The 57671-nt window shown below is 38.7% G+C and carries 50 protein-coding genes (2 of these 50 only partly in view); 37 read left to right on the top strand and 13 right to left on the bottom strand.

What is annotated here, in order from left to right:
- The 3 genes in view from recF to dnaA are tightly spaced (at most 28 nt apart) and all read right to left on the bottom strand, a layout consistent with a single transcriptional unit that may run on beyond the window.
- Positions 1-787: the 5' portion of a DNA replication/repair protein RecF gene (gene recF, locus AC27JP_RS06945; RefSeq protein WP_487113336.1), read on the bottom strand. Its footprint begins 308 nt before the window's first position; the window shows 787 of its 1095 coding nt (coding positions 1-787); its start codon is at positions 785-787; its stop codon lies off the left edge, out of view.
- Positions 787-1890 (bottom strand): DNA polymerase III subunit beta, encoded by a 1104-nt coding sequence (gene dnaN, locus AC27JP_RS06940; RefSeq protein WP_487113334.1) that lies wholly within the window; start codon positions 1888-1890, stop codon positions 787-789. The genes recF and dnaN overlap by 1 nt, the downstream gene beginning before the upstream one ends.
- Before the next feature lie 28 nt (positions 1891-1918).
- On the bottom strand, positions 1919-3280 hold the full coding sequence (gene dnaA, locus AC27JP_RS06935; RefSeq protein ID WP_487113332.1) for a chromosomal replication initiator protein DnaA: 1362 nt from the start codon (positions 3278-3280) through the stop codon (positions 1919-1921).
- Positions 3281-3760: 480 nt separating this feature from the next.
- On the opposite strand from dnaA, the gene rpmH reads away from it, so the two are divergent.
- The 20 genes from rpmH to AC27JP_RS06835 all read left to right on the top strand — a co-directional run bounded on the left by rpmH (position 3761) and on the right by AC27JP_RS06835 (position 22979).
- Positions 3761-3895: a 50S ribosomal protein L34 gene (gene rpmH / locus AC27JP_RS06930; protein WP_033080930.1), complete on the top strand. Its 135-nt coding sequence runs from the start codon at positions 3761-3763 to the stop codon at positions 3893-3895.
- A gap of 41 nt (positions 3896-3936) precedes the next feature.
- Positions 3937-4293, top strand: a complete 357-nt coding sequence (gene rnpA, locus AC27JP_RS06925) for a ribonuclease P protein component (RefSeq protein WP_487113330.1) — start codon at positions 3937-3939, stop codon at positions 4291-4293.
- Positions 4260-4508, top strand: coding sequence for a membrane protein insertion efficiency factor YidD (gene yidD, locus AC27JP_RS06920; RefSeq protein WP_487113328.1), 249 nt, complete (start codon positions 4260-4262; stop codon positions 4506-4508). The genes rnpA and yidD overlap by 34 nt, the downstream gene beginning before the upstream one ends.
- 6 nt (positions 4509-4514) lie before the next feature.
- Positions 4515-6146 (top strand): membrane protein insertase YidC, encoded by a 1632-nt coding sequence (gene yidC, locus AC27JP_RS06915; RefSeq protein WP_487113326.1) that lies wholly within the window; start codon positions 4515-4517, stop codon positions 6144-6146.
- A 312-nt stretch (positions 6147-6458) separates the two neighbouring features.
- A complete protein-coding gene (gene mnmE / locus AC27JP_RS06910; RefSeq protein ID WP_487113324.1) occupies positions 6459-7844 on the top strand; it encodes a tRNA uridine-5-carboxymethylaminomethyl(34) synthesis GTPase MnmE in 1386 nt (461 codons plus the stop codon).
- 52 nt (positions 7845-7896) lie between these two features.
- Positions 7897-8340, top strand: coding sequence for an FMN-binding protein MioC (gene mioC, locus AC27JP_RS06905; protein ID WP_487113322.1), 444 nt, complete (start codon positions 7897-7899; stop codon positions 8338-8340).
- 411 nt (positions 8341-8751) lie between these two features.
- The gene (gene mnmG / locus AC27JP_RS06900) at positions 8752-10641 is read left to right on the top strand and encodes a tRNA uridine-5-carboxymethylaminomethyl(34) synthesis enzyme MnmG (protein ID WP_487113320.1); all 1890 of its coding nucleotides are present in this window, start codon (positions 8752-8754) and stop codon (positions 10639-10641) included.
- Positions 10642-10672: 31 nt separating this feature from the next.
- Positions 10673-11299 carry a 16S rRNA (guanine(527)-N(7))-methyltransferase RsmG gene (rsmG, locus tag AC27JP_RS06895; protein WP_487113318.1) on the top strand — a complete coding sequence of 209 codons (627 nt, stop codon included), beginning with the start codon at positions 10673-10675 and terminating at the stop codon, positions 11297-11299.
- Between the two features lie 41 nt (positions 11300-11340).
- On the top strand, positions 11341-12153 hold the full coding sequence (locus AC27JP_RS06890) for a ParA family protein (protein WP_487113316.1): 813 nt from the start codon (positions 11341-11343) through the stop codon (positions 12151-12153).
- Positions 12150-13040, top strand: a complete 891-nt coding sequence (locus AC27JP_RS06885) for a ParB/RepB/Spo0J family partition protein (protein ID WP_487113314.1) — start codon at positions 12150-12152, stop codon at positions 13038-13040. The genes AC27JP_RS06890 and AC27JP_RS06885 overlap by 4 nt, the downstream gene beginning before the upstream one ends.
- Before the next feature lie 291 nt (positions 13041-13331).
- Complete coding sequence (locus AC27JP_RS06880; RefSeq protein WP_487113312.1) at positions 13332-13730, top strand: ATP synthase subunit I; 399 nt, start codon at positions 13332-13334, stop codon at positions 13728-13730.
- 54 nt (positions 13731-13784) lie between these two features.
- On the top strand, positions 13785-14555 hold the full coding sequence (gene atpB, locus AC27JP_RS06875) for a F0F1 ATP synthase subunit A (RefSeq protein WP_487113310.1): 771 nt from the start codon (positions 13785-13787) through the stop codon (positions 14553-14555).
- A gap of 103 nt (positions 14556-14658) precedes the next feature.
- Entirely contained in the window at positions 14659-14880 is a 222-nt protein-coding gene (atpE, locus tag AC27JP_RS06870) for a F0F1 ATP synthase subunit C (protein WP_076417406.1), read from the top strand.
- A 47-nt stretch (positions 14881-14927) separates the two neighbouring features.
- Positions 14928-15398, top strand: a complete 471-nt coding sequence (gene atpF / locus AC27JP_RS06865) for a F0F1 ATP synthase subunit B (protein ID WP_487113308.1) — start codon at positions 14928-14930, stop codon at positions 15396-15398.
- Between the two features lie 14 nt (positions 15399-15412).
- Positions 15413-15946 carry a F0F1 ATP synthase subunit delta gene (atpH, locus tag AC27JP_RS06860; RefSeq protein WP_487113307.1) on the top strand — a complete coding sequence of 178 codons (534 nt, stop codon included), beginning with the start codon at positions 15413-15415 and terminating at the stop codon, positions 15944-15946.
- A gap of 13 nt (positions 15947-15959) precedes the next feature.
- Positions 15960-17501, top strand: a complete 1542-nt coding sequence (atpA, locus tag AC27JP_RS06855) for a F0F1 ATP synthase subunit alpha (RefSeq protein WP_487113305.1) — start codon at positions 15960-15962, stop codon at positions 17499-17501.
- 28 nt (positions 17502-17529) lie between these two features.
- Positions 17530-18390 (top strand): F0F1 ATP synthase subunit gamma, encoded by an 861-nt coding sequence (gene atpG, locus AC27JP_RS06850; RefSeq protein WP_487113303.1) that lies wholly within the window; start codon positions 17530-17532, stop codon positions 18388-18390.
- Positions 18391-18447: 57 nt separating this feature from the next.
- Positions 18448-19833: a F0F1 ATP synthase subunit beta gene (atpD, locus tag AC27JP_RS06845; RefSeq protein WP_487113301.1), complete on the top strand. Its 1386-nt coding sequence runs from the start codon at positions 18448-18450 to the stop codon at positions 19831-19833.
- 55 nt (positions 19834-19888) lie between these two features.
- Entirely contained in the window at positions 19889-20308 is a 420-nt protein-coding gene (locus AC27JP_RS06840) for a F0F1 ATP synthase subunit epsilon (protein WP_487113299.1), read from the top strand.
- Between the two features lie 199 nt (positions 20309-20507).
- The gene (locus tag AC27JP_RS06835; protein ID WP_487113297.1) at positions 20508-22979 is read left to right on the top strand and encodes an Ig-like domain-containing protein; all 2472 of its coding nucleotides are present in this window, start codon (positions 20508-20510) and stop codon (positions 22977-22979) included.
- Between the two features lie 69 nt (positions 22980-23048).
- Here the strand turns inward: AC27JP_RS06835 and AC27JP_RS06830 are convergent, their stop codons facing one another.
- Together AC27JP_RS06830 and AC27JP_RS06825 are read right to left on the bottom strand one after the other, a co-directional pair.
- A complete protein-coding gene (locus AC27JP_RS06830; RefSeq protein ID WP_487113295.1) occupies positions 23049-23297 on the bottom strand; it encodes an HP1242/YdcH family protein in 249 nt (82 codons plus the stop codon).
- Positions 23298-23308: 11 nt separating this feature from the next.
- The gene (locus AC27JP_RS06825) at positions 23309-23620 is read right to left on the bottom strand and encodes a TraR/DksA family transcriptional regulator (protein ID WP_487113293.1); all 312 of its coding nucleotides are present in this window, start codon (positions 23618-23620) and stop codon (positions 23309-23311) included.
- Between the two features lie 230 nt (positions 23621-23850).
- Here AC27JP_RS06825 and AC27JP_RS06820 point away from each other — a divergent pair, with 230 nt between their 5' ends.
- The 5 genes from AC27JP_RS06820 (at position 23851) to AC27JP_RS06800 (ending at position 27435) form a co-directional block, all read left to right on the top strand.
- Complete coding sequence (locus AC27JP_RS06820; RefSeq protein WP_487113501.1) at positions 23851-24390, top strand: cytochrome b; 540 nt, start codon at positions 23851-23853, stop codon at positions 24388-24390.
- Between the two features lie 46 nt (positions 24391-24436).
- The gene (locus AC27JP_RS06815) at positions 24437-24997 is read left to right on the top strand and encodes a YceI family protein (RefSeq protein WP_487113499.1); all 561 of its coding nucleotides are present in this window, start codon (positions 24437-24439) and stop codon (positions 24995-24997) included.
- 175 nt (positions 24998-25172) lie between these two features.
- Positions 25173-25721 carry an RNA polymerase sigma factor gene (locus tag AC27JP_RS06810; protein WP_487113291.1) on the top strand — a complete coding sequence of 183 codons (549 nt, stop codon included), beginning with the start codon at positions 25173-25175 and terminating at the stop codon, positions 25719-25721.
- The gene (locus AC27JP_RS06805) at positions 25718-26557 is read left to right on the top strand and encodes a hypothetical protein (RefSeq protein ID WP_487113289.1); all 840 of its coding nucleotides are present in this window, start codon (positions 25718-25720) and stop codon (positions 26555-26557) included. Before AC27JP_RS06810 ends, AC27JP_RS06805 begins: the two co-directional genes overlap by 4 nt.
- Before the next feature lie 23 nt (positions 26558-26580).
- Positions 26581-27435, top strand: coding sequence for a DUF4097 family beta strand repeat-containing protein (locus AC27JP_RS06800; protein ID WP_487113287.1), 855 nt, complete (start codon positions 26581-26583; stop codon positions 27433-27435).
- Positions 27436-27510: 75 nt separating this feature from the next.
- Here the strand turns inward: AC27JP_RS06800 and AC27JP_RS06795 are convergent, their stop codons facing one another.
- The gene (locus AC27JP_RS06795; protein WP_487113284.1) at positions 27511-29805 is read right to left on the bottom strand and encodes a S9 family peptidase; all 2295 of its coding nucleotides are present in this window, start codon (positions 29803-29805) and stop codon (positions 27511-27513) included.
- A 287-nt stretch (positions 29806-30092) separates the two neighbouring features.
- Here AC27JP_RS06795 and AC27JP_RS06790 point away from each other — a divergent pair, with 287 nt between their 5' ends.
- Positions 30093-30581, top strand: coding sequence for an AMP-binding enzyme (locus tag AC27JP_RS06790; RefSeq protein WP_487113282.1), 489 nt, complete (start codon positions 30093-30095; stop codon positions 30579-30581).
- 132 nt (positions 30582-30713) lie between these two features.
- Positions 30714-31748, top strand: a complete 1035-nt coding sequence (locus AC27JP_RS06785; protein WP_487113280.1) for a DcaP family trimeric outer membrane transporter — start codon at positions 30714-30716, stop codon at positions 31746-31748.
- 307 nt (positions 31749-32055) lie between these two features.
- On the opposite strand, the gene AC27JP_RS06780 is transcribed toward AC27JP_RS06785, so the two are convergent.
- On the bottom strand, positions 32056-32670 hold the full coding sequence (locus tag AC27JP_RS06780; RefSeq protein WP_487113278.1) for a LysE family translocator: 615 nt from the start codon (positions 32668-32670) through the stop codon (positions 32056-32058).
- A 174-nt stretch (positions 32671-32844) separates the two neighbouring features.
- The gene (locus tag AC27JP_RS06775) at positions 32845-35175 is read right to left on the bottom strand and encodes a Tex family protein (RefSeq protein WP_487113276.1); all 2331 of its coding nucleotides are present in this window, start codon (positions 35173-35175) and stop codon (positions 32845-32847) included.
- A gap of 255 nt (positions 35176-35430) precedes the next feature.
- On the opposite strand from AC27JP_RS06775, the gene glmU reads away from it, so the two are divergent.
- From glmU to glmS, 3 genes are all read left to right on the top strand, one after another.
- Positions 35431-36792 (top strand): bifunctional UDP-N-acetylglucosamine diphosphorylase/glucosamine-1-phosphate N-acetyltransferase GlmU, encoded by a 1362-nt coding sequence (gene glmU / locus AC27JP_RS06770; protein WP_487113274.1) that lies wholly within the window; start codon positions 35431-35433, stop codon positions 36790-36792.
- 246 nt (positions 36793-37038) lie between these two features.
- A complete protein-coding gene (locus AC27JP_RS06765) occupies positions 37039-37800 on the top strand; it encodes a DeoR/GlpR family DNA-binding transcription regulator (protein WP_487113272.1) in 762 nt (253 codons plus the stop codon).
- A 14-nt stretch (positions 37801-37814) separates the two neighbouring features.
- On the top strand, positions 37815-39647 hold the full coding sequence (gene glmS, locus AC27JP_RS06760; protein WP_487113270.1) for a glutamine--fructose-6-phosphate transaminase (isomerizing): 1833 nt from the start codon (positions 37815-37817) through the stop codon (positions 39645-39647).
- 492 nt (positions 39648-40139) lie between these two features.
- Here glmS and AC27JP_RS06755 read toward each other — a convergent pair whose 3' ends face one another.
- Positions 40140-41027, bottom strand: coding sequence for a LysR family transcriptional regulator (locus tag AC27JP_RS06755; protein ID WP_487113268.1), 888 nt, complete (start codon positions 41025-41027; stop codon positions 40140-40142).
- Positions 41028-41500: 473 nt separating this feature from the next.
- Between AC27JP_RS06755 and AC27JP_RS06750 the strand changes: the two genes are divergently transcribed.
- The 4 genes from AC27JP_RS06750 (at position 41501) to AC27JP_RS06735 (ending at position 46230) form a co-directional block, all read left to right on the top strand.
- Positions 41501-42331, top strand: coding sequence for a pirin family protein (locus tag AC27JP_RS06750; RefSeq protein WP_487113266.1), 831 nt, complete (start codon positions 41501-41503; stop codon positions 42329-42331).
- Positions 42332-42439: 108 nt separating this feature from the next.
- On the top strand, positions 42440-43372 hold the full coding sequence (locus AC27JP_RS06745; RefSeq protein WP_487113264.1) for an NADP-dependent oxidoreductase: 933 nt from the start codon (positions 42440-42442) through the stop codon (positions 43370-43372).
- Between the two features lie 37 nt (positions 43373-43409).
- Positions 43410-43823 carry a RidA family protein gene (locus AC27JP_RS06740; protein WP_487113262.1) on the top strand — a complete coding sequence of 138 codons (414 nt, stop codon included), beginning with the start codon at positions 43410-43412 and terminating at the stop codon, positions 43821-43823.
- Between the two features lie 274 nt (positions 43824-44097).
- Positions 44098-46230, top strand: a complete 2133-nt coding sequence (locus tag AC27JP_RS06735; RefSeq protein ID WP_487113260.1) for a PKD domain-containing protein — start codon at positions 44098-44100, stop codon at positions 46228-46230.
- Between the two features lie 709 nt (positions 46231-46939).
- Here AC27JP_RS06735 and AC27JP_RS06730 read toward each other — a convergent pair.
- Positions 46940-48274, bottom strand: a complete 1335-nt coding sequence (locus AC27JP_RS06730) for a sensor histidine kinase (protein ID WP_487113258.1) — start codon at positions 48272-48274, stop codon at positions 46940-46942.
- Between the two features lie 78 nt (positions 48275-48352).
- On the bottom strand, positions 48353-49756 hold the full coding sequence (locus tag AC27JP_RS06725; RefSeq protein ID WP_487113256.1) for a sigma-54-dependent transcriptional regulator: 1404 nt from the start codon (positions 49754-49756) through the stop codon (positions 48353-48355).
- A gap of 299 nt (positions 49757-50055) precedes the next feature.
- On the opposite strand from AC27JP_RS06725, the gene AC27JP_RS06720 reads away from it, so the two are divergent.
- The 3 genes from AC27JP_RS06720 to AC27JP_RS06710 are packed head-to-tail and all read left to right on the top strand — an operon-like array spanning position 50056 to position 54428.
- Positions 50056-51312 carry an efflux RND transporter periplasmic adaptor subunit gene (locus tag AC27JP_RS06720; protein ID WP_487113254.1) on the top strand — a complete coding sequence of 419 codons (1257 nt, stop codon included), beginning with the start codon at positions 50056-50058 and terminating at the stop codon, positions 51310-51312.
- Between the two features lie 10 nt (positions 51313-51322).
- Positions 51323-52024: an ABC transporter ATP-binding protein gene (locus AC27JP_RS06715; RefSeq protein WP_487113253.1), complete on the top strand. Its 702-nt coding sequence runs from the start codon at positions 51323-51325 to the stop codon at positions 52022-52024.
- Position 52025: 1 nt separating this feature from the next.
- Positions 52026-54428 (top strand): FtsX-like permease family protein, encoded by a 2403-nt coding sequence (locus AC27JP_RS06710; protein ID WP_487113251.1) that lies wholly within the window; start codon positions 52026-52028, stop codon positions 54426-54428.
- Between the two features lie 249 nt (positions 54429-54677).
- Here the strand turns inward: AC27JP_RS06710 and AC27JP_RS06705 are convergent, their stop codons facing one another.
- Together AC27JP_RS06705 and AC27JP_RS06700 are read right to left on the bottom strand one after the other, a co-directional pair.
- The gene (locus AC27JP_RS06705; protein ID WP_487113249.1) at positions 54678-55862 is read right to left on the bottom strand and encodes an alpha/beta hydrolase-fold protein; all 1185 of its coding nucleotides are present in this window, start codon (positions 55860-55862) and stop codon (positions 54678-54680) included.
- A gap of 86 nt (positions 55863-55948) precedes the next feature.
- Positions 55949-57671 carry the 3' portion of an ABC transporter permease gene (locus AC27JP_RS06700; RefSeq protein WP_487113247.1) on the bottom strand. The gene runs 692 nt beyond the window's last position, so only the last 1723 of its 2415 coding nucleotides appear in the window; its start codon lies beyond the right edge, outside the window — the gene reads right to left on this strand; it ends in the stop codon at positions 55949-55951.

Below are 57671 nucleotides of genomic sequence, written 5' to 3'. Positions count from 1 at the left end.
TTAAAACGAATCGTACATCAAATTTTTGCGCACCAAATAAACTATACCCAGTTGCCAGTTCTTTTTCTTGATACTGATTTAATACATCAATTAATGATTTTTTCGAATTCCACCCTTGCAGGTATTGAATTACTATATCATCAGATACCGACGGTAACATGATTTTTAGCCAAAAGCTTAACTCTTTGGTTAACTCATCAACATACTCAGATCTTAAATTTGCAATTTGTTGCGAGCTATCAGCAAAAACTTCCGTCCAATAACTTAATGTCGCTACGTCGGCTTTATTTCTTAAACAAGCATTACGTTGTTTAAGAATTCTAGAGAATTCTCTCCAGTGTTCTGAAAAGGAATGTTTCACGTGAAACAATCCCAAATCAATAAAGCGTCTACGTTGTTTTGGACCACCAAAAAAAAGTTTAAAACTTTCTGGTGTTATAACCTGTACCGCAACATTTTTAGCAAGAGCTGAAAACTTAGATTGCTTCTCGCCATCTATTCTTATTTCAGTACTAGCTACGCTGGTGTCAAAACCTTTTCTTACGCCAAGTTGACAACCTTTACCGGTTTTTGCACTTACGGTAAAAGTGATCTTTTCGTGCTGTAACAAATTATCTACTTTTGAACTACGAAAAGACTTGCCGTGCCCTAAGTAAAAAATAGCCTCTAATAAACTACTTTTGCCACTACCGTTATCGCCAATAATAAAATTAACATCTGAATGAAAATTTATTGAAGCACTTTCTATATTACGAAAATCTTGAATAAATAATTTACCAATACTCATTACAGTCGCATTGGCATCACTACATACAAGGCTTCACCTGACTCTCCACCTTCAATAACTACGCTACTGTTAGCATCCGCCAAAGTAAATTTAACGTCAGTTTCTTTAATTGCATTTAATACATCTAATACATAACTTACGTTAAAACCTATTTCGACTTCTTCATAAGGAAAATCAATTTCAATAACTTCTTCTGCTTGTTCTTGCTCAGGGTTATTGGCAGTTATCTTTAACTCTGTACTAGCAAAGTTAAGTCGAACACCTTTAAATTTTTCATTAGATAAAATAGAAGCACGAGATAGTACTTGCCTTAATTCGTCTTTATTAGCATTCAAAATTTTGTCACCGTTACGTGGTAACACACGACGGTAATCAGGAAAACGGCCATCAACTAATTTGCTGGTAAAAGAGAATTCAGTATCAATAATACGAACATGATTGGAGCCTAAAAATACTTGTACATTTTCATCAACCGGATCTAACAAACGAATAATTTCTAGAATGCCCTTTCGCGGTACAATCACTTGTCGAGATGGCAACTCAAGTTCTTGATTAGAAATTTTACAAATAGCTAAACGATGGCCGTCTGTTGCGACAGAACGAATTTCTTTTCCTTCAGTCTCAATCGACATACCATTTAAGTAATAGCGAACGTCTTGGTTTGCCATTGAAAAATGTGTACTTTCGATTAAACGAAGTAATTCCGATTTTAACAGTTTAAATTCAACATCCCCTTTCCATTGTTCAATATTTGGAAAGTCACTCGCTGGAAGGGTTGAAAGCGAATATTTACTTCGGCCAGTACTGATCTTAATAACATCATTATCAGATTCAAAAGTAAGCGTAGAATCATCAGGTAAACTTTTACAAATATCTAGCAGCTTACGAGCAGGAATCGTAACTTTTCCGTCTTCTGCTTGGTTATCAATAGTTGCATAGGCTACCATTTCAAGCTCTAAATCTGTGGCGGTCAAAGTAAGTGATTGCCCACTTACATCAAAAAGTATATTACCTAAGATAGGGAGTGTACTTTTTCGTTCAACTGCACCAGAAACCAACAATAAAGGTTTCAAGAGTAATTCTCTATTTAATGAAAATTTCATTTTTGACCCACTTTTAACTTACTTATTATTATGATGACAATGTTCTTGTTAAGTTTGAATAATCTTCTTTTATATCGTGCGATTCTTCGCGTAAGTCTTTAACTTTACGACAGGCATGCAATACCGTTGTATGATCTCGACCACCAAAGGCGTCACCAATTTCAGGTAAGCTATGGTTTGTTAGTTCTTTAGATAATGCCATCGCAATTTGACGAGGTCTAGCAACAGATCGATTTCTTCGTTTTGAAAGCAAATCAGCCACTTTAATTTTATAGTATTCAGCAACCGTGCGCTGAATATTATCTATAGTTACCAATTTATCTTGTAGTGCTAATAAATCTCTTAGCGCTTCTCTAACAAAATCAATTGTTATCGCCCGGCCAGTAAAATTAGCATTTGCGATCACTCGATTCAAGGCACCTTCAAGCTCACGTACATTAGAACGTAAACGCTTGGCGATAAAAAATGCCACTTCGTCCGCCAAGTTAATATGACTCTCTTCAGCTTTGCGTTTTAATATCGCCACTCGAGTTTCTAACTCGGGCGGTTCAATGGCAATAGTTAAGCCCCAGCCAAAACGAGATTTTAAACGATCTTCAACATCAACTTCTTTAGGATAACGATCACTGGTTAATATTATTTGTTGATTACCTTCAAGTAAAGCATTGAAAGTATGAAAGAATTCTTCCTGAGTACGATCTTTACCAGCAAAAAACTGAATATCATCAATTAATAATGCATCTACTGAACGGTAATATTGCTTAAATTTTTCCATAGCATTGTTTTGCAATGCTCGAACCATATCTTGCACAAAACGCTCTGAATGCATATAGGCAATTTTTGCATTGGGCTTATTGAGCAAAATACCATTACCTACCGCATGCAATAAATGGGTTTTACCTAAGCCTGTACCGCCATAAATAAATAAAGGGTTGTATGCTGCACCAGGATTATCAGCGACTTGAGAGGCAGCAGCACGAGCCAACTGGTTTGATTTACCTTCAACAAAATTATCAAAAGTATATTTAACTCTCACATTTGTGGTTTTTGGTAAATTACTTTCAGGCGCAGTAGATTCTTTATTCACGGCTTTACTGTTAGGTTGCACTCGCGTAATACTGTCTTGAACATTTGTCGCTTGATTAGGAATACTGCCAACATCGAAGCGCAATAAAGGTGGGTTTGCACTGTCTTGCATGCCTACAAGTTCATTAATACGATTAACATACTTATCTCTTACCCAATCAAGTACAAAACGATTTGGGGCATATAAAGTCATAATATTATCAGTCACCACACATTGCAGTGGACGGATCCACATACTAAATTGTTGTGCGGGTAATTCCTCTTGAAGAACAGACAAACATTTTTGCCACAGTGAATGATCCAACAACCGACTCCTGATAATGACTATGCTTTATAAATTTATTCACGCGTTAAAATTAACCGTCAGATAAAGAGCATAGAAAAAGATAATAATTTTTATAATAGCGCTATTATCACCATAGTTATCCACAACATCAATATTGACATTTCAATAAACACGTTTTATTTTCATTTTTTTTTAGCAAACTCAACAAAATTGCGCTTTTGCTAAGTTTTTAATAGCAATTTAATGCTAAAAAAATTTAAATATACTATTTAATTATTATCAATAAAATGGCCTATTCTTTGATTAAAAATTCATTTTTGTTATAAAACTGTGGATACTTTTCTGATCACAACGATCCCACAATGATCTTTTTAAAATAGCTAAAGAATAAACATTGACAAAGCTTGCTTCTCTATATAGAATTTCGCCTCATTTTTAGACCCAGTGTGCTCATGAAGGCTGTTTTGCCAGGGCAACAACAACAGACGGATTAGCGTAATGAAAAGAACATTTCAACCTAGTGTATTAAAGCGTAAGCGCAACCATGGCTTCCGTGCTCGCATGGCTACGAAAAACGGTCGTGCTGTAATTGCACGTCGTCGTGCTAAAGGCCGCGCAAGCCTTAGTGCTTAATTTTTTAACTCGAAGTTTAAGTTAAAAAATTGGTAACCAACATGGTTACTTATGAATTTAATCGGGAGTCTCGTCTTTTGACTCCCGGTCATTTTCAAGCTGTTTTTTCAAAACCTCTTCGTTTTGGCTCTAGCCACATCACAATTCTCGTCACACCAAATTCTGATAATAATAATCGCTTAGGTCTAGCCATAGCAAAAAAACGGGTTAAATTAGCTGTTCAACGAAATCGTATTAAGCGACAAATTCGTGAAAGCTTCCGTTTAAATCAACATAATCTGCCCCATATAGATATAGTTGTTATGGTAAAGTCGGGTACTGACAAACTCGAAAACAAAGAAATTAATCAGCAATTGGAAAAAATATGGCGAAAAATAATTCAGCGCCACAAAAAATAGCAATTACTTTGGTAAAAGCTTACCAGCGTTGGCTTAGCCCACTGCTTGGTCCTAATTGTCGATTCACGCCAACTTGTTCTTTTTATGCAATAGAAGCAATTAATCGCTTTGGTGTAATAAAAGGTTGTTGGTTAGCAGGCAAACGTATACTAAAATGCCACCCACTAAATGCGGGAGGACATGATCCCGTGCCACTATCAAAAAAAGAGAAATAAGACATTATGGAATCTCAACGCAGTTTTCTTTTTATTGCGCTTATGGTTGTTACCTATTTGTTATTTAACCAATGGCAAATGGACAATGCTCCAGTTATTGAGCAACCAGCAGTAACTCAACAAACAACCACAACAAACAGTAGCGGCGATTTTGTTCCTGAGTCTTCAGCGACAGCATCACCATTAGGTAATGAAACAACAACGTCAGCAAGTGCGACGGTTATTTCAGTTACTAACGACGTGTTAGCATTAAAAATTGATACCAATGGTGGTGACATCGTTGAAGCTAAACTTTTAAAGTTTGATACCGAGCAAGGCAATGGCATTCCATTTACCATATTACGAAATGACACAGATCGCTACGTAGCCCAAAGTGGTTTAACCGGTGCTCAAGGTTTAGACCGTGTTATTAAAGGTCGTCCTATTTATCAAACATCAGCAACCTCTTATCAAACATCATCAAATGAACCGTTAATGGTTGATCTAAACTATGTTGATACTGATGGTTTATCGGTAACTAAACGTTTTACGTTTAACCACAGCAGTTACGCCATTAATGTTGAATATATCGTCAAAAATAACGCTAGCACTCCAGCCAGTGTGCAAATGTATGGACAGTTAAAACAAACTACATTAATTGAAACATCAAGCGGACTAATTCCTACCTACAAAGGAACAGCATACTCAACAACTGAAGATGTTTACGAAAAATATGACTTTGATGATATTGAAGAAAGCAATCTAAATGTTTCTACTCAAGGTGGCTGGGTTGCCATGTTGCAACATTACTTTGTCTCTTCATGGGTGCCTGAAAAATCTGCAACCAATCAACTTTATAGCTTATATTCTACAAATAGAGATGCCATTATCGGTTTCAAAGCCCCGGCAATAACAGTTGAACCAAATAGCACAGCAACTACATCTGCAACATTTTATGTTGGACCGAAAGACCAGGACGTTTTAGAAAGCATCGAAGAAAACTTAGATCTTACTATTGATTACGGTTTCTTATTTATGATCAGCCAACCATTATTTTGGTTACTAATCAAAATTCAATCGGTTGTAGCAAACTGGGGTGTAGCAATTATTTGTATCACGCTAATAGTTAAAGGCGGCATGTACCCATTAACAAAAGCGCAATACACCTCAATGGCTAAAATGCGTAATTTACAACCTAAAATGACGCAACTTAAAGAACGCTTTGGTGATGACAGACAAAAAATGTCACAAGCCATGATGGAACTGTATCGTAAAGAGAAAGTGAACCCAGCTGGCGGTTGTTTACCATTACTCATTCAAATGCCAATATTCTTAGCGCTTTATTGGGTATTTTTAGAAAGTGTAGAATTACGTCATGCACCATTTATGCTGTGGATCCAAGATCTGTCGGCACAAGACCCTTTCTATATTTTACCAGTATTAATGGGTATCAGTATGTTCATCATGCAAAAGATGCAACCGATGACCGTACAAGACCCTATGCAACAAAAAATAATGCAATATATGCCGGTTATGTTCACGGTATTCTTTTTCTGGTTCCCGTCAGGACTAGTACTTTACTGGTTAGTGAGTAACATTATCTCAATTGTACAAATGAAAATAATATTCTCAGGCATGGAAAAAGCCAAAGCTAAGTAAGCTTGCATCTAATATCAAAAAGGTAGCTTATGCTACCTTTTTTTATGTCCAAACCTTGCTCAGACATCCTGTCTTACAAGGCATTAGTGTGCCCCTGCACGTCGATGAACGATATGCCATGATCACAAGAATGTGAATGAATGGCGATTGCCAGAAACCTTCTTAACCATAACAGCCTACAATAGATTTACTGACCTTTTCCCTACTAATTAACGATTATTCACGACAATTATTGGCTCTGCATTTCCAGTGACTAATTAACGGTTTATAATATCGCCAATTAAACAACTTACAGTTAACTGAGATTTTGTCATGACCAACCTTGCTTTTTCATCGAGCCAAAAAGAAACTATCGCAGCCCAGGCGACAGCCCCTGGACGAGGTGGCGTTGGTATCATCAGAGTTTCAGGTCCAGAAGTGAAAAATGTCGCTCAGGCTATTTTAGGTAAATTACCTGAACTAAGAAAAGCAGAATACTTAACGTTCAAAGATCAGCAAGGCCAAGCATTAGATCAAGGTATCGCACTCTATTTTAAAGGGCCAAACTCTTTTACCGGCGAAGACATTCTTGAACTACAAGGGCACGGTGGCCCAGTGCTGCTCGACATGTTGCTAAAAGAAATACTCTCCTTACCAAATGTTCGTATGGCAGGCCCGGGAGAATTTAGTGAGCAAGCCTTCCTTAATGACAAACTCGATTTAACTCAAGCAGAAGCCATTGCTGACTTGATCAACTCAAGCTCAGAGCAGGCGGCTCGCTGTGCCTTACATTCATTACAAGGTGACTTTTCCAAACTAGTTCACCAAATGGTAAATGATACGATTCATTTACGTATGTATGTTGAGGCTGCAATTGACTTTCCTGAAGAAGAAATAGACTTTCTCGCCGATGAAAAAGTTGTTAATGATCTTAAAGCCATTATCAATCAAGTGGCTGATGTTAAAAACAAGGCCCAACAAGGCAGTATCATTCGTGAAGGTATGCGCGTCGTTATCGCAGGGCGGCCAAATGCTGGCAAATCTAGCTTACTTAATGCTTTAAGTGGTAAAGACAGTGCCATAGTAACCGATATTGAAGGCACGACTCGTGACGTGCTATCAGAGCAAATTCATATCGACGGTATGCCGTTACACATAATAGATACCGCAGGGCTGAGAGAAAGTGCCGATAAAGTTGAGCAAATAGGCATAGAGCGCGCTTGGCAAGAAATAAATCAGGCCGATCGAGTATTACTCATGGTTGACTCATCAACAGATATAACGGTAGATCCTAAAACAGTATGGCCGGAATTTTTTGACAAATTGCCTGCCAACATTGGCCTAACAATTATTCGAAATAAAGCCGATATTAGCCAAGCAAAAACGGGTTACAGCGAACTAAACGACACGCCTACCGTAACATTATCAGCTAAAACGGGTCACGGTATAACGGCATTGACAGAACATTTGAAGCATATCATGGGTTATCAAGGTAGTACCGAAGGTGGCTTTATGGCACGACGACGTCATTTGGTTGCCCTTGAACAAGCGCACCAACACTTAGAAATAGGCTTAGAGCAACTAGAGTCCTATGTTGCTGGAGAGATATTGGCTGAAGAATTACGTTTTTGCCAACAAGAGCTCAATAAAATAACCGGTGAATTTACCAATGATGATTTATTAAGTCAGATATTTTCATCATTTTGTATCGGTAAATAAAACTAAAAAATTACATAAATTTCCGTTAAAAATAAAACAATAGGAGCATTAAATGAGCTCATTTCAAGTCATCGTTGGTAGTATGTTAGGCGGCTCAGAATATGTTGCCGAAGCCTGCGAAGAAACATTAACAGCACTTGGTCATGAGGTAGAATTACATTTTCAACCTGATTTAGCGCAAATAAACAGCGAAAATCAAACTTGGCTAGTTTGTACCTCTACACATGGTGCTGGTGACTACCCAGACAATATTCAAGCATTTGTCGCAGATCTTGAAAATTGTGATCAAGATCTATCCTCAGTAAAATTTTTAACTATCGGCATCGGCGATTCCAGCTATGATACTTTCTGCTTTGCCGCTAAAAATATAAATAAACTTTTATTATCAAAAGGTTGTACTGAGTTATTACCTTTAATCACCTTAGATATGAGCGAAGATATCGATCCAGAAGAGCGATCACAAAACTGGTTAAGTGAAAACAAAGATCATTTATAAGCTATTTACCCACGAGTTACTCACAATATAGGTACTAAAAAACAATTAATGTGCATAACTCTGGGTAAAAGCTATTAATTTTCTATTATTATTCAGTAGATATAAATATGACTTTATTCTACTGTGGATAACTAGCTATTTAGATCAAAGCTTATACTAGACTTGATCAAGCTTTGATCACAATGTTTTAGGTCAATTAATGCTTTGTAATATATAAGGAAAAAGCACTTATCAACAGAAGTAAAGGATCTTAATAAGTAATAATAACAAGATCTATTTAAAGATCTTTATATATTATTTAAGGATCAAGCTAAGATCTTTTCCTGAATTTGATCATTCCCCTGCGTCAAAAAAAGCGCTAAAATACCGCTCTTATTTTTTAAAGTTAAACCAAACGAAGGTTATTAATTTATGTGGTATCAAGAGTCTTATGACGTCATTGTTGTTGGTGGTGGACATGCTGGAACAGAAGCATCCCTTGCTGCAGCTCGCATGGGATGTAAAACCTTACTGCTAACTCATAACATTGATACCCTTGGTCAAATGTCTTGTAACCCTGCTATAGGCGGTATTGGCAAAGGACATTTGGTAAAAGAAATTGATGCACTAGGTGGTTTAATGGCAACGGCAGCTGATCATGCAGCGATCCAGTTTAGAACCTTAAATGCCAGCAAAGGCCCTGCTGTACGTGCTACGCGTATTCAAGCAGACCGGAGTTTATATCGAAACTTCGTGCGTAATTATTTGGAAAATCAGCCAAACCTAACCATATTTCAACAACCTTGTGATGATCTAATTTTAGAAAACAATAAGATCGTCGGTGTATCAACACAAATGGGTTTAAAGTTTAAAGCCAAAAGCGTTGTCTTAACCGTAGGTACTTTTCTTGCGGGACAAATTCATATTGGTTTGAATAATTATCAAGGTGGCCGAGCGGGTGATCCAGCCAGTGTGAATTTAGCAGCACGTTTACGTGATATGCCATTTCGTATGGATCGTTTAAAAACGGGTACACCGCCGCGTTTAGATGCTCGAAGCCTTGATTTTTCTGTAATGGAAGAACAGCCAGGAGATGATCCTCGACCAGTGTTTTCATTTATGGGATCGGGTAATGATCATCCTGAGCAAGTATCTTGTTTTATCACTCATACTAACAAGAAAACCCATGAAATTATTCAATCTGGTTTAGACCGCTCACCAATGTATACTGGCGTTATCGAAGGTATTGGTCCAAGGTACTGCCCTTCAATTGAAGATAAAATTCATCGCTTTGCTGAAAAAGATAGCCATCAAATTTTTGTTGAGCCTGAAGGCTTAACGACTCACGAAATATACCCTAACGGTATATCAACAAGTCTGCCATTTGATGTGCAAATGGATCTTGTGCGCTCGATCAAAGGTTTTGAGAATGCTCATATCACGCGTCCGGGCTATGCCATTGAATATGACTTTTTCGATCCTCGAGATTTAAAACAAACGCTTGAAAGTAAATTTGTTGAAAATTTGTATTTTGCTGGCCAAATAAATGGCACTACAGGTTATGAAGAAGCCGGTGCACAAGGGCTGTTAGCTGCAACCAATGCCGCGGCACGTGTACAAGGCAAAGAAGAATTAGTATTAACCCGTGATCAAGCCTACATGGGCGTTCTTGTTGATGATTTAGCGACCTTAGGAACTAAAGAACCTTATCGTATGTTTACTTCTCGTGCGGAATACCGTTTATTATTACGTGAAGACAATGCCGATATTCGTTTAACGGAAAAAGGTCGAGAACTTGGCTTAGTTGATGATCAACGTTGGCAGCGTTTTAACGAAAAAATGGAAACAGTTGAAGTAGAACGTCAACGTTTACGATCGGTATGGGTGCAAAAGGATCATGCCGCAGCGCCACAAATAAATGAGTTATTAAAAACACCACTAAGCCGTGAAAATAATTTAGAAGATCTTGTTCGCCGTCCCGAAGTACGTTATGACGACTTAATGGCAATTGACGGTTTAGGTCCTCAGTTATCGGATAAGCAAGCAGCTGAGCAAATTGAAATTCAAATTAAGTACGCTGGCTATATTGATCGCCAGTTGGATGATATTGCGAAAAAGAAACGCCATGAAAATACTTTGATCCCAATGGATTTCGATTTTACTCAAATTTCTGGCCTTTCTAATGAAGTTGTTGCCAAGCTTACTGATGCTCGTCCAGAAACTATTGGTAAAGCTTCACGTATTTCTGGTATTACTCCTGCCGCAATTTCGTTATTATTGGTGTATCTGAAAAAACATGGTTTATTACGTAAAACCGCATAATAAACCAACACAATAATTAAGATTTCGCCTAATGACATTATCTGATCAGCTAGTAGCTCTAATAAATGAAACCTCGTTAGAGGTTTCTGATGAGCAAGTAGCTTTACTTATTCAATACGTTGAATTATTGAATAAGTGGAACAAAGCCTATAATCTAACCTCAATTCGTGATCCTAAAGATATGGTGATAAAACACCTTATGGATAGTTTAATGGTTGGGCCATTATTAGATGGTGAATCATTTATTGATGTTGGCACTGGCCCAGGTTTACCAGGAATTCCACTTGCCATCTTGTATCCTGAACGCAGTTTTGTATTATTAGACAGTTTAGGAAAAAGAATTACCTTTTTACGCCAAGTGGTATTTCAATTAAAACTTGAGAACGTGACACCCGTTAAAGCTCGTGTTGAACAGTATCATCCCGAGCAACCATTTGACGGGGTACTGAGTCGTGCGTTTTCGTCTTTACTTGATATGGTGACTTGGTGTGATCATCTTGTTAGTGCTGAACATGGAAAATTTTTAGCACTAAAAGGTCTTTATCCAAATGATGAAGTAGCAGCTTTACCGAGCAATATTTCCGTTGCGAAAAGTCATACTATTGTCGTTCCTCGGTTAGAAGGTGAACGCCATTTGATTGAATTAGTTAAATCATAAATAATAATAAACTTTTGATCAGAAAAGTATTTGAGGATCCTGTGGGAAAAATAATCGCGGTTGCAAATCAAAAAGGTGGTGTTGGTAAAACAACAACCTCTGTCAATTTAGCGGCGTCGCTTGCCGCGACAAAACGTAAAGTTTTGCTAATTGATCTCGATCCTCAAGGCAATGCGACTATGGGTAGTGGTATTGATAAATATGAAGTACCAGCAACCTGTTATGAATTACTGATTGAAGAACGTCCTTTTGATGATGTTGTTTGTAAGAACACTGCCGGCGTATACGACTTAATTGCTGCCAATAGTGATGTTACCGCAGCAGAAATTAAGTTAATGGAAGTATATTCTCGCGAGCATAGATTAAAAAATGCCTTATCTAAGGTAAAAAGAGATTACGACTTTATTATTATTGACTGTCCACCGTCATTAAATATGTTAACCGTGAATGCCATGACTGCTGCTGATTCAGTGTTAGTGCCAATGCAGTGTGAGTACTACGCCTTAGAAGGTTTAACGGCGTTAATGGATACCATTTCGCAATTGACTTCGGTTGTTAACGGTAAACTTCATATCGAAGGTATTTTACGTACTATGTACGATCCTCGTAACCGATTAGCCAACGATGTTTCTGAACAATTAAAACGACACTTTGGTGATAAAGTTTACCGTACTGTTATTCCACGTAATGTTCGTTTAGCAGAAGCGCCAAGTTTTGGTGCTCCAGCTATGTACTATGATAAGTCATCGACGGGAGCCAAAGCCTACCTTGCACTCGCGGGGGAAATATTACGTCGAGCAGAACAAAATAAACAACTTAAACCGCAAGCTACAACCGAGCAAGGAACACTATGAGTCAAAGTAAACGCAGAGGTCTAGGTCGCGGTCTTGACGCCTTATTAACAACACCGGCAACTAATTCATCTGAAGAATCGGGTGTTGCAAATGAACTTGGTAACAAAAATACCGAATTACAGAATTTACCTATAGAGCAATTACATCCCGGTAAATATCAGCCCCGTAAAGATATGTCGGCTGAAGCATTAGATGATTTATCTAACTCAATTAAATCCCAAGGTATTATTCAACCTATTGTTGTTCGCCCTATTAGTGAGCACAGTTATGAAATTATTGCTGGTGAACGTCGCTGGCGTGCTGCTCAGATAGCTGAACTTGATATGGTACCTTGTTTAATCAAACAAGTGCCGGATGAAGCGGCAGTTGCTATCGCGCTTATTGAAAATATTCAGCGTGAAGACCTTAATGCCATGGAAGAAGCTATTGCGCTTGAACGCTTGTTAATTGAGTTTGAACTAACCCACCAAGAAGTGGCTGATGCGGTTGGTAAATCAAGAACAACAGTAACTAACTTACTACGCTTAAATAATTTAAATAGTGAAGTTAAAACTTTGCTTGAACATGGCGACATTGAAATGGGTCATGCTCGTGCTTTGTTAGCGTTAGATAACGATATTCAAACCAACACCGCCCGTGTAGTGGTTGCTAAAGAGCTAACTGTTCGAGAAACAGAAGCGTTAATTAAAAAAGTACAACAGCCACCAAAAGAGCCAAAAGAAAAAGTTATCGACCCTAACACTAAAGCGTTAGAGCAAAATCTTTCTGAGAAGTTAGGTTCGCAAGTTGTGATAAATCACAATAAGAAAGGTAAAGGAAAAATGGTCATCTCATACAGTGATCTGTCTGAATTAGACGGCATTGTATCTCGCTTTAACTCTTTCTAAGCCCTATCAATATTAATACAAGAGTAAGTAACTTTTATTGCAATAAAGTTGCTTACGCATTTCTACTTTTCCTATCGTCTTGGAAATAAAAACTGAAAGTTTTCACAATCGATTATACATTAGTCGTAATTTGTTCGTTTAGCGTTACATTTCGCACATTATCTGGGCAATGAGAGCCCTCTTTTGTTGCATTAGCGCTGTAATTCAGTATACTTGCGTCGGCTTTTTAAAGAGGAAATTTTATCTTTAAAAAACTGTAATAATTACGAAGATTATCGTATGGAGTTTCTGGTGAGTTTATATATTCACAATGATTTAGCTAAACCAGGAAGAAAGTTTGCATTTATGCAAATACTTATCGCATTGATATTCGTTTTGATTTGCAGTGTAGCAACATATTTTATTTGGGGATTATCTTTCGCATACTCAGTATTAGCAGGTGGCGCGATAAGTATAATCCCTAATTTTGTCTTTGCTCATAAAGCATTTAAATATGCCGGAGCAAGATCGTCCGAAAAGGTTTTAGATTCCTTTTATAGTGGCGAAAAATTGAAAATAGTATTAACGGCCATTTTGTTTGCGCTAGCCTTCAAATTTTTAGCGATTGAGCCAGTAGCTTTTTTCAGCAGTTTTTGTTTAGTTGTGGCTTTACCTTTAATAACACCATTTGTTATTAAATCTCAGCGATAACTATAAAATTTTTAACTTTTTAACTTTTAAACTTTAATCATTGGGATAATTAATATGGCTTCAGGTGCTGAAATTACTAGCCAAGAATATATTAAACATCACCTTCAGAATCTAACCGTTGGAGATGGCTTTTGGGCCCTTCACTTAGATACTTTAGGCTGGTCTATATTTTTGGGCTTGATTTTTATTTTATCATTTCGTTCAGTGGCAAAAAAAGCAACTACCGGCGTACCGGGTAAGTGGCAATGTGCTGTTGAAATGATTGTTGAGTTTGTTGATGACAGTGTAAAAAGTACCTTTCATGGTAAAAACCCTGTAATCGCACCTTTAGCACTAACCATTTTCGTATGGGTATTGTTAATGAATGCAATGGACTGGGTTCCTGTTGATCTTATTCCACGAATTTTTGAGTTGTTTGGTGTTCATTACATGAAAGCCGTACCAACAACCGATCCAAATATGACTTTTGCATTAGCATTAGGTGTGTTTGTACTAATTATTTACTATTCAATTAAAGTAAAAGGTATTGGTGGCTTTATTAAAGAGCTTACAACTCAACCTTTTGGTCATTGGACACTATATCCAGTGAACTTTATCCTTGAAATGGTTACCTTATTAGCTCGTCCATTATCACTAGCACTGCGTTTATTTGGTAACTTATATGCGGGTGAATTGATATTCTTGCTAATTGCGACAATTGGTTTATTCCAATTACCTGTGCATTTTTTATGGGCTGCTTTCCACTTGTTGGTTATCCCATTACAAGCGTTTATCTTCATGATGCTAACGATTCTTTATTTGAGTCTAGCGCACGAAGATCACTAAATTTTTTGCCCTTATTACCTGAAAAGTTAATAGGGGCATGAATACAAGTTTCAACCTTAGTTTTTTTAACTTTATAACTTTACTTAAATAATCGGAGATAAATATGTTATATATCGCTGTTGCTTTATTAATCGGTCTAGGTGCTCTTGGTACTGCGATTGGTTTTGGTTTACTTGGTGGCAAATTCCTAGAGTCTGCTGCACGTCAACCTGAATTAGCACCTCAACTTCAAGTTAAAATGTTCATCGTAGCGGGTCTTATCGATGCTATCGCGATGATCGGTGTTGCTATCGGCTTATACCTATTATTCGCAGTTGGTGCTTAATTTTTTAAGTTGTTTTTTAACCGCGAATTTGAATAGGAGATACATAAATGAATCTTAATATGACCTTAGTTGGTGAATTAATCGCATTTATCGTATTTGTAATGTTTTGTATGAAGTACGTATGGCCGCCAATTATTGGTGCCATCGAAGCCCGTCAAGCGACTATTGCTGACGGACTTGCTGCTTCTGACCGTGCTGCTAAAGATCTTGAGCTTGCTCAAGAAAAAGCCACGGCACAACTTAAAGATGCAAAAGCGCAAGCTGCTGAAATTGTTGAAGCTGCTAAAAAGCGTGAAACGCAAATAGTTGAAGAAGCTGCTGCTAAAGCTCAAGCTGAGAAAGATAAAATCTTAGCATCAGGCCATGCAGAAATCGAAACGGAACGTAACCAAGCGAAAGAAGAACTACGCCAACAAGTAGCGGTTCTTGCAGTAGCTGGTGCTGAGAAAATTCTCGAGCGTTCAATTGATGCCGCTGCACATAGCGATATCTTAGATAAACTTGTAGCTGAACTTTAAGAGGGAATAGAGCTATGTCTGAATTGACAACCGTCGCTCGTCCCTACGCTAAAGCAGCGTTTGATTTTGCTATCGAAGCAAATGCCGTTGATAACTGGTTATCAATGTTAGTATTTGCTGCTGAAGTTTCTGAAAATGAAACCATGACGACTTACCTTTCAGGTGGAGCGTCAGTTGAACAAGCCACTGAACTTTTCTTAAAAGTTTGTGAAGATCAACTAGACAGCAATGGTCAAAACCTTATTAAGGTAATGGCTGAAAATCAACGTTTGTTGGTGCTACCACAAGTTCTTTCTCAATTTAGCGAATTAAAAGCTGAATATGAAAAAGAAATTAACGTGGATGTAACGTCTGCTGTAGAACTTGCAGCTGACCAAGTAACTACATTAAGCGCCGCGCTTGAAAAGCGTTTGGCTCGAAAAGTAAAGCTCAATTGTGTTGTAGACGCAAACGTAGTCTCAGGTTTAGTTATTAAAGCTGGTGACATGGTAATAGATGGTTCAGTACGAGGTAAATTGAACCGCTTAGCAACAACAATGCAATCTTAACGGGGAACAGAGCATGCAACTGAATTCCACTGAAATCGCTGAATTGATCAAAAATCGTATTGAACAATTTGACGTAGTTAGTGAAGCTCGTAACGAAGGTACTATCGTTTCTGTAACAGACGGTATCATTCGTATCCATGGCCTTGCCGATGTAATGCAAGGTGAAATGATCGAACTTCCTGGCAACCGCTTCGCTATCGCGTTGAACCTAGACCGTGATTCGGTAGGTGCGGTAGTTATGGGTCCTTATGCGGATCTAGCTGAAGGCGTAAAAGTTAAAGGTACTGGCCGTATTTTGGAAGTACCAGTAGGACGTGGCCTTTTAGGTCGTGTTGTCAACACTCTAGGTGAGCCTATTGACGGAAAAGGACCTATCGACAACGATGGTTTTGCTCCTGTTGAAGTAGTAGCACCAGGTGTTATCGATCGTAAATCAGTTGATGAGCCAGTACAAACTGGTATCAAATCAATTGACTCTATGATTCCAATCGGTCGTGGTCAACGTGAACTTATCATTGGTGATCGCCAAATCGGTAAATCAGCGATCGCACTAGATGCAATTATTAACCAGAAAAACACTGGTATTAAGTGTGTATACGTAGCAATCGGACAGAAAGCTTCTACTGTTGCGAACTTAGTTCGTTCATTAGAAGAGCACGGCGCATTAGATAATACTATCGTGGTTGTTGCTTCTGCTTCTGAAGCTGCTGCACTACAGTACTTATCAGCTTACTCTGGTTGTACTATGGGTGAATACTTCCGTGACCGCGGTGAAGATGCACTAATCGTATATGATGATTTGTCTAAGCAAGCTGTTGCTTACCGTCAAATTTCATTGCTTTTACGTCGTCCACCAGGTCGTGAAGCATACCCAGGTGACGTTTTCTATCTTCACAGTCGTTTACTTGAACGTGCTGCTCGTGTAAACGAAGCATACGTTGAAAAGTTCACTAACGGTGAAGTTAAAGGTAAAACAGGTTCATTAACTGCCTTACCAATTATTGAAACTCAAGCTGGTGACGTATCTGCATTCGTTCCAACTAACGTAATCTCAATTACCGATGGTCAGATCTTCTTAGAATCTAACCTATTTAACTCAGGTATTCGTCCTGCTGTTAACGCTGGTATTTCTGTATCACGTGTTGGTGGTGCTGCTCAAACTAAAATCATCAAGAAACTTGGTGGTGGTATTCGTTTAGCACTTGCACAGTACGCCGAGCTTGCAGCCTTTGCTCAATTCGCTTCAGACTTAGACGATGCGACTCGTGCTCAATTAGAGCATGGTCAACGTGTAACTGAATTGATGAAGCAAAAACAATACAGCCCATTGTCTATTGCTGAAACAGCAGTATCGTTATTTGCCGCAGAAAAAGGCTTCTTAAACGATATTGAAATCAACAAAGTTGTTGATTTTGAAGAAGCATTACGTTCATACGTAAACAATGAACACGCTGAGTTGATGGCTACTATCAACGAAAAAGGCGACTATAACAAAGATATCGAGTCTGGTTTAGCGAAAGCGATTGAAGCTTTCAAAGCTACTCAAACTTGGTAATTAGTTAACCTTTTCGCGGAGAATAGTCATGGCTGGTGGTAAAGAGATTAAATCAAAGATTGGAAGTGTACAAAATACACAGAAAATCACCAGCGCGATGGAAATGGTTGCAGCTAGTAAAATGCGCAGAGCGCAAGATAGCATGGCTGCTTCTCGTCCATACGCTGAAAATATGCGAAATGTGATCGGTCACATCGCGCTTGGTAATTTAGAGTATCGTCATCCTTATATGGAAGAACGTGAAGCTAAGCGCGTAGGCTATATCGTTGTCTCAACAGACCGAGGTTTGTGTGGCGGCTTAAATATTAACTTATTTAAGCAAGTACTTGCCGATGCTGGTAAACACCAAGCAGCAGGCTGTGAAGTTGATTTTGCAGTAGTAGGTTCAAAAGCTACTGCATTTTTTAACAACATGGGTGCTAAAGTCGTTTCACAGGTTTCAGGATTAGGTGATAACCCGTCACTTACCGATTTAATTGGTAGTGTGCGTGTTATGTTAAGTGCCTATGATAATGGTGAGATTGATAGATTGTTCATAGTGTATAACAAGTTTGTTAACACCATGACGCAAAAGCCAACGATTGATCAACTTTTACCTTTGCCTAAGTCAGATGATGACGCTATTAAGCATCGCTGGGATTACATATACGAACCTGATGCTCAAGCAATACTTGAACATTTATTGGTTCGTTATACAGAATCTCAAGTATATCAAGGTGTAGTTGAAAATCTCGCATGTGAACAAGCCGCTCGTATGGTTGCAATGAAAGCTGCAACTGATAATGCTGGCGACTTAATCGATGATTTACAATTGGTATATAACAAAGCTCGTCAAGCAAGTATTACTCAAGAATTGAGTGAGATTTGTGCCGGCGCAGCAGCGGTATAAGCAAAGGTTCTTGATTTATTTTATTAGTAAATAAGAGCACAGATTAGAGGATTAAACATGAGTACAGGTAAAGTCGTCCAAATCATTGGCGCAGTTGTGGATGTAGAATTCCCACAAGATGCTGTACCTCAGGTATATGACGCATTAAATGTAACTGAAGGTGACCTTTCAGGCTTAGTACTAGAAGTACAACAGCAATTAGGTGGTGGTGTAGTACGTGCTATCGCTATGGGTTCATCAGACGGTTTGCGTCGTGGTCTGACAGTAGTAAACACAGGTGATAACATCCAAGTTCCAGTAGGTACTGCAACTTTGGGTCGCATCATGAACGTATTGGGTGAGCCTATCGATGAAGCTGGCCCAATCGGCGAAGAAGAGAAGTGGTCAATTCATCGCGAAGCGCCAGCATATGCTGAGCAAGCGATGTCTAACGAACTTCTTGAAACTGGTATCAAAGTAATCGACTTGGTATGTCCATTCGCTAAGGGTGGTAAAGTTGGTTTATTCGGTGGTGCTGGTGTTGGTAAAACCGTAAACATGATGGAACTTATTCGTAACATCGCGATCGAGCATAGCGGCTACTCAGTATTTGCTGGTGTAGGTGAGCGTACTCGTGAAGGTAACGATTTCTACCATGAAATGAACGATTCTAACGTACTTGATAAAGTATCGTTAGTTTACGGCCAAATGAACGAGCCTCCAGGAAACCGTCTTCGTGTTGCGATGACTGGTTTGACTATGGCTGAAAAATTCCGTGACGAAGGTCGTGACGTATTATTTTTCGTAGATAACATCTACCGTTACACACTTGCGGGTACTGAAGTATCAGCATTGTTAGGTCGTATGCCATCAGCGGTAGGTTACCAACCTACACTTGCTGAAGAAATGGGGGTTCTTCAAGAGCGTATTACCTCAACGAAGAAAGGTTCAATCACTTCAATCCAAGCGGTATACGTACCAGCGGATGATTTGACCGATCCATCTCCAGCAACAACCTTTGCTCACTTAGATGCAACAGTTGTACTATCTCGTGATATCGCATCACAAGGTATTTACCCAGCAATCGATCCACTTGACTCTACTTCACGTCAATTAGATCCATTAGTTGTTGGTGCTGAGCATTATGAAACAGCTCGTGGCGTTCAATCAACGCTACAACGTTACAAAGAACTTAAAGATATTATCGCCATCTTAGGTATGGATGAGTTATCTGAAGAAGATAAGCAAACTGTATCTCGCGCACGTAAGATCCAACGTTTCTTATCTCAACCGTTCTTCGTTGCTGAAGTATTCACAGGTTCTCCTGGTAAGTACGTATCACTTAAAGACACTATCAGTGGTTTTAAAGGTATTCTTGCTGGCGAATTTGATGACTTACCAGAGCAAGCTTTCTACATGGTTGGTTCTATTGAAGAAGCAGCTGAAAAAGCTAAAAACATGTAATGAAGGCTGGCGACTAATGACTCTTGAGTCTGCCGTCGCCAATTAGGAGGTCAACATGGCAATACTTTCTGTAAATCTTAATGTAGTAAGTGCTGAAGAAAGCTTATTTTCTGGCAGCATTGAATCATTACAGATCACAGGTAGCGAAGGTGAATTAGGTATTATGCCTGGTCACGCACCTTTGCTGACCTCACTAAAACCTGGTATGGCGAGAATCGTTAAGAAAGGTGGTGACGAAGAAGTTATCTATCTTTCTGGCGGCATGCTTGAGGTTCAACCAAACAGTGTTACTGTACTAGCTGATATTGCGGTACGTGGCGGTGACTTGGATGAGCAAGCAGCAGAAGATGCTAAACAACGCGCACAAGAGAAGTTAAACGCTCATGGTGATGATGTTGATTACGCTGAAGCTGCAGCTGAATTAGCTCGTGCTGTTGCACAATTACGTGTTATTCAAGCGACAAGCAAGAAGTAACAAGCTATATAGAACTTACACTAAGTTTTAGTGATAAAAAAAGCGACTTTACCTTCGGGTGACAGTCGCTTTTTTATTTGCTGCTTGAGTTGTGTTAAAAAATTGTTAATAATGCTGTCGCTCATAATACTGAGATGGAGTTCGGTAGCTATTTTACATTGAAACTTCCATCCAAAAATAATAATAATGGAAGATGATAGTGAAAAAAGTAATCTCTATACTTGCTATAGCCGCTTTGTCAGCATGTGGTGGTGGCTCTAGTAGTAAATCAACACCGGCTCCTACGCCAACGCCTAATCCAACCCCAGTAGTTAATACAGCTCCTACAGCAAATAACGATGTTGGTCTTGCACAAAATAATCAGCCAATTGTACTGGATGTTTTAGCTAATGATACCGATGCAGAAGGCAGCTCTTTGTCAATTTCAAAAATTGTCACTATGCCAACCATGGGGAGTGTTGAAATTATTAACAACACTTTAGTTTATACTCCGAATAAGGATGTAGCATTAAAGGATACCTTGGAATATGAACTGTCAGATGGTGAGTTAACCGCTACAGCAAGCGTAGAAATCACAGTTAATCATACGCTTAACATTAATGGCAAAGTTACAGACTCTCCTATTGCCAATGCTGAGGTTACCGCTACGCTTGGCAATGACGTATTTACGACAACTGCGGATAATGAAGGCAATTATACGCTAGCTTTAACGATCAACTCTATGATACCTGAGCTAGTGGTTATTACAGCAAGGGGTAGCGAAGGTAATAGCCAACAAAATGTTGAGTTGATTGCAATTATTGATGACACTACAAGCTTGTTGTCTGAAGTGGATGAGAATAGAGATTTAGCCAATGATGACAATAGTGCTAATGTCACCCATGTAACGACTGCAAGTTATTTATTAACGGCTGATAGAAATGATAATGAAGCTGTAACCTCTATGGCTGATTTTAAAAAACTAGTGAGTGAGCTTGATAGTAATGAACTCATGTCGACGGCCGGTTTTATCAAACTTTTAGTTGATAACGATGACTTTGATATCCCTAATGGCGAAACAACCTTATCATTTTTAGCAGCAAATAATAATGAAGCGCTAAATACGTCTGATGCTATTAACAGTTATTTAGTCGAAAATGATTTGCTTGATGAAGATGGCCAACCAACAACGGCCTATGCAAATGCATTATCAGCCGCAATTGATGAAACGGTCGCAGACCCAGATGTTGTTGAACAGTTTACCGCTGAAATGTTTACCAACAAAACCATGATTAAATTAGCATCTATTAAAGAAGGTTGGTTACCTTACACAGGTGATACGTTAGTCTTTTCTGATAATGATTATACAGTATTCTACGATGCTAACTCATATTCGGATAACCCCGAAATAGTTTATACCCGTTCAATTGTTGATGGTAAGTTAAGATTGAAAACAGACCAATTTAAGTCGAAGTTTATTGGTACTCTTTATTACCCATTTAATAGGCTGGCAGATGAATATGGCTTTGATCAGAGTGTCGTTAACGAACTAATTGAAGCCTATCATTCAGGAAAAATATCAAACTATCTTAATCTGGATATGACAGAACATGTTGAATCTATCGACTATACGTTAATCAATAGCAATGATATTAATTATCAAGTTGCCATTGAAACTAGAAGCTACTATCAACTTGATATTCCAGAAGAGTTGGAGCTGAGTGAGAATGTTGCTAAATCAGAAGCTTTCACTAATAACTCTAATGGAGCGTTAATTCATTCTCCAGCTAAACAATGGTTAGATAAATCGTTAACAGATATCGCTGGTAACTGGTTATTTTACTTTGACGGGCACTTTAAAGACTATTTAAATAACCTTGAGGAAACGACAGCCCCTTTTGCCAAAATCACTGAAATTAGTTCATCAAATGCAACTGCTATTGTGGAAAATAAAGAATATAGTGTTGCTTTGGTTGATGGCGTTTTATCGCTAAATAGGGGTAATGAAAGCTATAAAGTTAAGCCTATTCAGGCGTCAACTAATGCCTATTTAGCTATTATAGAAAAGTGGTTAGATGGAAAGCTTGAATATGTACACGCCAGACAAATTGCTAAGCTAGATAGTGACTTTTCTGCATTTGCAAATGCAATAGCAACAGAGCTACCCAAAGTACAACTAGTCTATTTATATGGAAGTTTATCAGACGCATGGCAAGGAGATAAATTAAAGCTGGATTATGTTTATGGTCATCAGTTTTCCGATAGTGGAGATCTAAATCGAGGTTTGGCAGGTTTTTATGCTGGAGAAGGATTTGTAGAAGATTATCAAGTTGACCATTTTGATTTAGGGGACAGTCGTTGGAAGTGGAGCAGTGACAATGGCCGAATCAATTTAACACTTAACCTAGGTAATTTTATCGCTCATAGAACTTGGCAGTTAATATCTATTGATGAAAATGGTTATGCCATGGTGCTTGAACAATCAACCCGTGGCAATGATGACGATGATGATGGCATTATAGAAGATAGTGAAACAGGCCAATACATTCGTCCACGAGTAACTATCATTAAGCAAGATGATTTAAGTCGCTGGCAAAAAGCATGGCAAAACACGGTAGATTTAGGTTTAGTATCTCAGCAATCAAATGTTGCTGTTATGTTGAAAATTAAGAATAAAGCTAATATTAATTAATTTATAAAAAGAAAAAGCGACTTTACTTTCGGGTGACAGTCGCTTTTTATTACCTAAGTAATGATCATACTATGCAGGAATTTGCGCATTCTTTAACATCGAAAATAATTCATCTTTTAGATGTAACCTAGCGAGTTTTTGAGTTTCTAAATATTCATCTGCAGTTGACTCCACCCCCACTTCAATACGGTGCACTTCTTGGTCAAGCTCGTGATATTCTTTAAATAAGCGGGCAAAGCGACCATCAGACATTTTCAATTGACGTATCTCTTGTTCGAATTCAGGAAATTCATGGTGCAAATCGTGTTTTTCTATCATTATTGTTGCTCCTATTTAGCGCAATTAATACAAGTATTTATATAAGGTAAAACCTTTAAGCGTTCAGGGTTTATAGCTTCTGTACATTCACTACAGAGGCCATATTCATTATTTTCAAAACGAGTGATTGCTTGATTAACTAGGTTGAGCTCTATTTTAGCCTCGTGATGAATTTCATTAAGCACTTCGTTGTTTTCGTTTTCACTAGTTTGTTCTGAGAAGTCTTGTGAACGTCCTTTTTTAAAATCTGCTTCAATGGCATTAATGCGCCTTTGTAATTCCACTTTCTTTTCTAATAAGTCTTTTAGTATTAAGGTGTTCATAATGCGTATCTCCTATGGCTTAATTTCATTCTATGCCTCTTTAGGTAACTCGTTTTGATCTAGCGCAAAACTTTGTCCGAGTTTCGATATTGTTATACTGCAAAAATTAGCTGAATAAATTGCGATAAGTTGCACAATTTTGCGCTTAATCGACTAGGTTTATTATAGTTGAATAGGTAAACTAAATGAGTTTGTATTAATTGAGAAAGAAAATGATTCGCAATAAATTGTTGTGGAAAAACAGTCAGCATCAATATGGTGTGATCAGTAAACTGATACATTGGCTTTCAGCAATAACGATTATTGTGCTATTTGCCTTGGGCTATTGGATGGTTGACTTAGACTATTACAGCGAATGGTATCAATTAGCACCTCATTGGCACGAAAGTGCCGGCTTGTTGTTGTTTATTATTACACTATTTAGGCTAGTGTGGCGCGGTATAGTTATCAAGCCGGAGGCTATTAGTAGCCATAGTATGTTTGAAAGAAAGGTATCAGCTATTATGGTCTTTCTTTTGTATTTTGTTTTACTCGCTGTGTTAGTGTCTGGTTATTTAATCACAAGCGCAGATGGTAAAGCTATTGCGGTATTTGACTGGTTTAAAGTCTCGGCATTTGTACTATTTTCTGAAAATCAGGAAGATCTTGCTGGCGCCATACATTATTACATCGCTTATACATTAATATTTTTCGTGCTTTTACATGCTTTAGCTGCGTTAAAGCATCACTTTATTGATAAAGACGAAACCCTTAAAAGAATAATTAAGTGAAATTGAATCAACAGATAGAATATAAAAAATAATTAAAGGAATCATGATGAAAAAGATATTACTTGCTAGCGCCCTACTAACATCTAGTTTGTTAACACCGGCATTTGCAGCAGATTATGTTATAGATACTAAAGGAGCGCACGCTTCCATAAATTTTAAAGCAAGCCATTTGGGCTTTAGTGTTTTAGCGGGGCGTTTCAATACCTTTTCAGGTAACTTTTCTTACGATAAAGACAATGTTGCTGCTTCAAAAGTTACCGTGACGATTGACACTTCAAGCTTTGACTCAAACCATGCTAAACGTGATAAGCATGTACGCTCTGATGATTTTTTGGATGTCAGCAAATATGCCGAAGCAACATTTGTTAGCTCTAAAGTTGAAGATAAAGGCAATGGTAAGTTAGCGATTAGTGGAAACTTTACTATGCATGGCGTTACTAAGCCGTTAGTCATTGACGCGATAAAAGTTGGCGAGGGTAAAGATCCGTGGGGTGGCTACCGCGCAGGTTTTACTGGCACGGCAACGATAGCAATGGGTGATTTTGGCTTTAAGAAAGATTTTGGAAAGGTTGACTTAGAGCTTCATATTGAAGGCATTCGAAAGTAAACCAGCGATGTTTCATATTAAGGGCCTTTGGCCCTTTTTTTATGTCTGCAATAAATTAAAAATAAATATTTATAAACCTTTTAATGAAACTTCGGTATTAATAACTATAACGAAAAATAATTAGTGTGAAGCTAAAAATGAATATGCAATTTTACTGTGGGAATTAAAATCTGAAATGGTAAATGAAAAGGACGTAATGTTGCAGGTGCAAGCCGGGCAGCTAGATAAGCTCGCTATCTTGTACGAAAACAATAAAGTTAAGTTGTTTAATTATTTTCGCAAGAAAGGCAATAACGCTGCGCAAAGTGAAGACTTAGTACAGGAAACCTTTATGAAAATATTGGCTTACCGCAGCAGCTTTAATGGCTCTAGTACTTTTAGTAGTTGGATGTATGGCATTGCTAGAAATACCGCCGCTGATGTTTATCGAAAGAATAAAGGTAGTGTCGTGCACGAAGATATTGATGAGCATGAAGTGGTCTCAGAACATTGTGCAACCGAACAGGCCGTATCGGTGCAGCAGCAAGATATTTTTGACCAATCGTTGGCGAGTATTTCTGCGGAGCATAGGGAAATTATTATTTTAAGTCGCTTTCAACAGCTCAATTATCAGGAAATATCGTCATTACTTGATTGCAATTTAAATACCTTAAAATCAAAAATGCGCAGTGCTATTAGTAAATTACATGAACAGTACAGTAAGTTATCAGGTGAAATACAATGATCAATCATCAAACCATTATCGACTGGAAACTATCGAACACCAATAAAGATGTTACTAATGAGTTAGTACTCACTAATGAAATGCAGCACTATATTGAAGCGCACCCTGAGTTGGAAAAAGAATTAGCTTTTATTGATGCCTTTTGGCAAAACGATAATCAAGAACAGCCTTCAAGTGAACTGGATGAACGTTTTTATAAAATGCTACAACAAGCGCAAACAGCACAACAAGAAATTAGCAACAATCACATAACCGAGAAAAAATTAAATGCTGGCTTGTTAAAAAAATTGAAAGATATATTTACTGTTAGCCCAGTTAAACCTTTCGCCCAAGTCGCGGTATTAAGTTTAGTGTTTGTTTTAGGTTTCAATGCCAATGATAAGCCAGTTGATAACTCAACCGCTGATTCTGGCTTGTCAAACTTGCAGCAAGAGGTTTCCTCGCTAAGTACCATGTTAGCTTTATCTATGCTTGAAAAATCTTCAGCAGCAGAACGCTTAACAGGCGTTGCCTACAGCCAAGAAACGGATTTAACCAATCCGATATTAATGAAAACTTTGATGTCGACCTTAGAAAATGATCGTTCAACGGCGGTTAAATTAGCCATTATTAACACTTTCGGTAGCTTGCCAGACATTAGTGAACAAGAAAGCAAACTAATAGCGCTGACGCTAAAAGAACAGAACACACTGGTTAAAATTGAATTATGTAGCTTGCTACTCAATGTTGGTTCGCAGCAAACTAAATCTCGATTGCTAACTCAGTTAAAAGAAAGCGAATTAACCCCAGATATGGCTGAATTCTTAAAGAAAATTAACGCTATTTCTCATATTTAAATAAATTTATTGGAGTCATTATCATGAATAAACTTACCTTATTGTTAGCTAGCATGTTGTTACCGGCGTTAATGCAAAATGCGCAAGCTTTAGAAAGAACTTATAGTTTGCCTTTATCTAAGCCAGGAGAGCCTGCAACCTTAGTTGCTGAAATACATACCGGTGCTATATTCGTTGAAGGTTACGATGGCACAGAAGTGAAAGTGTCCGCCAAAGTTGAAGAGTTTCATGATAGCGATGATCATAAGGCTCATCGTCAAAATGATAATTATCGACGGGTCAATAAAAATAAGGAACGTTCTTCTGAAGGATTAAAGTCAGTTAAAAATAATATGATGCAGTTATCGATTGAAGAAGAAGATAATGAAATTGATATTTCCAGTGAATACAGCACCCAAAAAGTGGTTTTACATATTCAAGTACCTAAAAGTACAAGTTTAGATATTGAACTTTATCAAGGTGGCGATGTTGAAATTAAAGACATTGCTGGCGCAATTGAAGTATCAGCATTTAAAGGTGGCATTATTGCCACAGGTGTTTCTGGGCCTATGGTTGCTGAAACTCACAGTACAGATATTGTGGTTTCATTTGATAATTTGGCGCAAGAAAACCCAACCTCGTTAACCACACATAGTGGCAATATCGATATTAGCGTTAGTAAAAATACCTCAGCAAAAATAAATGTACAAAATTACAAAGGAGAGATTTTATCTGGATTGGCTACCGAGTTTGTTGTTTCAGAAGATGCTAAGCGAGTAAATAAAGGCGGCAAACAGAAAATTGTTATTGGCGGCATGATGAGTGCAGAAGTGAATGGTGGTGGCCAAGACATCACGTTGGCTACCTATAACGGGAATGTTTACGTACGCAGTAAATAAGCGCTACTAAAAGTCTTATAAAAAATGCCAATATTAATATGATATCGGCATTTTTTATTTTTTTGGAATGGTAAATTATTTACTAAATACAAACTCTTTTGGTGGAGTTACTGCCATTAAATGCTGAACAAAATAATCCCAGCGCTTACGCATCATGTAAGCTTCACGCGCGAAGCCATGACCACGATTAGGTAGCATTAGCATATCAAAGTCCTTATTGGCTTTAATCAAGGCTTCTACCACAACTAAGGTGTTATATGGCGGAACGTTAGTGTCAGTTGTACCGTGTGCAATTAATAACTTACCTTTTAAGTTTTCAACAATGAGTTGGTTGGCTTGGCTATCGTAATTGCTGCTGCCATCTTCATTTTTTACTAATACTCCGTGGTATTTTTCACCCCATTCGTCAGCATAGTTTCTGTTGTCGTGATTACCAGCTTGGGAAACAGCAACAGAGTAAAAGTCAGGGTAAGTTAATAAAGCGCGAGTTGAGGCAAAGCCGCCACCCGAATGTCCCCAAATACCCACTTTTGTGCTATCAATCCAGCTATGCTGTTTAGCTAATTGTCTAATAGCGGCAACTTGATCAGGAATGCCGCTATCGCCCATGTTTTGGTAATAAAATTCATGGAAGCTTTTTGAACGGCCTGGTGTGCCGAGCGCGTCAATTTCAATGACAATAAAACCTAGTTCTGCGATTGCTTGGTTATCACCACGAGCGGTTCTAAAATGACGACCACGAATACTACCCACTTGTGGACCTGGGTATAAGTAGTTAACCACAGGATAAGACTTGCTGGCGTCAAAATCGCTAGGCTTATACATTAGGCCATGAATGTCATGCTCGCCGTTGCGATCTTTAACAACAAACGGTGTTGGTGCCTGCCAGCCGCTATCGTTAAGCTTTGAAATGTCCATTTGTTCTACAACAAAACCTGACTTACTATTCGTACTGCGGATAAAGCTTGTTTCAGCTTGAGTTGGTGTTGATACGCGGTCTAAAAAGTATTCTGCGTTTTTGCTTAAGCTAATACGGTGATGCTTTTGCTCTGGCGTTAATAATTTAAGGTTTGAACCGTCTTTATTGATGCTATAAAGGTAATGAAAATACGGATCACCACCCTCTTTGCCGGCGCCAGTAAATATAAGCTTGCCAGTATCTTGATTAACATTTAGTAGTTCGAGTACTGTCCAGTCGCCTTGTGTTATTTGATTTTTAATCTTACCCGTTGTGGCATCAACTAAGTACAAATGTCCCCAATCAGAGCGTTGTGAAAACCAAATAATTTCATTGCTTTTATCTAAATATTTCCAACTAATACCACTAACACCTGATTCAAAGAAGCTTTCTTCAGTTTCAGTTAAAATGGTGCGAACTTTACCGGTATTGGCATCTGCCATTTTTAATATTGCGGTTTTATGATCGCGGCTTGACGATACAAAGGCGAAATGGCTGCTATCGCTAGACCAATCAACATCAAGTAAGCTACCGTCTCGTCCGGCAACGTGATCGGTAATGGTTGAACGGTGATCATCCGCTGGCATAGCTAAGGGAGTAACTTTCGCTTGCTCAACATCAATAACCACACGGTGAATTTTGAAGATATGTTCATCACCGGGCAATGGGTATTTCCAAACATCAATTTTAGGGTGACCAACTGCGGTTGAAACTATGCCCATTTCTCCAACTTTGCGACCATCGTGTTTAAATGTGCTTAGCTTTTTAGAGTCTGGTGACCATTTCACCACTGGCTTTTTACCGCGAATCCAGCCAGCGTTATTGGTGGCATAAGCAAAGTCTTCAATGCCGTCACTGGTCAACTGTTTTTCACTGTTATCATTAAGGTTACGCAGCCATAAATTATGTTCACGGATAAAAACAGCTTGCTTGCCATTAGGGGCAACTAACTCGTTTTTCTTCGCGGCGTTTTTCGTTAATTTACACAAGTAACTTTCAATATTACATTGATAAACCTTATCTTTAAGCTTTAGTGATATTTGATTTTTTTCTTTAATCTTAAAGCTTTTAAAAGGCAAATTTTCTTGGTTAACTTCCTGCTCAGTAATGCGAGCAAGAGCGGTGGCGAGTTTTTGATGATCGAACGCCAATTTCTTTTGCTTAGTGTTGGCATCAAGGATGAAAAATTGTTCGCCTTGTTCAGTGCGGCTGCGATATAACAATTGTTCATTGTCAGTCCAGCTTGGTGAGTCAACTGTGCCGGTAACCAACTTATCGGTAAATTTTGCTAGTTGTTGTTCAGCTTTTTGATATTTTTCAATATCTAGTGTTTCTGCATTGGCACTGATTGCGATATTCGCTAAACAGACCAATACCACAGTTGAAGAGAAGGATTTTATTTTAGAAGTCATGACTAACCTGTTTTATATCGACTATAAAAATTGCAATTTCAGCATTCTACCACTTCTTTGATTTTAACTACCCTATTTATCGACCAATCAATTATTCAACAGGATGGTTGACGGAAAAATAAAGTCTAATTCGCTGATTTTTATCTTTTATAGACTAAAGTCTACCCTGTTTTTAGCCCAGTTTAGACTTAGGTCTAATTTCTAAATGACTACTTACTCTCTAGTGTTAACTAGAGAATAAGCACATTTGAATAGTTTTCGTACAAAGTAAGGCAATAGAGAGAAGTATGAGTCATTTACCGCAACATAATGGACAACAAGCGCAATTATCTTGGTTGCAGTCATGCAACGGTGAGTGGTTTTATTTTCTTGATGATAATGAAAGTGAAAACGGAGCATTAGATAAATTGACGCAAGACTATATCTGGTTTGCCTGTCAGGAAAAGTCAGCACATAAAGTCAGTGGCTATCGCATTGAAAATCATAGGTTAGAAACGCTTATTGAGCAATTGGCTGCGGTTAAGCGAGTTGTTGTATTTGGTGTCCCTGATGAAAATAAAGGCAATTCAATTCATGCTCATGTGCAGTTGACTGGTGCCGCGATCGATTTATCAATATTGTCGCAAGCCATTAACGCCAAACTTATTGGTTGTTATGGTGATTTTGCCCGGCCAGAAGAGATTAAATTTGTTGATGAACTACCTGATATCAGTAACAGAAAAGTTTGTCGGCAGCTATTGAAATCACAAACGATGAATATCCGCTGTGCGGCATAACAGATTTAAAAATAACGATTTTCAGCAATAAAAATAATAAATGAAAAGGTTAACAAATAATTAAAACGATAAAAACACCGCCAGAGTATCAAAGCTGTTGCTCTAAGGTAAATAACACATGGGGAAAGTAAAATGTTGAATAAGAAAAAGCTTTTATTAGCATCAGGTCTTCTGGCTATGGCTGGCGGTGCAAATGCTGGCTATGAAATTAAGTTGTCTGATAAAGATACCATTACTTTTGGCGGTTATATTAAACTCGATACCCGCTATGTCGACGGTAACATCAATAGTATTACCAAGGATTATTGGGTTGGTGCCGGTAATGTCGGCGATATTTCGCAGTTTAGTTTCCGTGCTACCGAGTCACGCTTTAATACTAAATATGTTCATGGTGATGTTACTGGCTTTATTGAGATGGATTTTCATGGCGGCGGTGGTAATGAAATTGTTTCTAACTCATCAAATCCAAGAATTCGCCATGCCTTTATTAAGTATAAAAATATTCTTGTTGGTCAAACCTGGTCAACCTTTGTTAATACCAGCGCTTTAGCAGAAGCTGCTGACTTTGCTGGGCCACTCAATGCTGCAGCGTTCATTCGACAAGGCCAAATTCGTTACAGCCAAGGTAATTTTCAAGTGGCGATTGAAAATCCTGAATCAGACAAAGGTGATCCGAGCCAAGATTCAGTGCCAGATGTTATCGCAAAATATACCTTTAAAGGCGATTGGGGTAATGTTTCTGTTGCTGGTTTAGCACGGCAATTAAATACTGTCGGTGGCAATTCTGAGTCGGCTTTCGGTTACGGTGTTGCTGGTAGAATTAAAACCTTTGGTAAAGATGATTTTCGTTTTCAATACCACGGCGGTGAAACCGGTCGTTATGTTGGGGTTGTTGCCGCGCGTGATTTAGTCGGAGAAGAAGTTGAAGAAACAACTTCGTATATGGTGGCTTACCGTCACTTCTGGACTGATGACATTCGTAGTACCGCGTTTTATGGTAAAACAACCACTGAAGTAGCTGATGCCGATAGAAGGCATTGGGGTGTTAACATCTTTAAAAATTATACTAAAGAACTTTCATTTGGTTTTGAGATAGGTAATTTCGAATCGGCAGATCAAAATGCTGACTCTGATTACGTACAACTCTCCGCTAAGTATGTACTTTAGTTAGTGATAATGCACTTGTTCGGTTAAGCCGATATAAGTGCTAATGTTTTGCGTTAGTTAACCTCCCAACCGAGGTTGTTTTTGGGGAAGCTTTTGCTTCCCCTTTTTTATATTCAGGATGAATGGTCAGATTTATTGTTCCATACAAAATCTAAGTACTTACATCCATGTAAGCAATGTCGTGATCACATGGTCGTTCATAGCCATCCATGGCTTCACGACATTAATGAATCCCTTCATGTCAGTGTGATGAAACGACGATATTCAGGCTTCTCTCAAGCATCTTGTCTATTGTTAACTGCAGTAGTTAACTTGCCACTAGCGCGGCAGCAAAACCGACAAATATACCGCCGGTTGTTTTTCCCACCCAACGCTGACCAATTGCAGATAAGAAATATTGACGGAATCGAAAAGCAACCACAACATAAACTGACGTAAAAATAAAAGCATTACACAAGCTTGTGCCGGCGAGCAGCATGAACTGTGGCAAGATAGCTTGTGCTGGCTGAATAAATTGTGGAAATAATGCTGAGAAAAATACCAAAGCTTTTGGGTTACTTAGTCCGAGCAAAAGGCTTTGTTTGAATAGTGCTCGTTTAGCAGGAATTTGACTGTTTTTATCAGCGAAGGCCCAGGAGCCTTTACTGCGCCAAATAGCAATACCTATATAGACCAGATAGCCGGCGCCAGCATATTTAATCACGGTAAATGCTAAGTCTGACGCCATTAAAATAAGCCCTAAGCCTGATGCAGAAACCAGTGCCAAAATCATTACTGCGCTAACATGACCAAGAACACCTGCCAGTGCCTTTTTTCGGCCAAAATTTATGCCATTACTGGCGGCTAATATTACTGATGGGCCAACACTAATAGAGGCCAAGAGTGAAATACTGAAATAGAGAGAATAACTGCTGAGATCCATGAATATCCGAAGAAGAGTATGCTGAAGTGTTTAAAGGCGGCTATGGTAGCGAGCTAATTTAAAAGTGCAACGTTAAGATAGCGAGGAAGCAGACTTTTTTGATAAAAATCATTAATCGCCATTAATAAAGCCGCTAATTAGCGGCTTTTGAGTTTACGACAAAAATTTAATAGATTATTTTTTCAGTTTAGCAAAAGCATCTGCAAAGGCATTGCCCATAGCGGCGTTGTTAGCCGCTTTAGGTTTTTGCGTTCGTGCTTTATTGTTGTGCTTAGCTTTATTGTCACTATGTTTCGCTTTTGGTGATTTTTCTGCCGGCTGGCTTTTTACTTGTGGTGATGTTTCATCTAAACGCATGGTTAAACTAATGCGTTTGCGTTGAGGGTCAACTTCTGTGACCTTAACTTTTACCACTTCGCCGGCTTTAACAACTTCATGTGGATCACTAACAAATTTATTGGTCAGCGACGAAATATGCACTAAGCCGTCTTGGTGGACACCAATATCAACAAAAGCACCAAAATTAGCAACATTGGAAATAACACCTTCTAAAATCATGCCTACTTTTAGGTCATTAATGGTGTTAACGCCCTCTTGAAAAGTCGCAGTTTTAAACTCAGGACGCGGATCACGCCCCGGCTTTTCTAGCTCACTGATAATGTCTTTAATGGTGATTTCGCCAAATGTATCACTGGTTAACGCCTCAACGTTAATCGATTCAAGTGCTGGTTTATTTCCAATTAATTCAGCAATAGTACTGTTGTTTTGACTTAATATTTTTTCAACCACGGGATAAGTTTCCGGGTGAACGCCTGAGCAATCTAGTGGATTATTACCGTTGGCAATGCGTAAAAAGCCAGCGGCTTGCTCAAAGGCTTTTGGTCCTAAGCGCGCGACCTTTTTTAACTCGTTGCGATTGTTAAAGCGGCCATGTTCATTACGAAAGTTAACCACATTATTCGCCATGGTTTTATTTAAGCCTGATACTCTCGATAATAAAGGTGCAGAGGCGCTATTTAAATCAACGCCGACGGCATTTACACAGTCTTCAATAACATTGTCTAAGGTTTGACTGAGTTGGCTTTGGCTAACATCATGTTGATATTGCCCGACACCAATGGCTTTAGGGTCTATTTTTACTAGCTCTGCTAATGGATCTTGCAAGCGTCTAGCAATTGAAACTGCGCCACGAATGGAAACATCGAGATCTGGAAATTCATTAGCGGCTAATTCTGAGGCTGAATAAACTGAAGCCCCGGCTTCACTCACCATTACTTTTGTCGGTTTGTTTTTTTCGATTGTCGAGATCACCTCTGCAACCAACTTATCACTTTCACGAGAACCGGTACCATTACCTATGGCAACAAGCTCTACTTTGTGTTGCTGGCATAAATTGACTAGCGTACGTACAGATTTATCCCAGTGATTTTGTGGCGCATGTGGGAATATGGTCGCGGTTTGTAGTAATTTACCTGTGGCATCAACAATGGCGAGTTTACAACCGGTACGCATACCTGGATCTATACCTAAGGTGGTTTTTGGCCCTGCGGGTGCCGCCATAAGTAAGTCATTTAAATTCCGCGAAAACACTTTAATGGCTTCTACTTCCGCCTGTTCGCGTAAGGTTCCTAATAATTCGGTTTCTAAACTTTGACTAAGTTTTACTTTCCAGGTTGAGTTAACCACTTTGGTTAAAAATGACGCTGCCGCCTGCCCTGTTAAGCGCAAATTAAAATGTTCAGTAATCAGTTGTTGAGCACTTGAAAAAGCTCCATCTTGGCCTGGATCAACATCAATGGATAATGATAGTAAGCCTTCATTACGGCCACGTAACATAGCCAACATGCGGTGCGAAGGTACATTTCTTAATAATTCTGAATGCTCAAAGTAGTCTCGGTATTTTCCCGCTTCAGTAGATTTCCCTTTCACTAACTTGCTACAGAGATGTGCTTGCTTTAACAAGTGGCGACGTAACTTTTGAATTAAATTGGCGTCTTCAGCAAAACGTTCAACAAGTATAAAATGTGCACCATCAAGTACTGATTTTTCATCATTAAAGCCGTGCTCTTTATTGATGAACGCTTGCGCCTCTTGTTCAGGAACTGTTTGCCAATTATTGTAAATTTTATTGGCTAAAGGCTCTAAACCGGCAGTAATAGCTATTTGGCCTTTGGTTTTTCGTTTTGGTTTGAACGGTAAGTATAAATCTTCCAAACGCGTTTTATTGTCAGCATTGTTTAGCTCGTTAGCTAAAGAAGGGGTTAATTTTCCTTGTTGCTCAATATTGGCAATTATCACTTTTCTACGTGCCGTTAAATCTCTCAAATAAGTTAAGCGCTGAGCTAAGTGGCGTAAATGATTGTCGTCAAGCCCTTGCGTTGCTTCTTTACGATAACGGGCAATAAATGGCACCGTCGCCCCTTCATCTAATAATTCTATCGCCGTATTTACTTGGCTGGTTTTTACATCAAGTTCTTTGGCTATTTGCTCAGCGATTGGCGTCATTTACCTGGGATCCTAGTTCTTTAACAAATTGGGTGTTTACTGTATTTATATTGGCCGTATTATATACCCAAACATTTGTTCTTTTAACAAAAACCGTGCAAGTAGGTGGTTAAATTTTTATGTGAAAAAGTTTAACCAATTTGCCATATGCTAGATTTAGTCGAAATGTTGATAGAATTTTATGCGTGTGGCATTTAGAATAATGTAACAATGTTTTTAACATCATCTAATTTAATAAAAATAACCGGAAAAATTATGGCTCTCTCTGTTGTTATCCTCGCTGCGGGTAAAGGTACTCGTATGCGTTCTGCCTTACCGAAAGTTCTTCACCCTGTTGCTGAAAAACCTATGGTTGCCCATGTTATTGATGCGGCGCGTCAGGTTGAAGCGACGAATACTTATGTCGTTTACGGCTTTGGTGGTGATGTTTTAAAAAGCAAAATTACCGGTGACGATTTAACCTTCGTTGAGCAAAAAGAACAATTAGGCACCGGCCACGCGGTTGATATGGCGTCTCCGTTTTTAACTGATGATGAAGATGTATTAGTGCTTTATGGTGATGTGCCGTTAACTAAAGTAACTACATTACAGCGTTTAATTGCCGCAAAACCTGAAAACGGTATGGCACTATTAACCGTTCACTTAGCCAACCCAACCGGTTATGGCCGTATTATTAGAGATGAGTCGGGCAAAGTTGTTGGTATTATTGAGCAAAAAGATGCCAATGCTGAACAGCTATTAGTTAATGAAGCTAATACAGGTATTTTGATGGCAAACGGTGGCGATTTAAAGCGTTGGTTGGCTAATTTATCTAGTGACAATGCCCAAGGTGAGTATTACCTCACTGATATTATTGCTGCTTGTCATCAGGAAGGTAAGCCTATTGCCACTGCTCATCCGGATAGCGAAATAGAAGTTGAAGGTGCTAATAATCGTTTGCAGCTTGCTGGTTTAGAGCGTGCTTATCAACTAAGAAAAGCCGAAGAGTTGATGATTACTGGCGCAAGTTTACGTGATCCAAACCGTATTGATATTCGTGGTAATGTTGTAGTTGGTCAAGAAGTGGTGATTGACGTTAATTGCATTTTTGAAGGCAATGTTGAAATTGCCGACAATGCTCTTATTGGTGCCAACTGTATTTTGAAAAATTGCCGTATTGGCCAAGGCGCTGAAATTAAACCTAACACTATCATTGAAGACGCTATTATCGGTGAGTTAGCTTCTGTTGGGCCATTTGCCCGTATTCGCCCAGGCTCAGAGCTAAAACGTGATGCCCATGTTGGTAACTTTGTTGAAATGAAGAAATCGACTTTAGGTGAAGGTGCTAAAGCAGGCCATTTAACTTATTTGGGTGATGCGGAAATTGGCCCTAAAGCTAACATTGGTGCTGGCACTATTACCTGTAACTATGACGGCGTAAATAAGTCAAAAACGATTATTGGTGCCGGTGCGTTTATTGGTTCAAACGCTTCGTTAGTTGCACCAATCACCATAGGTGAAATGGCCACAACGGCAGCGGGTTCGGTTATCGTTAAAAATGTTGACGAAAATGAATTAAGTGTTGCTCGTGGTAAGCAGCGTAATGTTGCTGGTTGGAAACGCCCAACTAAAAAATAGCAGGAACTGATATTCGGCCATACAATTGCACTCGTTTAATCATGGGTGCATTTTTTTTGGTTAATGGCACGCAACTGTAACAATATATTGATAGTCATATGCTTCGAAATATTGAATTGGGCATAGTATTTGTCTTATCAAGTGATGAATTCATCGCGGATCTTTAGATAAATATTGTTTTTATTTTCAGCTTTTGTTCTAATAGCTAAGTTTTAAATCGAAACTTTTAAGAGTAAAACGAAAGAAATGTCAAAACGAAATACTCAACAACGTCGTCATACCATTATTGCAGAGTTAAGTAATTTAGGTGAAGTTAGCGTTGATAGCTTAGCTAAGAAGTTTGATACCTCAGAAGTTACCATTCGCAAGGACTTGGCGGTATTAGAGAATAGTGGTTTATTATTACGCCGATATGGCGGAGCTGTACCGCTGCCAAATGAAATAATAGAACCAAAAACAGAAAAAGTTTCGAAACGAAAGGTGTTGATAGCTAAAACGGCAGCGTCTTTAATTCGAGATCATAACCGCGTTATATTAGACAGTGGCAGTACAACTTCTGCATTAGTGCGTGAGCTTAGTGCTAAACAAGGTTTAGTGGTGATGACTAATTCGTTGGCGATTGCTTCAGATCTCCATGCTTTAGAAAACGAACCAACCTTATTGATGACCGGTGGCACTTGGGATCCTCATTCTGAGTCATTTCAAGGACAAGTTGCTGAAAATGTATTACGTTCCTATGACTTTGATCAGTTATTTATTGGGGCTGATGGTATTGATATGGCTCGTGGTACCACGACCTTTAATGAATTATTAGGCTTAAGCCGGGTGATGGCGGAAGTCTCAAGAGAAGTCATCGTAATGCTAGACTCTGAAAAATTAAATCGAAAAATACCCAATTTAGAATTACCGTGGAATAAAATTCATACGTTAATTACAGATGCTGATATGCCTGAAAACGTACGAAATGAAATAATTAAGCAAGGCGTTAACCTCGTTATCGCTAGTTAAAAAGGATAGAAATTATGTGTGGAATTGTTGGTGCAGTAGCACAACGTGATGTCGCGGACATTTTAGTTGAAGGCCTAAAACGATTGGAATATCGCGGTTATGACTCTGCGGGGGTTGCCATTATAAATAGTGACAATCAACTCAAGCGTGCTCGCCGTTTAGGTAAGGTACAAGAATTAGCAGACGCTTTGCATGCAAATCCATTAGCAGGCGGAACAGGTATTGCTCATACGCGTTGGGCGACCCATGGTGCACCGAGTGAAATTAACGCTCACCCACATGTTTCTTCAGAAACTATTGCCGTTGTTCACAATGGTATTATTGAAAATCACGAAGAATTACGTACACGTTTACAGGGCTTAGGTTATGAGTTTGTTTCAGAAACAGACACTGAAGTTATTGCCCATTTAGTTCATCATGAACTTAAATCTGCTGATAGCTTATTGGCCGCCGTGCAAACAACGGTAAAACAATTAGAAGGTGCTTACGGCACAGTAGTGGTTGATACCCGAGATAAAGACCGTGTTGTGGTTGCTCGTTCTGGTAGCCCATTAGTCGTAGGTTATGGCGTTGGTGAAAACTTTATTGCCTCAGACATGTTAGCGCTATTACCCGTTACCCGTAAATTTGCTTTCCTTGAAGAAGGTGACGTTGCTGAAGTGACTCGCTTTGAAGTGAATGTATTTGATGTTGACGGTAATGCGGTTGTTCGCGAAGCTAAAGAATCAGAAGTAAGCCATGATACCGGTGATAAAGGCGAATATCGCCACTACATGTTAAAAGAAACTTATGAGCAACCAACCGCTATTCGTAATACTTTGGAAGGTCGCTTGTTAGGTAATGTATTAGACACGCAAACCTTTGGTGAAGGTGCTGATGACATTTTTAAAGAAATAGAACATGTACAAATCATCGCTTGTGGTACTAGTTACCATTCAGGCATGGTCGCGCGTTACTGGTTAGAAGCGCTTGCCGGTGTTTCATGTAATATTGAAATTGCTAGTGAGTTTAGGTATCGCCAATCACATGTGCCAAAAAATGCACTTTTAGTGACTATTTCACAATCGGGCGAAACAGCTGATACCTTAGCGGCATTGCGTTTGGCGAAAGAATTGGGTTATCGCGCAAGCTTAACGATTTGTAATGTTGCCGGTTCTTCATTGGTACGTGAATCAGATCTTGCCTTTATGACCAAAGCTGGCGCTGAAATTGGTGTTGCCTCAACTAAAGCTTTTACCACACAATTAGTTGGCTTGTTAATGATGACCTTAGCTATTGGTCGACATCATGGCATGTCGCAAGAAAAGCAAACTGAAATTGCTCAATCGTTAATGACTTTACCGAATAAATTAGAAGAAGTGTTAGCGTTAGCAAGTTCTATTGAAGATTTAGCGGAAGACTTTGCTGATAAACATCATGCATTATTCCTTGGTCGTGGTGATCAATACCCCATTGCTATGGAAGGTGCGTTAAAGCTAAAAGAAATTTCATATATTCATGCTGAAGCGTATGCTGCCGGTGAACTTAAACATGGTCCATTAGCGTTAATTGATGCTGAAATGCCGGTTATTGTGGTTGCGCCGAAGAATGACCTAATTGAAAAGCTAAAATCAAACGTTGAAGAAGTGCGTGCTCGTGGCGGCTTAATGTATGTGTTTGCTGATTCGAGTGCTAATTTTAGCAGCGATGAAACCATGAAAGTTATCAACGTACCTGTGTGTGATGACTTAATCGCCCCAATCGTTTATACCTTACCGTTACAGTTGTTGTCATACTATGTAGCTATCATCAAAGGTACCGACGTTGACCAACCACGTAACTTAGCAAAATCGGTTACGGTTGAGTAATTATTACCAATATGTGCGTATTTGTAGATTCTAAATAAAGTTGGAAATATACAAATAAAGTTAGAACTACCGCCGCGTGAATTAAAGCGACTTACTCTTATGAGTAGTCGCTTTTTTGTTTTAACAAATTAAGAAAAATTATTAAATCTAGATCAGAGTACATTTAATAGAGTGTTGTTATTGTGGTGAACGGCATAAATAATTGTATATTGTCTAACGTGCTATAGGATGGACTTGATATGAAGACTGGCGCTTGATTAGCCTTTGATGAGTCATTTCCTCTCCCACACGAAATGAGGAAGGTAAACACCGTTAGGTTAACCAGTATTGACTAATTTGACATGAATAAGTGATATGGGGATGAATTCATTATTTTATATACTTCTACGGCTTATTTGGACAAGAAGATCGAACTAAAACTAGCCTATCGCTGTGATAAATATTTTTCGATTGCTTTAATCGCTTATTGAGGTTTTATTATTCATAATTTAGTTATTGATGTTTCATACATTGATAACGTAATTCTCCTATGAATGTTCTCGCTGCTGGGCCTAAACGATCCCCATCCTTAAAAATCAAATGAAATTTGCTACTGCGTTGTGCATTATGCTTGAGTTTCAGCGGCTTGAGAGTCCCTTCTTGTATCATGGTATTTATTGAATCTACCGGCAACCAAGCAAAGCCAAGTCCACTTGCAATCATGTTAATTGACGTATGCATATGGCTTACCGTCCAACGTTGATCTGCCCCTAGCCAGCCAACATCTTGACGTGTTGCAAGTGCGGAATCTCTTACAACAATTTGTCGATGAGACTTAAGATCTTCAAGTGTTAAATCTCGCTCGATAGCATGCAGTTTGTGTGATGGATGAGCTACGGCAATAAATTTAATTTGACATAATTCCTCATTATATCCGTCTTCTAAGGTAAAAGGTGAAATGGCAATATCTGCCTGAGTGTTGGCAAGCAACTCTTTCGCGCCCGTTAAAATAGATTCCATCAATTCTATGCGCAACATAGGATATTGTTTTGATGTTGCCGAAAGTACTTTATATAACAGTGATTGTGGAAAAACTTCATCAACAGCAATTTTTAGCAGGCTTTCTGTGCCCTCGCCTAAAGCTTGACCGATTGATTCAACTTTAGTTGCTTCGTCCAATAAATAATTTGCGCGTTGAAGCATAAGTTCGCCAGCTTCAGTTACGCGAGTTTTTCGGCCTTCTATTTTAAATAATTGAACACCTAAATTACGTTCAATCTTATGCACTGCACTATGAATACTGGATTGACTTTTATGGATTCCCTGAGCGGCTTGATTAAAACCACCATACTTAACAACAGCTTGAAACATTCGCCATTGTTCAAGAGTAACTCTTAACATTGTACATCCTCAAAATTACCTGCTCGCTAGATGTTATTGCGAACTAAACCAAGCTTATTTCATCATTATAATTGGAAAAAGCAGTTTGTTCTATTTAAACGAATGAAAGGTGCGTAATTTTGAATTTTAAATCTAAAAAATAGATTGATATGGTTGTTGCATAAGTAGAGCATGACGCAAAAAAGGTCTGTTTAAACGTTTAATTATCAGAGCTGCCAACGGCCATGTTCTTATAGCTTATTTCAGGTAAGTAACGGTAATTTCGATAGTGCAAACGGTACAAAAAGTCATTGGGTATTGTTTTCAATTGGAAAAAAACATCTGCATTTTGGCTATTTATGAGGTTATATGAAGTTGCTCACTTTTTATTGTCATTGCAAAAAGTAAGGTGATAGTGGGTCTATCAAACTATTGTGATACTAACTATTTGGCTAGCTACTTGAATTAATACTGGCATGCATTAGGTAAAAAAAATGAAAATTTTAAATATTCAAAAAGCGAAAAAAACTCAAGATGGTGATGGCGTTAATATTTCCAGAGTGGCTGACTTTTCAGGTAAAGCCTTGGACCCATTTTTAATGTTGGATGAACTAAAGTCTAATAATGAAAATGACTATATTGGTGGCTTTCCAGCTCATCCACATCGTGGCATAGAAACATTTACTTATATGATTAAAGGAGGCTTTGAGCATAAAGATCAACTAGGTAATAAAAAGGTCATTGAAGCCGGAAATGTTCAGTGGATGAGCACTGGCTATGGCGTTATCCATTCAGAAATGCCAATCGCTGATCCGAAAGATGGTATTCATGGTTTTCAAATTTGGCTCAATATGCCAGCTATAAACAAACTGCGGCCTGCTAAGTATCAAGGTTCGACTAGTTTACCGGTATTAGTCAACAAAACGGGAGCGTGTTTGAAGTTGCTAGCAGGCCAATGGCAGCTAAATGGTAATGAAGCGTCGTCACCTTTGGTCGATTTATCTGCAGGAGGTGCCATTGCAGATTTATCTTTACAAAGCCATGGTCAGGTAGAGCTTGATTTAGCACATTTTAATAATGTCTTGGTTTATGTTCATAGTGGCGCATTTTCTGAGCCTAAGGTTACAGCTGGCCATTTAATTATTGTAGAACCCAAAGAGCTATTAACTTTTACTGCTGATAAATATGGTGCTGGAGCGTTAGTTTTAGCAGGTAACAGAATTAATGAAGATATCGTTCATTATGGGCCGTTTGTAATGAATAGCGAAGAGGAAATTCGCACGGCAATTACAGATTACAATGCTGGAAAGTTTGGCACCATTTGATTTAAAAACTAACGTTTAACTCCAAAGTTTTTCATTAAAACATTAAGCGTGAAACTAGATCATGACTGTTGTTAGGTGATTTTTACAAAAAATATATGAGGAATATCTATGAAAGCCGTTTACATAGAAGAATACGGAAGTGTTGATAAATTAAAAATAGGGAAAATATCTCGACCTCAAGTTTCGAATACTCAAATCATCATCAAAGTACAAGGCGCGGGAGTTAACCCTGTTGATTGGATGGTAAGAGAGGGCTTTTTAAAAGATACCGATGTACATAACCTACCTTTAGTCTTAGGTTGGGATGTTGCAGGTGAAGTTATTGAAGTAGGGCGTGATGTCTCTAAATTTTCTGTGGGTGATACGGTTTATGCCTACATGCCCATTGCAAAGCAAGGAGCTTACGCAGAGTTTACAGCCGTAGAAAATCATCTCGTGTCCGCTATGCCACGCTCTTTAGACTTTTTCTCTGCTGCCGGAGTACCTTTAGCCGCTACTACAGCTTGGCAGGCGTTAACTCAGGGGGGTCATTTGCAGCCGGGCGAAAAAATATTAATACACAATGCTAGTGGCGGCGTGGGTAGTTTCGCAGTACAAATGGCAGAAGCATTAGGTGCCTATGTTATTGGTACAGCATCTTCTGCCAATGAGGAATTCGTGAAAAAATTGGGAGCGGATGAGTTTATCGATTACAAAACACAATGTTTTGAGGATGTTGTCGAGGAAGTAGATAGTGTGCTGGCTGCTGTTGGCGGCTCTAATGTTTTAGAGCGATCTCTGAATGTTATTAAATCAGGCGGCTATCTCATTTCTTTGTTGGATGAAATAGATGATGAAAAAGCGCGCGATGCTAACATTCATTATCAGCGCTGGTGGGTGAGTCCTAATGCGGGGGATCTAGAGAGAATTACTGAACTCATTGATACTGGAGAAATTATTGTGCACATAGATAGTATTTTCCCACTAGAGCGAGTAAAGGAAGCACATGCACTAAGTGAATCTCAACGAGCTAAAGGCAAAATCGTATTGAGCATGGATTAATGTTTAAATTCTTTCTCAAATAAAATTGGAGTGTACTATGGCGATTAAAACCGCTTTTCGTAATGAGAATCTACCTGACTTTAGTAATGCATTCAGTTGGGGATTAAAAATCAGTGACTTTCAAGAGGTATTTTTTGTTACTGGACATGCTGATTGCGATCTGAATTTTACTACTCAATACCCAAACAATCCGGTTGCCCAAACTCGGCTTATTTTAGCGCAAATGAAACAGTTTATAGAAAAGTCTGGTTTTACCCTTAATGATGTTGTTCGCACTGACTGGACGTTTGTCAATGAAGTAACTAGCAATGATTTTTCAGCGATAGCAACATTATGGGAAGAGTATCTTGTCGATGTAGAAGTGAAGCCAGCAACTGGCACTTTGCGTTATGTTCAGCGCTTGGGTATGCCAAATATGATGGTGGAGTATGAAATGATGCTAGCAAGGTAACAAAAAGAGGCAGAATGTGATGATTTTTAAAAGATCATGGTTTGTACGAAAATCGAACAATAATATTCGTATATGACGGAATATCATCTGTTTACCACATGTTTTGTCATCTATGTGCTACTAATTGTCACTTTTTTACTACCACTAAAGCATTGTTTTTTATTAACATAATTATAACATTGAAATAATTCGGCAATATTTGCATAGCTCATTACGAGCAACGAAATACACAGTTAAATCACCTTAATGGAATGAAAAAAAGGAAAATGGAATAGTGAAACCTGATATGAAAATATGTACCTTAGTTTTAGTAAGCATATTATGTGCGTGTAGTGGCGGTGGCAGTAGTAATGATAAAAAAAATGAAGAAGTTAAAAATCAAGCCCCTGTAGCTGCAATTACTCTTGATGCTACATCAATTGTACTTGATAACTCAATTACCGTCAGCGGCACAACCAGTAGTGACCCTGATGGCGATGCCCTAACTTTTCAATGGGCTATAAAAAATGAGGATGGCGATGATTACCCCTTAACAAACAACAGTGCAGATAACTTTGTTTTCACCCCTGAAGATTTTGGTGTCTATACAATAACATTAATTGTTAAAGATAGTGAAATCAGCAGCCAACCGATAACGTCAACAGTAACTGTCGAGCCAAATGCACAAAGTTACCCTGTTGCAACAATTAGTGGCGATAATCAAGTCAATAGCAATATTCAAACTAAAATTGGTGAGGTCAATTGGTTTAGTGCGGAAAATAGTACTGCCACGACAGGCCAACAATTAACCTACCACTGGACGCTAAGCAGCAAACCAACAGCAAGTACTAGCGTTATAGGCGATGCTGATAAAGTGAAAGCTTATTTAATCACTGATGTTGCTGGTAACTATGAAATTACACTTACCGTAACCAATACCATTAATGAACTTACCGCCACTAAAGTGCTCGCCATAGTTGCAGAAGAGCTATTAGTGAATAGCCAGCCTGTAGCTGCAATTAGTACTCCTTTGCCAAGCTACAAAATCGGCCAAACGGTGAAGTTAAATGCCAGTAACAGTTACGACAGCGATAATAATCAACTTACCTATTTATGGAAGTTAACTCCTCCCGCAGGTGTAGCAAACGTTTCACTAAGCGGTGATACTACCGAATTTGTTGAATTTATTGTTGAAGATTTAGGTGATTACCAAGTCACCTTAGAAGTTAGCGATGGCACATTAACTCATGAAACATCAATCATGATAAACGTAACTAATGACAATATCGCACCTGTTGCCAATGCCGGTGAAGATAAAATCGCTAATTTAGGTATTGCTTTAGAACTTGATGGGGGTGCAAGCTCTGATGCCGATGGTGATGATTTACAATACAAGTGGAGTGTTGTGAGTAAACCAGTTACCAGCGAATATGAGAACCCTAATGACTTTAATGGCTATCATAAGTTTAGCTTTATGGCCGATGTTATCGGTGAATACGTTTTATCTTTACAAGTATTTGACGGCATAAACTACTCAGCAACGGATCAAGTGCATATTAACGTGGTTGAAAACCAAAAACCTGTGGCAATTTTACCTGACGATATCGCCATTCAAATCCAAGGCGCTCAAACAATAACAAGCGCGGATAGTTATGATCCTGAAGGGCGACCATTAACATATACATGGGAATTGATTAACAAGCCTGAAGGCTCTGAAGCAAGCGCCCTTTCTTTGATTAGTGTACCAACAACACGATTTACCGTTGATCTAGCGGGCACTTACACCCTGCAACTAATCGTTAACGATGGCGTTCAAAATTCGCTCCCTACAACAATGAGCATTGTATACACAGCTGAAGAATGGCATGAAGTAAATGTAACTGGTCAGTTAGTTGATGATGGTGGTTTACCTGTACCTATGGTCAAAGTTACTGGCTTTTTTCAAACAGATGTTTTCAGCGATGAAAATGGTAATTTTGATATTTTATTGAAAAGCAAAGCAGAAGATGCCGCCTTAACTACATTATTGTTCCGTTTTACGGAACAATTAGCTGCCACATTACGTTTACCTGAAGAGTATGATGCGGTGCAAGCGTTAGGAAAAGTAAAAGTCCCTGTGTTTCAACGAAAAGACATTACTTTGACTGCTTGCCCTACTTATACTGGTGCTGAACAAGTTGAAGTCTCTTTTTATCTAACACCAGCTGGATATGGAAAGATGGGATTTGGTGGAACCACTGACATCACACTAACGGTAGGTGCAGAGCCTGTTGAAGTAAAACTTCCAGCATCAGGTGTAATCAACATTCGTCTTAAGGCTAATGTAGCAGGGCAAATTTATGGTGATGACGGTGAACCTTACTTTACTCATCAATATCAATTAGATGATTCGCAAGAAGACATATTGGCACTTACGGTTTGTAACTAATGCCCCTGAAGCTAATAGGCGATAATAAAACGCAGGCATTGTCACTACGATAATAATCACTAGCGTAGTGGCAATGTCAGAAAAATAGATGCGTTTAAGTATTAAAGCAATAAGGGTAACCATAAACTTCGAGGTGCTTGTCTTTTGCTAAAGCCATTGTTAATCAATCAAGGAATGATAGAAAAAACTTAATTTTCGCGTTTGTGCTAGCAAGTGTATTTTTCTTTGGTGGCTGTGGAGGCGGAGGCTAAAACACCACTAACACAGTCCCTGTACCTACTTCTGCAGTGACTCCTGTCGCGAATAAAGCACCAGGAAATTGCCATGGCGTTAACGCAAACCGTTGACCGTGGTAACTCGGTTATCTTAAGTGTCTCTGATCCTGATAATGTGAAGCTGCATTGGTAAACAGATGCTACTAATATAATCTTTTCAAACGCCGATGCGGCATCGACAGCTATTGCATTTCCCTACACTGATGTTGATATTGAATTAATCATTACATTGGTTGCTACCGGCAATAAAGGGATTGCTACCCAACATGATATTCTATTTACCGCCAAAGAAAGCCAACTCTTTAACTGTTTTACGTGCAAGGGCTTGCTGGTACTAATTGGTTAACTAGAGCCTAAAAAGAAGGGTTCTCCCACAACAATATTTTTTACCCAGCTATAAAGTTTTTAGTAATATGATTTAAAATAAACTTAACCTAATAGCCAAAAATACACCTGAAGCAAGCACCATTGGGTTGCGGTATGTAGATGAGATCTCCACCATGATTGATCATTATTTGTTTAGAAAGGCATAGCCCTATACCCGATCCCTGCTGCTTAGTGGTAAAGAAAGGTACAAAAATTACATCAAGAACATGTTCCGGAATACCTGCACCATTGTCGGCTATTTCCACATAAAATTGCTGACTATCGTTTTTGGCTACTGTTATTGTAATTTGTGCTTGAGCGGGCAAGTTATCGTGCTGACTCATTTGAACAGATAATGCCTCGATAGCATTTTTTATTAAGTTAATGAGCACCTGCTCTATTTGCGCACTGTCTAACATGACTAACTGTTGCTGCGCCATGTTAATACTCAATACTATATTGCGGTCTTTAAGTTGCTGATGATGCAAAATTCTGATGCGCTCTATAATGTCGTTCAAGGTTGCGGGCGCTAATTGAGGTGTCGGTAAACTGCTCACTTGTCTGAAACTGGCAATAAACTCACCTAAGTATTGAGTTCGAGCAGCCAGCGTTGTTAATGCTAGCGTTAAGTCTTGTTTATCTTCTTCATTACTAAAACTTAATTCTGCTGGCAGCAAGGCTTGGCAAGTTTGTGCGATAGAAGCCAATGGGGTAATGGTATTGGCTACTTCATGAGTTAACACTTGAGTTAAGCGCTTATAAGCCTGTTGCTCTCTGTTTAATAGTGTTTCATGTATCGATTGCAAGGTGATGATTTTATATTCTTGGCCTTGAATGTGCGCAAAACTTAGGTGAGCAGACAAAGTATCTATAGTTTCTCCGTGTTGCCACGGCACAGTGCTGCGGAAATTTTTTTTGGTGGCAGAGACTAATGAGGCAATATGTTTTAACTCATTCAGGTGTTTTATATTTTTTCCTAACAGCCGAGCAACAGCAGGGTTGGATTCAACCACTTTGCCGTCAATATCACAAACAATGACCGCAAGATCAATATGCACTAGTAGTGTTTTAACGAACTCGGTTTTATGCTCGGTTTCAAATTTTGCCAGCTGCATTTGCTGTTTAACCTGATCATAATAACGGCGCATAGGATGATGTTCTGAAAAGCCTAAGCTGTTATCACCATTGGCTAAGGCTCTGATAACCTGTACTAGTTGTTTGTTTTGTTTGCTAATGATGGATATCAAGGTCGCAATAAAGCAGGCGCATACAACTAAAATTAAAAACCAAGTCGATGAAAAACCAGAACTGATGTATAAGTGCGTGAGCAGTATAATACAGCCAATAATTAAGGCTAAATTGCTGATCATATAGATCAGCGGTTGTTTATTAATATTGTACATGTCGAGTCATTCTTAAAAGCTGGGCTTGGTCATGATGATTTAATATGTCAATAATATTGATAGTCGATAGTATAGACACTATAAATTGTATTTTTCTAATCGGCGATACATAGCGCCGCGCGTTAACCCTAATGACTTTGCCGCTTGAGTAACGTTGCCCTGAAAGTGCTTTAACGCGGCTCTAACTGCTCGCTGTTCTAAAATTTCTAAGTCAAAGGTATCGTAATGATCATGCTGTTGTTCAACGTTAGACGATGTCGCTGGTTGATCAGCATCAGCTAAGTGTTCTGCGGGCACAATAGAGCAAATATCTAAGTAATCATTGTCACTAAGAATAACGGCACGCTCTATAGCATGGGCAAGTTCACGGACATTGCCTGGCCAATGATATTGGCAAAGTCGTTGTAAATCATTAGACGCTATATTGAGTACTCGTTTATATTTTTGATTAAAGTAATTCAAGTAATATTCTGTTAGTAGTGGAATATCTTCGATTCTTTCTCTTAGTGGTGGTAGACGAATTTCAATGGTGTTAATTCGGTACAGTAAATCTTGTCTAAAGCTGTTGTTTACGACAGCTTGTTGTAGGTTTTCGTTCGTTGCGCAAATTAGGCGAATATCAATATCAATGGCTTTATTGCCGCCTACAGGAGTCACTTGGCGATTTTGTAACGCGGCAAGTAATGTTGCTTGTTGGTTGGCGGGTAAATTGGCCAACTCATCTAAAAACAAGCTACCGCCATGAGCGAGCTCAAAACGCCCAACCTTGTCTGATTTAGCATCGGTAAAAGCGCCTTTCTTATGACCAAACAGCTCACTTTCAAACAAACTTTCGGCCAGTGAACCCATATCTAAACCAACAAAAGCTTGCTCTTTTCGGTTACTGGCAAGATGAATTGCACGTGCGGCCAATTCTTTACCTGTGCCACTTTCACCGGTAATTAAAATATTCGCGTCGGTTTGGGCGGCCTTTTCAATGGTGTTAAACACGGTTTTCATCGCACTACTCTGGCCTAAAAACTTAAATGTTTGTGCTTTAAGTGCGTGATTTAAGCCCTGTGTTTGACGAGTTAGTTTTTCAACATTTTTTTTGTCTTGTGCATGTGAAAATGCTGCGGCAACGACACCAAGCAAATGTTCGTTTTGCCATGGCTTGGAAATAAAATCGGTGGCGCCAGCTTTAATGGCATCAACAGCGATTTTAACGGCACCGTATGCGGTCATAAAAATAACCGCGATAGATGAATCTTGCGCAATGATTTTTTTTAACCAATAGAAGCCTTCCTGACCACTAATAGCATCTAGATTAAAGTTCATATCGAGCAAGATCACATCTATTTGCTGACCTTTAATCTTTTTTTCGATATCAAAGGGGTTATCTGTGGTTAGTACCGTTTGATAATGTTGTTTTAGTAGCAGCTTTACTGCGATTAAAATATCAGGATTATCATCGACGACTAGAATTGTGCCTGCTTGCTTCATTCATTTCATCTCAAAGCTGTTTTATTTAGGAGTTGCTGAGCTTTTGGGGTTCATTTTCTTTTAACATCAACAGCCCTTAGTCTAACTGATTGTTATTTCGAGAGTCTACAGTGAACTTGTCCATTAATGGACACCATTGAAAAATAACTGTTCTATAGGTGGACACTTAATTTATCAACAAAAATCAATATTTAATTAAGTTGTTGTTTTTGATGTGTTTTGTTTGTTGGCACAATAGTTGTAATGTCTAAGTAAAAGGTAACGCAATTTTAGTGTTGGTATTTTGAGGAGTAGCCTTTATGGATAAAAAAATAACCCGGTCACCATTACAAAAACACCTTAAGAAAAGTTTTGTTGTTGTTGGTCTTATTGGTGCGGCCGCTATGTTTTATAGCATGAATCAATCGGCTGCTGGCGGACGGAGTCATAACCTTGAGCTTGCTAGCATTTCGGTAAGTGCTGTTAAACAAGGGGCATTTATCGATGCCTTGAGTATACGCGGGCAAGTTGTGCCTAAAACCACTATTTACCTTGATACCATTGCTGGTGGCCAAGTTGAAGAACGTTTAGTCGAGCAAGGTGAATATGTGGAAAAAGGCCAGGCACTGGTGCGTTTAAGCAATACTAATTTACAACTGGATGTAATGAGTAGAGAAGCGCAAGTAACTGAGCAACTTAACTTTTTACGTAACACACAAATGAATATGGAAACTAGTCGACTAAATTTACGCCGAGACTTGCTCGAAATTGACCTACAAATTAGCCACCTAAAACGCCGACTTAAACAGTCTCAATCACTGGTTATCACAGGGGCAATGGCAAAAGATAGGTTAGAGGAGCTAAGCAATGATCTTAGCTACTATCAACAGAGAAAAGAGTTGACGCTTGAAAGGCAAAAACAAGAAAACAGCATTCGTAAGGTGCAAGTGAAGCAATTAGAAGACAGCGCAATTATGCTCGATAAAAACTTAAATTTTGCGCGTAAAAATCTAGAAAACTTGCTCGTCAAAGCTCCTGTATCTGGTTACTTAAGTGAGATGAATGTGGAAATTGGTGAATCTAAGCAACGTGGTGCCCGGCTTGGGCAAATAGATATCCCTAATGAATATAAATTGGCAATTAGTTTAGATGAATTCTATTTAAGCCAAGTACGTTTAGGTGCTGATGTCATTCTTAAATTAGCCGCCGGAGATATCAAGGCGAAGGTAAGCAAAATTGATAGCCGTGTTAACCAATCACAATTTCAGATAGAGGTTGATTTACCTCAAACGGATAGCGGCATTAAACGTGGCCAGAGTATTGATGCTGAGCTCTTGCTAGGTGCCAATAAAGAAAATGCCTTATTGCTTAAACGTGGCGCCTTTTTTACCAGTAGCGGTGGCCATTGGGTGTATGTGCTTAACCAAGCGGGTGACAAAGCGGTTCGTCGTGATATTCGTCTAGGTAAGAAGAACCAAGATTATTTTGAAGTGATAGCGGGTTTGTCATTAGGAGAAGAGGTGATCACCTCAAGCTATGGCAATTTTGATAACGCTCAACAATTACAATTAAATTAGGGAAATAATAATGATTACAATAACTAACTTAAATCGAGTTTTTCGTACCCAAGACTTAGAAACAACAGCGTTGAGCAACATTAATTTACAGGTTAACGAAGGTGAATTTGTTGCCATTATGGGGCCGTCTGGTTGTGGTAAGTCTACCCTGTTATCAATACTAGGCATGCTTGACTCTCCTTCATCAGGCAGTTTTGAATTTTCTGGAAACGATATTGCCGGCTACAGTGAAAATGAGTTAGCAAAACTGCGTAAGGCATCAGTAGGTTTTGTTTTTCAAAGTTTTAATTTAATTGATGAGTTGACGGTTTATGAAAATGTTGAGCTGCCATTGCAATATCAAAACATCTCCAAAGCAGAGCGCAAGCAGCGAGTAGAAGCAATATTGAAACGGGTTGCTATTGATCATAGGGCTGAACATTTACCGCAGCAATTATCTGGTGGTCAGCAACAGCGCGTTGCCGTTGCTCGGGCCTTAGTGATAAACCCTAAATTAATATTGGCTGATGAGCCGACAGGTAATTTGGACTCTAAAAATGGTGATGAAGTGATGGCTATGCTTCGAGAGCTGAATCGTGAAGGCACTACGGTTGTTATGGTGACTCACTCCGAAAAAGAAGGTAACTATGCCGACCGCTTGGTGCGTTTATTTGATGGTCAAATCATGATTGATAAAGCGAATGACGCCGCAGTGCAAACAGAGGTAGCCTGATATGTTGATAAATTATGTTAAAACCGCAATTCGTTCGATAAATAAAGATAAACAGCACTTTTTCTTGAATTTAGTGGGCTTTAGTATTGGTATTGCTGCGGCTATTTTAATGGCGTTATTTGCGCAATATGAACTGTCGTATGATAAACAACAACCTGATAGTAAACGTGTTTATCTTGCTCATACTGACTATAGCGCTGTTGGGTTACAACAAATAGCGAGTAGTCGTTATAACATTGCCGACACATTAAAAAATCACAACGAAGTGGAAGAAGTATTTAAACTTACTGAAGCTGGCATGTTATTTGGTGGCGCCAACGAACTCGTAAAAATCGCAGACAATAGCTACCGATTAGATAACTTTTATGCCGCGACATCAAATATTTTAAATTTCATTAATTTACAAGCTATTTCTGGAGATATTGAACAGGCACTAAGCGAACCCAATCAATTATTATTGAGTGAAAAAGAAGCTAAACGCCTATTTGGTGATACGCAAGTTGTTGGTAAAACCTTAAATTATGATGGTGGCCAATATCGAGTTGGTGCGGTTTTTCGTGATATTGAAGAAAATACTCATTTTAAATTTGATAGTTTAAAGCAAATGCCTGCTGACTTTGAAGAACGCGGATTCGGCTATGCTTATTATAAGCTTATGGCGAATACCGATATTGCCAGTTTTGAGCAATACTTTTCAAAAGCTGCTTATGAATTTTTCGGAGAAAGCGGAAATCCTGCGATTACTAATAAATTGATCAATATTCGAGATATGCATTTACAAGGTGTTGGTCCGTTTTATATGAAAAAACCGGGCTCATCGTCGATATTGAAAATTTGCATAGGGCTAAGTTTTATTTTGGTTTTAGTGGCAAGTATCAACTTTATTAATCTGAATATTGCTCAGTCTGCTAAACGTGCCAAAGAAGTTGGTGTGCGTAAAGCCTTAGGTGCGACTAAAGGGCAAGTTATAGCTCAATTTTTAACTGAGTCATTGTTGGTAGTTGCACTCGCCAGTTTGCTAGCATTTGCTCTGGTAGAGTTTGCGTTACCACACTTTAACCAGATGATGGACCGACAGTTAAGTTTCTCGTATGGTTCAAGCTTTACCTTGATATCGCTAGCTATCATATTTTTTGTCGGCTTACTCTCGGGGTTGTACCCGGCATTATTTATTGCTTCCTTTAGTGCTAAACGGGTATTAAGTGGTGATTTAGTGCGTGGTGGTACCGCGATATTTGTCAGAAAACTGACCTTATGTTTTCAAGGTGCTTTGTCTATCGGTTTAATTATTGCTGCGGCATCTTTATATCAGCAAATTAATTTGATTAACAATTTACAAGTTGGCTATGAAAAGTCATCGCGTTTAGTGGTTAAAGAACTACCTTCTGCAGCCGTATATAAAAAGGAAAATAATAATTTAACTACCGCGATAAGAAACTTACCAGGCGTTGAACAAGTAACGGTATCAAATACTGATTTGACCAATGACATGGAATATAACTTTAACTTTACATGGCCTAATGGTGAAAGCGTTGAAGGCTTTCAGCCTACGGTTAGTACAAGTTTTTACGCTGTTGAAACTTTAGGGTTGAAATTGCTGGCGGGTAGAGACTTTTTACCGAGTTATAGTGGTGATTGGTATACGCAGGTTGCGGAAAATAACAGCACAGTTGGCGTATTAGTGAGTCGTAAAATGGTTGAGTTAGCTGGTTATCCTTCACCTGAATCAGTTATTGGTCTAACTATCATAGAGCCTAGATATAAAATATCTGCCAAAATTGTTGGTGTTATCGAGAATGTCAAAATAGGCTCAGCAAGGCAGCAAGCATTACCTGTGTCTTTTAATTTAGGACATAATCAGAATGCCACGGCGCACTTGGTGATTAAAGCGAATAGTACGAATATGACTGGACTAACAGAGCAGGTGAAATTACTTGTTGAGCAAGAGTTACACTTAAACGATGTGCAAATTGATTTATTAGCACAAGATTATGCTAATGCGCATGAAAATGAAAATAGAGCACTAGATATGGTGGCTGTTTTTAGTTTGTTTGCCATTTTCTTAACCTGTTTAGGTACTTTTGGTTTAGCCTCTTTTGCTACCATAAGAAGGCAAAAAGAAGTTGCGGTAAGAAAAGTGATTGGTGCTTCACGCCTTTCTATTGTTAATTTACTGGCTAAAGAGTTTTTATTGCTAGTATTGATCAGCATATTGCTTGCTTACCCATTAAGTTATTGGTTAGTAGGGGAATGGTTAGCTAATTTTAATGACCGAATTGAGCAAACATTGTCGGTATATTTAATGGCCGCTGGCAGTATTGCACTAATTACTTGGTTGACGGTTGCAATACTTGGTTTTAAAGCCGCAAGCGCTAGACCTTCACTTATTTTGCGCTATGAATAATGCAAGGTATTGATTTTTAATACACTTATAAGACCTTTATTTATTTAAGTCTACAGAGATTAAATTTTTATTGAGCTTTCATTTTTAGTGCTTATTGCATAGAAGAACTTGACTTAATTTATGTTTATATTAAGTCAAGTTTGATGCCAAATGTATCCAATCAGATATTAAATTTGTTGAGTTTTTAGTTGGTATTTCTGTTATTTTTTAGAGGTTTATCTTCAACGGCACTATTGAAATAGTAAAGGTTTAATCATTAATAATATTTTTTGCTTTAAACTGCGCCAATGCTTTTCTATGCGATTCAATGCTACTGGCTCGATGGTTATTTTTAATGGCTGTTGCCAGTGCTTGCTCATAGGCCAATAATGCTAGTTCAGGCATACTTAGCTTTTCATAAACATGGGCTAAGTTACGTAAAGCTCTACCTGAGGTTGGGTGCTCTTTGACACTCAGTAATGAAAGTTCAATTGCCTCTTTGCTTTGCTGCTGGTCAACATATAGCAAAGCCATATGATCTAATATGCCGATGGGAAGTACCGAAGGGTCGCGCTGAGCATAAAGTGCCTGTAATCCCTTTATTCCGCCTTTTTGTTCAAAATCGAGCGTGTTTTTAAAATGTGGCGCAGCCCATGCCGCATAATAATCTTGTAAGTCCTGATGAGCTTGCATCATCGAAATAGAACCATGAGACTCTTCTTCGCGTTTACTAAATTGCCATTTTAGTCCTGGTATTGGCTGCTTTTTCAAATGGTAAACCAATTCTTCTACCCCTTGATTCCAACCTTCATTGGCAACGCTTAAGTAAAGTTTTTTATTAATAGTCTTTTTGCTGTCAGAAACTTCATTGGCTTTTTTAACCAGTTGGAAGTCGCTGTAGTAAATACTTGGGCTAATGGCAAAGTAACCATTAAATTGTTCAGGTTGCTCTAAAAGTGCGCGTACGACAAATTCTCCACCCATAGAACTACCCATTAGTAAGTTTTCACCGTTAGTAGCATAAGTGCTTCCTATATAAGGTTTTAATTCTGTGGTGATAAAGTTTAGGAATGCTTTCGAGCTGGCTAAGCTACTTAAATCTGCAGTTCTATTTTTATTGGTTTCAATACCGACTACGATCATTTTAGGTATGCGACGAGAGAAATCGGCTAGATCATCGGTAATGGCGACGGTTTTTTGCATTTTTCTTCTGCCATCAGGGATATAAAGCACAGGGTATTTGTTCCCTTGGCTTGAATAGCCGGTAGGCAGGTGAACGTAGAAGGTTCTCTCTTCATTCAAGACGGTTGACTGGAAAGTAAATTTTTCAGCAATGACCAGTGGTTCATTACTTTCTTTTACCGGAGATTGGCTTGCTGACGCGTTATATGTTGCACAGAGTAAAGCAGCTAATGTGAACGGTAGTAAGTTTTTTTCATTGGTGATTTTCATCATGGTTATCTCTAATTATTATTTTGCTATCGCTAGCGCTAAAGTGATTTACCGTTAATGAGGCCTTAGCGCTAGCGTTCTGTTGTAGTTTACTCACATGAAAGTGAGTCAACGGGTTTGGCTGATGCGGCTTTAACTGCGATCACCATGACAGTTACGTAAGCGATGATTAAGCTAAACAATGCGCTAAGCAGGTATGCGCTATAGGGCATATCAATGCGATAAATAAAGCCATTTAACCAATCTCTCATCAGGAAATACGCCACGGGAAGTGCAATAATATTCGCTAATACCACTAAGCTTGAGAATTGATTTACCAGCATAAAGCATAGCTGTGCTGTACTTGCCCCTAGTACTTTACGTACGGCTATCTCTTTTACTCGTCGTTGGGTATTAAATGCTGCTAGTCCAAATAAACCAATTGCCGTTACGGCTATTGCTAAGAAAGTGAAAACATTTAGTAAGCTGGTTTGTTGGTTTTCATTGCGGTATGAAGCCGAAAATAAATCTGTTAACCAGTCATATTTAAAGGCTAAACTTCCGTTTAATCCCAGCCAGACTTGTTCCACATCTTTAATGGACTGGAAACTAGCGCCAGTTTTAAAGCGAATAGATACCCAACGTAATGGTCTGGCTTCAGGTTTTGCTGACAGCATATATGTCATGGGTGGTACGACATTTTTAGCATTAACATAATGACTATCTTCTACAGCCGCGATTATTTGGTGACTATGTAGGCCATCATTACCGCCCCCTAGCGTGATCATTTGGCCTACAGCCTCTTCAGGGCTCCAACCTAAGGTTGTCGCTAGTGTTTGGTTTATAATGAGTTTGCCGGTTGAACTTTGCCAGTCGTCTTTATTTTCTTGGTATGCGTCATTAACAAATGCTCTTGAAAAATCTCGACCTGCTAGTATTTTTATACCGAAAGTCTTGAAAAAGTCATAGCTGACCGGGTTATTGCCGGCCCAAATTTCGTTAGAAATATCATCAGCTCGTCTCACCGTTGCAGAGGTTCTTGTTGCTTTGGTCGGTACGGTATGAGACATAGATATTGACAATACATCCGGGTGTCTACTTGCTTGTTCCTTAAAAGCATTAAAAATTTCTGCACCACGACTAACAATAATAACATTTTCACGGTCAAAGCCCTGTGGCATGTCTTTGACATATTGCATTTGCCAGTTCACCACTAAACTGGAAACTACTAGAAACGCAGCAATGCCGAATTGCAGTATGATTAATGATTGGCGTAGTAACACGCCAGATTTCGAGGTGGTTACTAAACCTTTTAATACCTGTGCGGGTGATAAATTACTGAGATAAAAAGCGGGATAGCTGCCAGCAATAATCGCGACAAAGAGTGTTAACGCTAGCAATTGCATTAGGAATGAAATTGAAAGGTTCAAGCTGATATCCGCATTCATCAATAAGTTAAAAGCTGGTAAGAACAATTCAACGAGTAATAATGAAAAAATGGTCGCAAATGTTGTTAATAAAATAGCTTCCAGTAAATATTGGCTAATTAATTGGCCTTTGCTTGCCCCCAGTGCTTTACGTACACCGACATCTTTACCTCTGCGCATTGCAGCTGCGGTTGATAAATTAGTGAAATTGACACAGGCCAGTACCAAAATCATGATAGAAATAATGCTAAATACCGTCACCATAACGGCACTGCCTGGTGGAATAATGCTACCAGCAGTGTTGTTGTTCAAATAAATATCTAATAGTGGTTCAAAGGTCAAACGTCGTTTTTTGTATGAAGAAATTCCTTTAGTACGTTGGTCATAATACTCTCCCAGAGTATTC

It is taken from the genome of Colwellia sp. SU-HH01172, assembly GCF_057553355.1.
Note: the sequence above shows the minus strand (reverse complement) of the source record. Positions and strands in the feature narration are given on the sequence as shown.

Bases quoted from the DNA above. Each gene is read 5' to 3' on its own strand.
- dnaN (WP_487113334.1), bottom strand. From the start codon at position 1,890: ATGAAATTTTCATTAAATAGAGAATTACTCTTGAAACCTTTATTGTTG.
- rpmH (WP_033080930.1), top strand. From the start codon at position 3,761: ATGAAAAGAACATTTCAACCTAGTGTATTAAAGCGTAAGCGCAACCAT.
- rnpA (WP_487113330.1), top strand. From the start codon at position 3,937: ATGGTTACTTATGAATTTAATCGGGAGTCTCGTCTTTTGACTCCCGGT.
- yidD (WP_487113328.1), top strand. From the start codon at position 4,260: ATGGCGAAAAATAATTCAGCGCCACAAAAAATAGCAATTACTTTGGTA.
- yidC (WP_487113326.1), top strand. From the start codon at position 4,515: ATGGAATCTCAACGCAGTTTTCTTTTTATTGCGCTTATGGTTGTTACC.
- mnmE (WP_487113324.1), top strand. From the start codon at position 6,459: ATGACCAACCTTGCTTTTTCATCGAGCCAAAAAGAAACTATCGCAGCC.
- mioC (WP_487113322.1), top strand. From the start codon at position 7,897: ATGAGCTCATTTCAAGTCATCGTTGGTAGTATGTTAGGCGGCTCAGAA.
- mnmG (WP_487113320.1), top strand. From the start codon at position 8,752: ATGTGGTATCAAGAGTCTTATGACGTCATTGTTGTTGGTGGTGGACAT.
- rsmG (WP_487113318.1), top strand. From the start codon at position 10,673: ATGACATTATCTGATCAGCTAGTAGCTCTAATAAATGAAACCTCGTTA.
- AC27JP_RS06885 (WP_487113314.1), top strand. From the start codon at position 12,150: ATGAGTCAAAGTAAACGCAGAGGTCTAGGTCGCGGTCTTGACGCCTTA.
- atpB (WP_487113310.1), top strand. From the start codon at position 13,785: ATGGCTTCAGGTGCTGAAATTACTAGCCAAGAATATATTAAACATCAC.
- atpE (WP_076417406.1), top strand. From the start codon at position 14,659: ATGTTATATATCGCTGTTGCTTTATTAATCGGTCTAGGTGCTCTTGGT.
- atpF (WP_487113308.1), top strand. From the start codon at position 14,928: ATGAATCTTAATATGACCTTAGTTGGTGAATTAATCGCATTTATCGTA.
- atpH (WP_487113307.1), top strand. From the start codon at position 15,413: ATGTCTGAATTGACAACCGTCGCTCGTCCCTACGCTAAAGCAGCGTTT.
- atpA (WP_487113305.1), top strand. From the start codon at position 15,960: ATGCAACTGAATTCCACTGAAATCGCTGAATTGATCAAAAATCGTATT.
- atpG (WP_487113303.1), top strand. From the start codon at position 17,530: ATGGCTGGTGGTAAAGAGATTAAATCAAAGATTGGAAGTGTACAAAAT.
- atpD (WP_487113301.1), top strand. From the start codon at position 18,448: ATGAGTACAGGTAAAGTCGTCCAAATCATTGGCGCAGTTGTGGATGTA.
- AC27JP_RS06840 (WP_487113299.1), top strand. From the start codon at position 19,889: ATGGCAATACTTTCTGTAAATCTTAATGTAGTAAGTGCTGAAGAAAGC.
- AC27JP_RS06830 (WP_487113295.1), bottom strand. From the start codon at position 23,297: ATGATAGAAAAACACGATTTGCACCATGAATTTCCTGAATTCGAACAA.
- AC27JP_RS06825 (WP_487113293.1), bottom strand. From the start codon at position 23,620: ATGAACACCTTAATACTAAAAGACTTATTAGAAAAGAAAGTGGAATTA.
- AC27JP_RS06815 (WP_487113499.1), top strand. From the start codon at position 24,437: ATGAAAAAGATATTACTTGCTAGCGCCCTACTAACATCTAGTTTGTTA.
- AC27JP_RS06810 (WP_487113291.1), top strand. From the start codon at position 25,173: ATGGTAAATGAAAAGGACGTAATGTTGCAGGTGCAAGCCGGGCAGCTA.
- AC27JP_RS06805 (WP_487113289.1), top strand. From the start codon at position 25,718: ATGATCAATCATCAAACCATTATCGACTGGAAACTATCGAACACCAAT.
- AC27JP_RS06800 (WP_487113287.1), top strand. From the start codon at position 26,581: ATGAATAAACTTACCTTATTGTTAGCTAGCATGTTGTTACCGGCGTTA.
- AC27JP_RS06795 (WP_487113284.1), bottom strand. From the start codon at position 29,805: ATGACTTCTAAAATAAAATCCTTCTCTTCAACTGTGGTATTGGTCTGT.
- AC27JP_RS06790 (WP_487113282.1), top strand. From the start codon at position 30,093: ATGAGTCATTTACCGCAACATAATGGACAACAAGCGCAATTATCTTGG.
- AC27JP_RS06785 (WP_487113280.1), top strand. From the start codon at position 30,714: ATGTTGAATAAGAAAAAGCTTTTATTAGCATCAGGTCTTCTGGCTATG.
- AC27JP_RS06780 (WP_487113278.1), bottom strand. From the start codon at position 32,670: ATGGATCTCAGCAGTTATTCTCTCTATTTCAGTATTTCACTCTTGGCC.
- AC27JP_RS06775 (WP_487113276.1), bottom strand. From the start codon at position 35,175: ATGACGCCAATCGCTGAGCAAATAGCCAAAGAACTTGATGTAAAAACC.
- glmU (WP_487113274.1), top strand. From the start codon at position 35,431: ATGGCTCTCTCTGTTGTTATCCTCGCTGCGGGTAAAGGTACTCGTATG.
- AC27JP_RS06765 (WP_487113272.1), top strand. From the start codon at position 37,039: ATGTCAAAACGAAATACTCAACAACGTCGTCATACCATTATTGCAGAG.
- glmS (WP_487113270.1), top strand. From the start codon at position 37,815: ATGTGTGGAATTGTTGGTGCAGTAGCACAACGTGATGTCGCGGACATT.
- AC27JP_RS06755 (WP_487113268.1), bottom strand. From the start codon at position 41,027: ATGTTAAGAGTTACTCTTGAACAATGGCGAATGTTTCAAGCTGTTGTT.
- AC27JP_RS06750 (WP_487113266.1), top strand. From the start codon at position 41,501: ATGAAAATTTTAAATATTCAAAAAGCGAAAAAAACTCAAGATGGTGAT.
- AC27JP_RS06745 (WP_487113264.1), top strand. From the start codon at position 42,440: ATGAAAGCCGTTTACATAGAAGAATACGGAAGTGTTGATAAATTAAAA.
- AC27JP_RS06740 (WP_487113262.1), top strand. From the start codon at position 43,410: ATGGCGATTAAAACCGCTTTTCGTAATGAGAATCTACCTGACTTTAGT.
- AC27JP_RS06730 (WP_487113258.1), bottom strand. From the start codon at position 48,274: ATGTACAATATTAATAAACAACCGCTGATCTATATGATCAGCAATTTA.
- AC27JP_RS06725 (WP_487113256.1), bottom strand. From the start codon at position 49,756: ATGAAGCAAGCAGGCACAATTCTAGTCGTCGATGATAATCCTGATATT.
- AC27JP_RS06720 (WP_487113254.1), top strand. From the start codon at position 50,056: ATGGATAAAAAAATAACCCGGTCACCATTACAAAAACACCTTAAGAAA.
- AC27JP_RS06715 (WP_487113253.1), top strand. From the start codon at position 51,323: ATGATTACAATAACTAACTTAAATCGAGTTTTTCGTACCCAAGACTTA.
- AC27JP_RS06710 (WP_487113251.1), top strand. From the start codon at position 52,026: ATGTTGATAAATTATGTTAAAACCGCAATTCGTTCGATAAATAAAGAT.
- AC27JP_RS06705 (WP_487113249.1), bottom strand. From the start codon at position 55,862: ATGATGAAAATCACCAATGAAAAAAACTTACTACCGTTCACATTAGCT.